Here is a 46,458-nt window from a genome sequence, read left to right on the forward strand (position 1 = left end):
GCTGCACGCCGTCCAGCGCGATCTCGGCGGCGCGGATCTGCGCGCGGACGCTGTCGACCTGGGCGCGGGCGGATTGCAGCGTCTCCCAGGCCTGGGTCGCCTGCTGCATCACCTGGCGGCGGTTGTCATCCACCACCTGGCGATAGCGCTGCGCATCCTGCCGCGCCTGGCGGACGGCCGAATGCTCGGCGCCGCCCTGGTACAGCGGGACCGAGAGGTTGGCGGTGATCTGCTGCCCGGTGCCGCGGGTATGCGGCGATTGCGGGTTGTCGCTGCGGAAGGCCTGGGCCTGCAGGCTGACCGTCGGCAGCAGCGCCGACATCTGCACGTCGATGGCGTCGCGCGCCGCCGATTCATCGAACAGCGCCGCGACCACCGCCGGGTTGTTGCGCATGGCCAGATCGGCCGCCTCGCGCGCATCCTTCACCGGCATGGTCAGCGGCTGCGGCGCCGTCAGCCGCTCCGGCGACAGGCCGGTGACACGGCGGAAGGTGGCACGGCTGGTCTGCAGATTGCCTTCGGAGCTGGCGCGGGACGCCCGGGCGCCGGCCAGCCGGCTTTCCGCCTGGGCGACGTCGGTGCGGGTGATCTCGCCGACGCGGAAGCGCTCGTTGGTGGCGTCCAGCTGGCGCTGCAGCACCTGGATGTTGTTGACGTTGAGCCGCAGCGTCTCCTGGTCACGGATCACCGCGACATAGGAGGCGACCGTGTCGGACAGCACCTGCTGCTCGGCCGAGAGCAGCCGGGCGCGCTGCGCCAGCACCTGGTTCTCGGCCCGCTGGGTCGAGGCCACGGTGCGGCCGCCATTGTACAGCTGCTGCGTCACCGTGGCGTTGACGCCGGCGGTCTGCCGGTCGGCATCGGCATAGATCCCGCGCGAGCGGCTGTTGCCGTTCACATAGCCCGCATTGCCGGCGACCACGACCGAGGGCCGCCAGCCGGACAGCGCCTGCGGCACGTTCTCGTCCACCACCCGCAGCTGCGCGCGCGCCGTCTGCAGGGTCGGGTTGTTGGCATAGGCCTGGCTGAGGGCTTCCTGCAGGCTCTGCGACCAGGCGGCGGTCGAGGGCAGCAGTGCCGCGGCCCCCAGCAGCAGCAGGCGGAAGCTGGCGCGGGTCCCGGGACGAGACAGGGTCGAAGCAGGCTGGGGCACCGGCGGGCTCCTCGGAAGGCCAAGGCGGGAATCGGTCACGGCAAGCGCCGGGCGCGGGCCTGCCCGGGCAGGCTAGCGAAGCCGGCGCCGAGCGGCCAGCCACCTTGCGGCCAGCACAGACGGGTTGCGCCCCGGGTGCGACATTGATGCCGCAGCCCGGGCCGCCGCAACCCGGCCTGGGATCAGAAGGAGAAGCCCGGCTGCGGCTGGAATTCGGGCAGCACGGCGGTGTTGCAGTCGAAGGCCTCGGTGACGCTGAAGGCGCCGCCCATGCGGCGGCCCAGCACCGCGGCGCCGGCCTGGCCCGGGCGGCGGCGCAGCGCGACCAGCCGGCCGCCCTCCGGCAGCTGCTCGACCAGGGCCTGCGGGATCTCGGGCACGGCGCCCTCGATGATGATGACGTCATAGGGCGCGCCGGCGGCATGGCCGGCCGGCGCCGCGGCCTCGACCAGCTGCAGGCTGCCCGGCGCCAGGCTCAGCCCGGCCAGCGCCGCGCGGCCGGTGGCGGCCAGCGCGGCATCGCCCTCCACCGCGGTGACGCGGGCGCCCATGCGGGCGGCGACGGCGGCGCCATAGCCGGCGCCCGAGGCCAGCAGCAGCACGGCCTCGCCGGGGCGGATCTGCGCCAGCTGCAGCAGCTTGGCCAGCATCATCGGCTGCAGCAGCACGCGGCCCTGGCCCAGCGGCACATCCTCGTCGGCATGGGCGCGGGCGGCCAGCGCCGGCACGACGAACAGGTGCCGCGGCAGGTCCAGCATGGCCGAGATGATGCGCGGATCGGTGACCTTGTTCGGGCGAAGCTGCCCGTCCACCATCCATTTGCGGGCGCCCGCGAAATCTCCAGCGAAACTCATCGCCTGCCGTCCTCGACTGCCGGGCACGGACCCATTTCCCATGCCTTGGCGGGTTTATAGGCGCTGCACCCGGGCCGGCCAAGCCGGCGGCACCTTTCCGCTGGGACAGGCGGGCCCTGCCCCCTGGACAGCGTCTTTTTCAGCCGCTAAAGCCGCCCCCGTTGGTCGGTTGGCCGAGTGGTCAGGCTCGGGACTGCAAATCCCGCCACGCCGGTTCGATTCCGGCACCGACCTCCACCCTCCCCTTCGCAAAATTCGCATTCGTTTCAGCGCCCTGGCATGCGTCCGGGCGCCGTTTTGCCATGCCGGAAACGTGTTTCGTATTGTCACTGCGGAACGATTGAAAACCCCTCTTGCGGAGCCAATCGGCCCCGACTATATCCCGGCCACACGCTGATCCCTGATAGCTCAGCTGGTAGAGCGCGCGACTGTTAATCGCTAGGTCGTTGGTTCGAGTCCAACTCGGGGAGCCACTTGAAGCCCGGCAAGATCTCTGATCTTGCCGGGTTTTTAGTTTTCAGGCCGCAAGCGTGGCGGGGCAGCGCGCGCTGCCCCCACCCCTTGCTAGATCCGCGCGGCCGCCTGCGGCGCAACCCACGAAAGTTCGCCGGCGCAGAACACGGCCACCGTCGAGCGGCTCGCCGGGTCCACCACCACCACGTCGCCGCGCAGCCCCGTCGCCAGCCGGCCACGATCCTTGAGCCCCGCGGCCCGCGCCGGATTGGCGCTGATCAGCGCCCAAGCCGCGGCCAGGTCCAGCACGCCGCGCCCCTCCAGGATGAAGGCCGCCTGCATCAGGCAGGGCCAGACGTAATCCGAGGCCAGGATGGTGACGATGCCCTGCTCGGCCAGCGGCGCCGCGCTGGCCCAGCCCAGATGGCTGCCGCCGCGCACCACGTTGGGCGCGCCCATCACCACATCCTCGCCGCGGGCGCGGGCGTCGCGGCCCACCTCCTCCGCCATCGGGAATTCGCAGATGGCGGCACCGAGCGCGCGGTGCAGCGCGCGGTCCTCCAGCGTCGCGTCGTCATGGCTCAGCATCGACAACCCGCGGGCGCGGGCGGCGGCGGCCAGGCGCTCGCGCGCGGCGGGCATGGCATGGCGTTCGGCCAGCACGGTCTCGGCCATGGCGCGGATTTCCGCGACCCCCACCCCGGCGCGCTCGGCGTATTTGGAGGCGGCGGCCTCCTTCACCAGCTTCCGCGCGATGCTGGGCGTGTGGTCGTTGAAGGCCACCAGGTCGACCCGCCCGGCGGCGATATCGGCCAGCGCCGTGTCGAGGGCTGCCAGGTTGTCGACCTCGAAGCGCAGATGCACCCGCAGGTCGGCGGCGAGCGACGGCCGCGCCGTCTCGAGCTCCGCCAGCAGCGTCTTCCAGGCTTCCAGCGAGCGCAGCCCCGGCTCCCAGGACAGGGTCACGCCCAGGAAGGCGGTGGTGATGCCGGCGGCCAGGATCTGCGCCGCCGAATCCCGCAGCGCCTGCGGCGCCGGGATCGACACGCCCGGCCGCGGCTGGAACTGCCGTTCATGCGCGTCGCCATGGATGTCGACGATGCCGGGCATGACCAGCAGCCCGGCCGCGTCGAAGTGGCGGGCGGCGGGCGCCGCGTCCCCGGCGACGACGCCGTCGCTCAGCGCCAGGGTGCCTGGGGCAATCCGCGCCTCGCGCAGAACCTGCCCGCCCGTGATGGTCCAGCCTGTCATGTATCGCTTCCCGCGCCGTCCTCGATGACGATCTGCACGCGCCCGGCGGCGTAGCGCGACAGGGTGTAGTCGATGGGCCGGCCCTCGGCGTCGGCGTTCAGCGCCTCGGCCACCATGACGGGGCGGGCGCGCGCCTGCTGCAGCGCTTCGGCCTCCTCCGGCGTCGGCAGGGCGGCGGTCAGCCGGGTCCAGACCCGGCGGTAATCGGGCACGCCGCAGGCGGCCAGCGCCGCGGTGATGCTGCCGGTGGCCAGCAGATGCGCCTCCATCCCGGCCAGCCGCGGCAGCACGAAATGGTGCAGGCCGACGACGACGGGGCGGCCATCGGCCAGGCCCAGCCGCTCCACCGCCAGCACCGGGCGGCCGGGGCGCAGCCGCAGCGCCTCGGCCACCGCCGGCTCGGCCGGGATCTCGCGGGCCCAGAGGATGCGGCCCTCCGGCTCGCGGTTCTGCGCCCGGATCACCTCAGAGAAGCGTGTGCGGGGGCCGAGGCGGTAATCCACCACATCCTCCGCCACGAAGGAGCCGCGCCCCTGCTCGATGCGGATCAGCCCGCGCAGCGCCAGCGAATCGAGGGCGCGGCGGACGGTGTGGCGGTTGACGCCGTGCTGGGCGGCCAGCGCCGCCTCGGTCGGCAGCCGGCTGCCGGGCGGGCTGCTGCCCTCGGCGATGCCGCGTTCCAGCGCCTGGGCGATCTGCCGCCACAGCGAGACGCCGTCGCCGCGCGCCAAGGGGATATCGCCGCCGGCATCGCGGCGGGGATCGTTCGGGAAACCCTGCGTCATGGAAAGTTCAAGCTCGGCATCCATGGATCGTGGCAATTTCGCGTTGACGGTAGCCGGGCGGATATCTAGTTGTCTAGACGTCTCAACAAGACGAAAGCGCCCCGTGTCCCCTTCCCCAGACACTGCTCCTCCCGACACTGCCTCCCAGGATGACCGCCGCCGCTGGATGGCGGTGCTGGCCCGCGCCAGCCGCGCCGCGCTGCAGGCCCGGCTGGCCGACCTGCCTGCCCTGCCTCCGCATGCCCGGCTGCGCGGCCCGGAAATCGGGCTGATGATGCTGCGCGGCCGCGCCGGCGGCGATGGCGCGCCCTTCAACCTGTCCGAGATCACCGTCACCCGCTGCGCCGTCTCGCTGCCCGATGGCCAGGTCGGCCATGCCTATGTCACCGGGCGCGACGCGGCCCAGGCGGAGCTCGCCGCGCTCGTCGATGCCGCGCTGCAGGACCCGGCGCGGCGCGCGGCGCTGCTCGACCTGGTGATCGACCCGCTGGCGGCCGAGCAGGCCGAGGCGGCGGCGGCGCAGTCGCGCAAGGCGGCGGCGACGCGCGTGCAATTCTTCACCATGGCGACCATGCGATGATCCGCCCCGCTTTCGTCGAGCCCGTGCTCGACTCCCAGAACTGCTTCCGCGCCGTGCTGGAGGCGATGAGCCGCCCGGGCCGGGTGCAGCGCCTGACCATGGCCCTCGACGCGCCGGCCCCGCTGGCGCCCGCCAGCGCCGCGGTGCTGCTGACGCTGGTCGATGCCGAGACCACGCTCTGGCTCGATGCCGGGGCGGAGGCCGAGGGCTGGATCCGCTTCCATGCCGGCTGCCCGCTGGCCGCCGCATCCGACGCCGCCTTCCTGCTGGCCACCGGCACGCCGCCGGCCCTGGCCTCGCTGTCGCAGGGCTCGGATGAATCGCCCCAGGATGGCGCCACGCTGGTCATCCAGGTCGAGAGCCTGGAGGAAGGCGCCGGCTGGCACCTGACCGGCCCCGGCATCGAGAAGGAGCATCGCCTGGCGGTGACCGGGCTGCCCGCCGGGTTCGTCGCCGAGCGCGCGAAGCTGGCCCGCAACTACCCGCGCGGCGTCGATGTCATTCTCTGCGCCGGCGACCGCCTCGCGGCCCTGCCGCGCACCACCCGGATCGAGGAGGGCTGAGCCATGGCCTATGTCGCCGTCAAAGGGGGCGAGAAGGCGATCAGCCACGCCCATGACTGGCTGGCCGAGACGCGCCGCGGCAACCCTGCCCTGCCGGAGCTCGAGGTCGAGCAGATCGAGCAGCAGCTGGGCCTGGCCGTCGACCGCGTCATGGCCGAGGGCGCCTGCCACGACCGTGGCCTCGCGGCGCTGGCCATCAAGCAGGCCCAGGGGGACCTGATCGAGGCCGCTTTCCTGCTGCGCGCCTATCGGACCACCCTGCCCCGCTTCGGCCATGCCACGGCGCTGGACACCGCGGCGATGCGCATCCGCAGGCGCGTCTCGGCCACCTACAAGGATCTGCCCGGCGGCCAGGTGCTGGGCCCGACCTACGACTACACCCACCGCCTGCTGGACTTCTCGCTGGCCGCCGCCGGCGAGACGCCGCCCCCCGCGCCCCAGGCCGCCGTCGCCCAGCCCGAGGCGCCGCGGGTGACCGAGCTGCTGGCCCGCGAAGGCCTGATGGCCCGCGACAGCGAGAGCGACGCCGAGCCGCCCGACCTGACCCGCCAGCCGCTGGACTTCCCGGCGTCGCGCGCAGCCCGGCTGCAGAACCTGGCGCGTGGCGACGAAGGCTTTCTTCTGGGCCTCGGCTACTCCACCCAGCGCGGCTATGGCGGCAATCACCCCTTTGTCGGCGAGATCCGCCAGGGGCATGTGACCGTGGCCTTCACGCCGCCCGAGCTCGGCTTCGAGATCGAGCTGGGCGAAATCCTGGTCACCGAATGCCAGATGGTGAACCAGTTCCACGGCTCGAAGGCCGAGCCGCCGCAATTCACCCGTGGCTATGGGCTGGTGCTGGGCGCCGGCGAGCGCAAGGCCATGGCCATGTCGCTGGTCGACCGCGCGCTGATGGCCGGCGAGCTGGGCGAGGACCGCGTCGCCCCGGCCCAGGACGAGGAATTCGTCCTGCTGCATTCCGACAATGTCGAGGCGACCGGCTTCGTCGAGCATCTGAAGCTGCCGCATTACGTCGATTTCCAGAGCGAGCTGGAGGTGGTCCGCCGCATGCGCGCGACCGCCGTGGCCGAAGCCAGCAGCCCTGCCGAGAAGGAGCTGGCCGAATGAGCCACGATCCCGGCTACAACTTTGCCTATCTCGACGAGAACACCAAGCGGATGATCCGCCGCACGCTGCTGAAGGCGGTGGCCATCCCCGGCCACCAGGTGCCCTTCGGCGCGCGCGAGATGCCCCTGCCCTATGGCTGGGGCACCGGCGGCATCCAGGTGACGGCGGCGATCCTGGGCCCCCGCGACGTGCTGAAGGTGATCGACCAGGGCGCCGACGACACCACCAACGCCGTCTCGATCCGCCGCTTCTTCAACCGCGTCGCCGGCGTGGCCACCACCACGCGCACGCCAGAAGCCACGGTCATCCAGACGCGTCACCGCATCCCCGAGGCGGTGCTCACCGAGCAGCAGATCCTGGTCTACCAGGTGCCGATGCCGGAGCCGCTGTTCCGCCTGGAGCCGCGGCTGACCGAGACGCGGCGGATGCATGCGCTGGCCGATTACGGGCTGATGCATGTGAAGCTCTACGAGGACATCGCCCGCCACGGCCATGTCGCCAGCGCCTACAACTATCCGGTGATGGTGCAGGAGCGCTACCTGATGTCGCCCTCGCCGATCCCGGCCTTCGACAATCCGAAGATGCACCGCATGCCGGCGCTGCAGCTTTTCGGCGCGGGGCGCGAGAAGAAGATCTACGCCGTGCCCCCCTATACCGCGGTGCGCAGCCTGGATTTCGAGGACCATCCCTTCCGGCCGCACCGGGCGGACGCGCCCTGCGCGCTCTGCGGGTCGCGCACCTCCTATTTGGACGAGGTGGTGACCGACGATCGCGGCGGGCGGATGTTCGTCTGCTCCGACACCGATTATTGCGAGACGCGCCAGGCTGACCAGGCCGAACGCGGGGAGCAGGCGGCATGAGCGCGCCGCTGCTCGAGGCCTCGGGCCTCAACCTCCGCTTCGGCGCCGTGCGCGCGCTGGACGAGGTCGCCATCGACATCCACCCGGGCGAGGTCGTCGCCATCGTCGGCGAATCGGGTTCGGGCAAGTCCAGCCTGCTGCGGGTGCTGGCCGGGCAGATGCGGCCCGACAGCGGCGCCGTCACCTATCGCGACCCCGAGGGCGAGGCGCATTCGGTGCATGCCATGGGCGAGGCCCCGCTGCGCCGGTTGATGCGCACCGACTGGGGCTTCGTGCACCAGCATGCCCGCGACGGGCTGCGCATGGGCGTCTCGGCCGGCGGCAATGTCGGCGAGCGGCTGATGGCGATCGGCGCCCGCCACTATGGCGGCATCCGCGCCGAGGCGACCGAATGGCTGCAGCGGGTGGAGATCGACCCCGCCCGCATCGACCACCTGCCGCGCACCTTCTCCGGCGGCATGCAGCAGCGGCTGCAGATTGCCCGGACGCTGGTCACCCGCCCGCGGCTGGTCTTCATGGACGAGCCGACCGGCGGCCTCGACGTCTCGGTGCAGGCGCGGCTGCTCGACCTGATCCGCGCGCTGGTGGCCGATCTGGGCATCGCCGTGCTGCTGGTCACCCACGACATCGCCGCCGCGCGGCTGCTGGCGCATCGCATCGTGGTGATGCGGCACGGCCAGGTGGTCGAGCAGGGGCTGACCGACCGGGTGCTGGACGATCCGCAGCATCCCTACACGCAACTCCTGACCGCCTCGGTGCTGGCCGCATGAACGACAATCGCGAGACCGCGCTGCGCACGGTCGGCCTGGGCAAGGATTTTCTTCTCCACCTTCAGGGAGGGCTGCGCATCCCGGTCCTGCGGGATGTCGAGCTGGAAGTGCGGCGCGGCGAGGCGGTGGCGCTGGCCGGGCCCTCGGGCGCCGGCAAGTCCACGCTGATGCGCTGCCTCTACGGCAATTACGGCGCCGGCCAGGGCCAGATTTTCCTGCAGCATGACGGCGCCGAGGTCGAGCTGACGGCCGCCGATCCGCGCCTGGTGCGCATGATCCGCCGGGACAGCCTGGGCTATGTCTCGCAGTTCCTGCGCGTCATCCCGCGCGTCCCGGCGCTCGACATCGTGGCCGAGCCGCTGGTCGCCCGTGGCGTCGCGCTGGAAGAGGCCCGGGCGCGCGCGCGCAGCCTGCTGACGCGGCTCAACCTGCCGGAGCGGCTGCACGGGCTGCCGCCCGCCACCTTCTCCGGCGGCGAGCAGCAGCGGGTCAATCTGGCGCGCGGCTTCGCGCCGTTCTATCCGGTGCTGCTGCTCGACGAGCCCACGGCCAGCCTTGACGCCGCCAACCGGGACGTGGTGGTGCAGCTGATCGCCGAAGCCAAGCAGGCCGGCGCCGCCATCATCGGCATCTTCCATGATGCCGAGGTGCGCGACCGCATCGCCGACCGCCTTTTCGAAGTCTTGCCCATCCAGGACGCCGCATGACCGCCGAGACCATCCTGACCAATGCCCTGCTGGTGCTGCCCGACCGGATCGAGCCGGGCACGCTGGTGCTGCGCGACGGGCTGATCGCCGAGCTGCAGCCCGGCCGCAGCCAGGCCCCGGGCGCCATCGACCTCGATGGCGACCACCTGATCCCGGGCGTCATCGACGTCCATACCGACAATCTGGAGCGCCAGGTGCAGCCGCGCGCCCAGGCGCGCTGGCCGTCGCGCTCGGCCTTCCTGTCGCATGACGCGCAGACGGCTGCCGCCGGCGTCACCACGGTGCTGGACGCGCTGTGCCTCGGCGACCTCGGCTTCGACGCCGAGCGCACCGAGACGTTTCTCAATGGCGTGCGCGACCTCGACGCCCTGGCGCCGACCGGGCTGCTGAAGAGCGAGCATTTCCTGCATCTGCGCTGCGAGCTGCCGGCGATGGACATGCTGGAGCTGGTCGAGGTGGTGGCCGACCACCCGGCCGTGCGCATGGTCAGCCTGATGGACCACACGCCGGGCGTCGGCCAGTATGTCGATATCGAGCGCTACCGGCAGATGCGGATGCGCGGCGGCAAGTCGGTCTCCGAGGTCGATCGCCGCATGCAGGAGCTGATCGCCCAGCGCGAGCGGCTGCGCGCCGACCAGCGCCGGACGCTGATGCAGCGCATCGCGCATCGCAACCTGCCGCTGGCCAGCCATGACGACTGGCGCGAGGAGGAGATCGCCGAGAATGCCGCCGATGGCGTGCTGATCTCGGAATTCCCGGTCTCGATGGTGGCCGCCGAGGCCGCGCACCGGCACGGCATGAAGATCATCGCCGGCGCGCCGAACATCGTCCGCGGTGGCAGCCATTCGGGCAATGTCGCGGCGGCCGACCTGGTGCGCGCGGGGCTGGTCGATGTCTTCGCCAGCGACTACGTGCCGCCGGCCATGATCGAGGCGGTGTGGCGCGCGGCCGAGGAGACCGGTATTTCTCTCCACGCGGCGGTCGCCACCATCACCGACGAGCCGGCGCGGATGCTGCGCATGGCCGATCGTGGCCGTCTGGAAGCCGGGCTGCGCGCCGATGTGGTGCGGATCCGGCCGCTGGAGGGCATTCCGGTGGTCCGCTCGGTCTGGCGCGCGGGCGAGCGCATCGCGTGAGCGCGCGGCTCGGGCTCTACTACGCCCCGGAACTGTCGGATCCGCTGCATGCGGCGGCCTCGGCCTGGCTGGGGCGGGATGCGGAGACGGGGGCACCGCTGCCCCAGTCGCCGCTGCCCGGGCTCGACATCGCCGAGATCACGGCGGATGCGCGGGGCTATGGCTTCCATGCGACGCTGAAGCCGCCGTTTCGCTTGTCCGGCAGTTACGCGGCGGCGCGCGAGGCGGCGGTCGCCTTGGCGGCGTCCGTGGTGCCGTTCGCGCTGCCGCCGTTGCGGGTGGCGAATCTCGACGGGTTCCTGGCGCTGCGCGAGGTGGAGGAATGCCCTGCCCTGCAGGATTTCTGCGACCGCTGCGTGCGCGAGCTGGATGCGCATCGGGCGCCGTCGACCGAGGCCGAGATCGCGCGGCGCCGTCCTGACCGGTTGTCGGAGCGGCAGCGGGCGGCGTTGATGGATTATGGCTATCCGCATGTCTTCGAGGACTGGCGGTTCCATATGACGCTGTCGCGTCGCCTGTCCGCGGAAGAGATGGCGGTCGTCCGCCCCGCGGCCGAGGCGGAGGTCGGTGCTGCTGCGGCGGTGCCGCGGGTGGTGCGGGAGTTGTGCCTGTTCACGCAGGCCGGCCCCGGCGCGCCTTTCCTGATCGCCGAGCGTCTGCCTCTGGGCTGAACAGACAGAAAAAAGATGGGGGTCCGGGGGAATTCCTTCCCCCGGCCTTTTTTATTCTGCTGCGTTCTTCAGCGCGGCCAGCAGCCGTTCCGCGCCGATCTCAGGCGTGGCGTCGTTCGCGACCTCGACCAGGTCCAGCCCTTCCACCAGCGGCGCCGCGCGGGACAGGCGCAGGGTGATTTCCGCCATGGTCTCGCGGCCGCGGCCGGCCAGGCGGGCGGCGAGCACCTCGGGCGGCGCGGTCACCAGCAGCACGCGCAGGCGGTAGCGGCGGTCGGCCTCGGCCAGGACGCCGCGGGACAGGTTGGCCACGACGATTCGCCCCTCGGCCAGCGCGTCCTCGATGCCGCGGGGGATGCCGTAGTGCAGGCCATGCGCCTGCCAGGAGAGGGCGAAGGCGCCCGCGGCCTCGGCGGTCGCGAATTCCTCCTCGGTCATCGGGACATGGTCCTCGACGCCGGCATGCAGGTGGGTCTCGGCAGGGCGGGTGATGACGCGGCGCGCGAAGAGGAAGCGCGGGTCCTCCGCCAGGCTGGCGCGCGCGGCGCCCAGCAGCGTGTCCTTGCCCGCGCCCGAAGCGCCCACCACCGTCACCAGCCGACCCGACATGACCCTGCACCGCTCCCGGTTGACCGCCGCGTTTTCGGCGCGCAGAGACATTGGCGCAAGCAGCCAGGCCCGGAGCAACGCAATGTTCACGACACGCCCTGAGATTGCCGCGACCTTCGGGGCCGTCGGCAGCACGCATTGGATCGCCAGCCAGGTCGCAATGGCGGTGCTGGAGCGCGGGGGCAACGCCTTCGACGCCGCCGCCGCCGCCGGCTTCACCCTGCAGGTGGCGGAGCCGCATCTGAACGGCCCGCTGGGCGATGTGCCGATCATCATCCATGACGCCAAGACCGGGCGGCAGCATGTGATCTGCGGCCAGGGCCCGGCGCCGGCCGGACTGAGCGTGGCCAAGGTGAAGGGCGAGCTCGGGCTGGACCTGATCCCCGGCACCGGGCTGCTGCCGGCGACGATTCCCGGGGCCTTCGACGCCTGGGCCACCATGCTGCGCGACTGGGGCACCTGGACGCTGGGCGAGGTGCTGGAATTCGCCATCTTCTACGCCGATCGCGGCATCCACTACGTGCCCCGCATCGCGGCCGCGGTGGAGAGCGTGCGCCCGCTGTTCGAGCAGGCCTGGCCGACCTCGGCGGCGCTGTGGCTGCGCGACGGCGGGCCCAAGGCCGGCAAGCTGTGGCGTAACCCGACGCTGGGCGCGACCTATTCCCGCGTGCTGCGGGAGGCGCAGGCCGCCGGCTTCAGCCGCGTGGCGCAGATCGATGCCGCCCGCCGCGCCTGGTACCAGGGCTTCGTCGCCGAGGCGATCGACCGCTTCTGCCGCGAGACCGAGGTGCTGGACGCCTCCGGCCGGGCGCATCGCGGCGTGCTGACGGGCCAGGACATGGCCGGCTGGCAGGCCCCGGTGGAGGCGCCGCTGTCGCTCGACTATCGCGGCACGACGATCCTGAAATGCGGCGCCTGGAGCCAGGGGCCGGCGATGCTGCAGACGCTGGCGCTGTTGCAGGGCTTCGACATCGGCGCGATGGACACGCTGGGCGCCGAGTTCGTCCATACCGTGATCGAGGCGATGAAGCTGTCCTTCGCCGATCGCGAGGCCTTCTACGGCGACCCGAACTTCACCAGCGTGCCGATGGAGACCTTGCTCTCGGCCGCCTACAATGCCGAGCGGCGCAAGCTGATCACCCGCGAGGCCTCCCTGGAGCTCCGCCCCGGCACCATCCCCGGCCATGCCGGCTGGGTCGACCACAAGGCCGAGGACCGCGTGCCGATGCTGACCGGCGCCGCCGGCACCGGCGAGCCCACGGTGTCGCGGCTGGGCGTCTCCGGCGCCGACACCTGCCATGTCGACGTGATCGACAAATGGGGCAACATGGTCTCGGCGACGCCCTCGGGCGGCTGGCTGCAGAGCTCGCCGGCGATCCCGGAGCTGGGCTTCTGCCTGGGCACCCGCAGCCAGATGTTCTGGCTGGACGAGAACCTGCCCAACGGGCTGAAGCCCGGCAAGCGCCCGCGCACCACGCTGTCGCCCGGCATGGCGCTGCGCGACGGCAAGCCCTGGATGGCCTTCGGCACCCCCGGCGGCGAGCAGCAGGACCAGTGGCAGCCGATCATGCTGTCGCGCATGCTGGACCATAGGCTGAACATCCAGCAGGCGATCGACGCGCCGTCCTTCCACTCGGAACACTGGCCGTCCAGCTTCTGGCCGCGCGTGGCCCGGCCGGGGAAGACGGTGATCGAGGGCCGCTTCGACCCCAAGGTGCTGGAAGAGCTGAAGGCCCGCGGCCACAAGGCCGAAATGGGCGGCGACTGGTCGGAGGGGCGGTTGTCCGCCGTGCGCCAGGAAGCGGATGGGCAGATCTTCGCGGGGGCCAATCCGCGGGGGATGCAGGGATATGCAGTGGGTCGGTAAGTAATCTGGAGAAGGTCGGGGGAATGAATTCCCCCGAACCCCCATCTTTTTTCTGATGACCGGCCGTTCGGAGACCAGTTCTTCTCCACCAACGGCGCCAGGGCATTACGGCGGGGCGCCGTTTTAATACATCAGCACTCTATCAAAGGTCGTGCTGACATTGGGCCGTGGCGCGTACTGTCCCCACGTGGACATGGCAATCTGACAGAAAAAAGAAGGGGTTCCAGGGGAATTCATTCCCCTGGCCTGCCTCTGTTCTTACCTGACCTGAGGTTCTTCTTCGGCCCAATCCCGCAGCAAAGTAAACCCGACCGCCAGCAGCACCGGGCCAAGGAACAGCCCCAGGAAGCCAAAGGCGAAGACTCCGCCCAGCGCGCCCAGGATGGTCAGCAGCAGCGGCAGGTCCGCGCCGCGGCTGATGAGCCAGGGGCGGATGACGTTGTCGACGCTGCTGATGCCGCCGGCGCCGTAGATCAGCAGGAAGATACCCCAGCCGGTGCTGCCCTGGCTGAACAGCCATAGCGACGCCGGCAGCCAGACCAGGGGGGCGCCGACCGGCAGCACGGAGATGATGCCGGCGATCACCGCCAGCAGCACCGGCTGCGGCACGCCGGCGATCCACAGGCCGAGGCCGGTCAGGATCCCCTGGGCGACGGCGGTGCCGAGCAGTCCGTAGACCACGCCGATGGTCACGTTGGCGGTCAGCTGCACCAGGCGGCGGGCCTGGCTGCCGGCGATGCGGCCCACCAGGGCCTCGAGGCCGGCGGCCATGCGCGGGCCGTCGCGGTAGAAGAAGAAGGACAGCAGGATGGCCAGCACCAGCTCGGCGAGGCCCGACAGCACGGTCAGCAGGATGCCCAGCAGCTGCTGCGCGATCATGCCGGCATAGGGCTGCAGCAGGTTGGTCAGCGGCGAGAAGTCGAGCTGCAGGGCGTCCCAGCGCTCCTTCAGCCATTCGCCGATCATGGGCACATGGACCAGCCGGTCGCCGAGGCCGGGCAGGCCGGTGGAGAGCAGGCTCTCCACCCCGTTGCGCAGCCCCTCCACATCCTCGGCGCGGATCGGCGCGGCGAAGAGCAGCGGCAGGCCGACCAGCAGCATCTCGGCCGTGACCATGACCAGGGCGGCCAGCGTGGGCGACAGCCGCAGCCGGTCGCGCAGCGTCCGATAGGCGGGCCAGGTGCAGAAGGCCAGGATGGCGGCCCAGAGCAGCGCCGAGAGGAAGGGCCGCAGCACCAGCAGGCAGCCGACCAGCAGCGCCCCCAGCGCCACCAGCCCCAGCAGGCGCGCCGGCCGCAGGCCGCGATCGTCGGAGGAAGAGGCGTTCATGCGCCGGACCATGCCTGAGGCGCGGCGCTTTCGCCAGCATGGCCGGCGGCCTGTCGTGGTCTGCTTGTCTGACAAGGTCTTGCGCTTTGGGTCCAGGGCCTTAGCCTGCCCGGCCAAGGCCTCGCCGCCCGAAGGCGGGGCGCGCCGGAGAGGAAGCCGCCATGCCGCGCTTTGCCGCGAACCTGTCCATGATGTTCCAGGAGCTGCCCTTCCTGGAGCGTTTCGCCGCCGCCCGCGCCGCCGGCTTCGAGGCGGTGGAGTTCCTCTTCCCCTATGACTTCGCCCCCGCCGACGTCGCGCAGCGGCTGCGCGACAACGGGCTGAAGCAGGTGCTGTTCAATGCGCCGCCGGGCGACTGGGCGCATGGCGAGCGCGGCACCGCCTGCATCCCCGGCCGGGGCCAGGAATTCCGCGACGGGATTCTTCGCGCGCTGGAATACGCGACCGCGCTGGACTGCCCGCGGCTGCATGTGATGGCCGGGCTGGCGCCGGCGGGCGTCGCGCATGACACGCTGACCGGCACTTACGCGGTCAACCTGGACTGGGCGGCGACGGCATGCGCCAAGGCCGCCGTGAAGCCGGTGATCGAGCCGATCAACCAGCGCGACATCCCGGGGCTGTTCCTGCGCAGCATGGACCAGGGCGCCGCCATCATCGCGGCGATCGGGCCCGAGCGGCTCGGGCTGCAATTCGACCTCTACCACTGCCAGGTGAGCGAGGGCGACATTGTCAAGCGCGTCGAGAAGCATCTGCCGATCATCGCGCATATGCAGGTGGCCGACGTGCCCGGGCGCAACGAGCCCGGCACCGGCGAGGTGAACTGGCCTTATGTCTTCCAGCGCATCGACGCGCTCGGCTTCCGCGGCTGGATCGGCTGCGAGTACCGGCCTTTGGGCGAGACCACCGCCGGGCTCGGCTGGTTCGCGCCCTACAAGACCGCCTGACAAGAAACCTTCGAGACGGACGAGGAACAACGCCATGCAGATCGGATTCATCGGCCTCGGCATCATGGGGCGCCCGATGGCGCTGCACCTGAAGAATGCGGGGCATGACCTGCTGGTGCCGGAGCGCGCCAGCCTCCCCGCCGAGATCCGCGACGCGGCAAAGGTGCTGCCGGATGCCGCCAGCGTCGCCGCGGCGGCCGAGGTCATCATCCTGATGCTGCCCGACACGCCCGATGTCGAGGCGGTGCTGTTCGGCGAATGCGGCGTCGCCGAGGGGCTGAAGTCGGGCAAGCTGGTCATCGACATGAGCTCGATCAGCCCGACGGCGACCAAGGACTTCGCAGCCCGCGTCAACAAGCTCGGCTGCGACTATCTCGACGCGCCGGTCTCGGGCGGCGAGGTCGGCGCCAAGGGTGCCTCGCTGACCATCATGGTGGGCGGCCCGCAGGCGGCCTTCGACCGCGCCACGCCGCTGTTCCAGGCGATGGGCAAGAACATCACGCTGGTGGGCGAGGGCAACGGCGCCGGGCAGACCTGCAAGGTGGCCAACCAGATCGTCGTGGCGCTGACCATCGAGGCGGTGGGCGAGGCGCTGGTCTTCGCCTCCAAGGCCGGCGCCGATCCGGCCAAGGTGCGGCAGGCGCTGATGGGGGGCCTCGCCACCTCGCGCATCCTCGAGCTGCATGGCGAGCGGATGATCAAGCGCACCTTCGCGCCCGGCTTCCGCATCGCCCTGCATCAGAAGGATCTGAACCTGGCGCTGCAATCGGCGAAGGAGCTCGGCGTCGCGCTGCCCAACACCGCGTCGACCCAGGCGCTGTTCTCCGCCGTCGTCGCCAATGGCGGCGGCCAGCTCGATCATTCGGGCCTGGTGCAGGCGCTGGAGCTGCTGGCCGCGCACAAGGTGGCCGAAGGCTGAGGCGCCATCACGGGTGATCGCGGGAAGCGCCTGCCGGCCGGCAGCGCTTCCCCCTGCGTGTCGGCTTGCGGCATCGTTGCGCATCACCATTGCTTGCTGCGGTCAAATGCATCCGGTTACCGCAATTCAGTGATTGCCATCTGTCGCATCTGACCGCATTTTCTTTCACGAACTCCGGCCCATGAGATTCCCGCAGCCCCCGCGCTGCCAGCGCGGCGCCGGGTATCGACAAGAGGTGTCATGCGTTTCGCCGATATCGGTCAGCAGCTGCGGGCCTACCGTCTCGAATCCGGGCTGCGCGCTGAAGAAATCGCAGCGCGCCTCGGCGTGTCGCGCGCGGCACTCTACCGCTACGAGAAGGGGGAGGTGATCAAGCTCGACACCATCCGCCGCCTCGCCGAGCTGCTGAAGATCTCGCCGCTGTCGCTGCTGGGCATCGGCGTCGAGTATTTCTCGCGTCCCATCGCCTTCCAGGAACGGCTGCGCCAGGTCGAGGAGCAGTCGGACCAGATCCTGCAGGTGGGCGGCGCCGTCTGCTACCAGACCACCACCGAGGGCTTCGACGGCGCCCTGGCCGAGGCCTGGGCGGAGGCGGCCGATTCCGCCGCGGAGCGCATCGCCGCCCGCGCCGCCGCCGACCAGGCGATGGGCCTGCTGGCGGCTCGCAAGAAGCTGCACCAGGCGCGCCGCGCCACCATCATCGCCATGCTGTCGGAAGCCGCGCTCCGCCGCTTCCTGACCGAGGGCGTCGCCGGCGGCCTGGCGCTGTCCGAGCGCACCCGCACCCGCTGCCGCCTGGCCGCCCGCGCCGAGGCCGAGAGCATCGCCAACCTGATGGAAAGCGTGCCCATCGGCCTGCAGCTGGGCCTGCTGGCGGCCGAGCCCGCCGGCAACTTCCTGGTGCTGCGCGGGCGCGAGCGGGCGCATGTCTGCACCTCGCCCTTCCCGCCCGACATGACGGCCAGCGCGACCGTCGGCGTCGGCACCATCACCGCGGCCGACGAGGCCATCGCCGCGCATCAGCGCGTGGCCGAGGCCGCCTGGCGCAACGCGCTGAAGGGCCCCGCCGCCGCCAGCCGCGTGCGCGACCTGATCCGCGAGACCGGCCCCCGGTAATCTGCCAGGGCCGCCGCCCTCGACGGGGCGGCGGCGGCGTCGCGCTAGCTTTCGGGCGGCCTGAGCTCCAGCCGCGCCTCCATCACCTCGTCATCCTCTGGCGAGCGCTTCAACGTGAAGCCGAGCGCCCGGACGAAGCCCAGCATCGGCCGGTTGTCGGCCAGCACCTGGCCGACCACGCGCTCCAGCCCCTGGGCGCGGCCCCAGTCGATCAGCCGCTGCATCAGGTGCCGCGCCAGCCCCTGCCCTTTCCAGTCCGGCAGGGTGACGACGGCGAATTCGCCCTGGCCGCCTTCCTCGCCCGCGCCCGGCTCGCGGATCAGCCGGGCGACGCCGACGGTGCGCGGGGCGGCACCCTCGCGCTCCTCCACCGCCACGAAGGCCATCTCGCGGTCGTAGTCGATCTGCGTCATGCGGGCGATCTGCGTCGCCGGCAGCTCCCTCAGCTGGCTGAAGAAGCGCCAGCGGACGTCTTCCGGCGACAAATGCCGGAAGGCCTCGGCATGGGCGGCGGCATCCTCGGGGCGGATCGGGCGGATCAGCAGGCGGCGGCCGTGGCGGCTGGTCCAGTCCTCGGCGAGCTCGGCCGGATAGGGCGGCACCGCCAGCTGGGAGACCTCGCCCGCCGGCCGCAGCGTGCCGGAGGCGTCCAGCACCAGCACCCCGCTGGCATCGGCCAGCAGCGGGTTGAGGATCATCCCCTCGATCTCGGGGAAGTCGACGGCGAGCTGCGACAGCCGCACCACGGCATCCGCCACCTGGGTGACATCGACGGCGGCGTGGTCGCGGAACCCTTCCAGCAGCCGGGCGCCGCGGGTGCGGCGGATCATCGCCAGCGCCAGGGTGCGGTTCAGCGGCGGCAGGTCGAAGGCGACATCGGGCTCGAAGTCGGACGCCGTGCCGCCGCGGCCATAGCCGATCCAGGGCCCGAACATCGGGTCGTCGCCCAGGCGGATGCGCAGCTCATGCCCGCGCGGCCCCTGCATGCCCGCCTGCCGCTGCACCAGGAAACCGTCGATGCGCGCCTCAGGCCGGGCCTGCCGGACGCGCGCCAGCATGGCGGTGGCCGCCGCCCGCAGCCCGGCCACGTTGTTCAGCCCCAGCGCCACGCCGCCGACCTCGGTCTTGCGCGGCAGGTCGGGGCTGAGGATCTTCAGCACCACCGGGAAGCCCAGCCGCATCGCCGCCGTCACCGCCGCATCCACCCCCGGCACCACCAGCCCGGGCACCACCGGCAGGCCATAGGCGGCCAGCAGGTCCAGCGCCTCGGCCTCGGTGAAATGGCGGCGGCCCTCGGCGCGCAGCGCGTCGATCAGGCCGCGGGCGCGGCCCCGGTCCGGGGTCAGCGCCACCACCTCGCGCGGCGGCAGCTCGGCGGCGGCGGCGCGGTTGCGGTGGTCGACCGCCAGGTGCAGGGCGCCGCGCACCGCGGCCTCGGGCGTCGCGAAGACCGCCAGCCCGGCCTCGGCCAGCCGCCGCCGCCCGGCGCCGGCCGTCGCCTGGCCCAGCCAGCCGACCAGCACCGGCGCGCCCCGCGTCGCCTGGGCCGCGGCCGCCAACCCGGCGCCGGCCAGGGCATCCTCCTCCGGGATCATGCCCGGCGCATGCACGGCCACCACCGCATCCACCCCCGGCAGCGCGGCCAGCAGCGCGGCGGCCTCGCCCAGCCGGTGGCTGGCGCCGGGCGGCAGCACCAGCGGATTGCCCCAGGCCTGGGCGCCATGGCCCGGCGGCAGGGCGAGCGCCAGCATGGCCTGGGCCGCCGCATCCCATTCGGCCAGCCGGGCGCCGCCCTGCAGCACCGCATCGGCGGCCAGCTGCGCCGGGCCCTGGCCGCTGGCCAGCACGGCGATGCGGTCGCCGGCCAGGGCGTCATGGCCGCGGCGCTGCGCCGGGCGCAGCCGGGCGAGCGTCTCGGCCGCCGCCAGCAGGTCCTCCAGCCCGTCGACCCGCAGCACGCCGGCGCGGCGGAGTGCTGCCTCCATCACCGCGTCGCCAATGCCGCTGGCATCCGCCTGCCGCCCGCCGGGGCGGAGCGCGACCACCGGCCGCGTCCGCGCCGTGGCGCGCGCCGCCGAGATGAACATGCGGCGGTTCTTGATGCGGCGCAGGTCGAGCAGCACGGCGCCGGCCGCCGGGTCGCGCGCCAGCCAGTCCAGCGCGAGCGCGAAGCCCAGCCCGTGATTGGTGCCGATGCCCAGGATATGGCTGAAGCCCAGCTCCTCGCCCTCGGCCCAGTCGATGATGGCGCGCGCCAGGGCGCCGGACTGGCACAGCAGCGCCAGCCGCCCCGGCCGCGGGGTCAGGTGCGACAGGCTGGCATTCAGCCCGATCCCCGGCAGGCACAGGCCGAAGCTGTGGGCGCCGATCGCCTGCACCCCGGTCTGCGCCGACATCGCGGCCAGCGCCGGGGCGGCCACCGGGAAGATGGCGGCGAAGCAGCCGAGGCCAGCGAGCGCCGCCATGGCGGCGGGCTGCGCCTCGGGGGCCAGGCAGATGACGGCCAGGTCCGGCGGCTCGGCCAGGGCCGCGAGATCCGGCACCGGCTCCAGCCCCTCGGCCAGCATGCCGGTGACCTGCAGCCTTCCCTGGAAGCCGCCGGCAGCCAGGTTGCGGGCCAGGATGGCAGACTCGGCCAGGGCCGGATCGGCCAGCAGCAGCACCGAGCGCGGCCGGAACAGCGCGGCCTCGCGGAAGCCGGGCTGGCGGCGCGGCAGGGCAAGCGGCAGCTTCACGACCGGTCCTTCCCCATGCCGGCGCCAGCTTTGGCCGAAGCCATGCCGCGGCGCAACACCGCGTGCGATGGGCCGGCGCCGGCCGGGTCATCAAAAAAAACGCAAGGCCTGCCGGCCGGCAGGAAGCTACGTCCGGCGCAGGAATCTTCCCCCAGGCTTATGTTTCCTGGCATGCGGGGCAAAGACTCGCCAGCGCGGCGCAGCCGGGGTAAGGCCTCGCGCCATTCAGCCGGGAGGGGCTGGCGCGGGTCTTGCGCCCCGGCGGGTTGCCGCGCCGTGACCGCGCCTTTATAGCCATCCCGACGCCAGAGAGGTGCTTGACCTTGGCCAGTATCGCCCCCCTCCCCGACGCTTCCGCCAACCCCGCCATTGCCGCCCAGGCCGAGATCCTGGCCCGGCCGGTGACCGAGACACGCCGGATGGCCGACGCCATCCGGGCGCTGGCGATCGACGCGGTGGAAAAGGCCAAGTCCGGCCATCCCGGCATGCCGATGGGCATGGCCGACGCCGCGACCGTCCTGTTCAGCAAATACCTGCGCCATGACGCGGCCGATCCGCGCTGGGCCGACCGCGACCGCTTCGTGCTGTCGGCAGGCCACGGCTCGATGCTGCTCTATGCCTGGCTGCACCTGTCCGGCCATGCCGGCATGGGCATCGAGGACCTGAAGAACTTCCGCCAGCTGCATTCGGTGGCCGCCGGCCACCCCGAATATGGCGAGCACCCGGCGATCGAGACCACCACCGGTCCGCTCGGCCAGGGCCTGGCCAATGCCGTCGGCATGGCCATGGCGGAACGCCACCTGGCCGCCCGCTTCGGCCGCAGCCTGGTCGACCACCGCACCTGGGTGATCGCCGGCGACGGCTGCCTGATGGAGGGCATCAGCCACGAGGCGGCCTCCATCGCCGGCCATTTCAAGCTGGCCAAGCTGACCGTCCTCTGGGACGACAACAACATCTCGATCGACGGCGATGTCAGCCTGTCCTCCTCGGACGACGTGCTGAAGCGCTTCCTGTCCTATGGCTGGGCGATCAAGCGGGTGGACGGGCATGACCCCGTCGCGGTGGACAAGGCGCTCGAGGCGGCGACGCGCTCGAAGAAGCCGACCATCATCGCCTGCAAGACCATCATCGGCTTCTCGGCGCCGACCAAGGCCGGCACCGCCGGCAGCCATGGCAGCCCGCTCGGTGGCCCCGAGGCCGCCGCCGCCAAGGAAGCCCTGGGCTGGACCAGCGGTCCCTTCGAGGTGCCGGAGGATATCAAGGCCGCCTGGGAGGCCGCCGGCCGCCGCGCCGGGGGCGCCCGCCGCTCCTGGCTGAAGCGCCTGGCCAACCACCCGCAGAAGGCCGAGTTCGAGCGCGCCATGGCCGGCAAGCTGCCGGAAGGCTGGCACGAGGCGGCCAGCGCCTATCGCGCGAAGCTGGCCGAGGACAAGCCGAAGCTCGCCACCCGCGTCGCCAGCCAGCGCGCGCTGGAGGTGCTGGTGCCCGGCATCCCGGAGATGATCGGCGGCTCGGCCGACCTGACCGGGTCGAACAACACCAACGTCAAGGGCGTGCCGCCTGCGACGCCGACCAGCATGGGCGGCCGCTACATCCACTGGGGCATCCGCGAGCACGGCATGGCCTCGGCCATGAACGGCATGGCGCTGCATGGCGGCACCATCCCCTATTCCGGCACCTTCCTGGTCTTCGCCGACTATATGCGGCCGTCGATCCGGCTGGCCGCGCTGATGCACCAGCGCGTCATCCACGTGCTGACGCATGACAGCATCGGCCTCGGCGAGGACGGCCCGACCCACCAGCCGGTGGAGACCCTGGCCAGCCTGCGCATCATCCCCAACCTGCATGTCTTCCGCCCGGCGGATGCCATGGAGACGGCGGAATGCTGGGAGCTGGCGGTGCAGCGCGCCGACGGCCCCGCGGTGCTGGCGCTGTCGCGGCAGAACCTGCCGGCGCTGCGCTTCGAGGCGGGCGAGAACAAGTCGGCCCGCGGCGGCTATGTGCTGGCCGAGGCCTCGGGCCCGCGCCGCGCGACGCTGATCGCGACCGGCTCCGAGGTGCATCTGGCGATCGCCGCGCGCGAGACGCTGGAGGCCGAGGGCATCGCGACCGCCGTGGTCTCGCTGCCCTGCTGGGAGCTCTTCGCGCTGCAGGACGAGAGCTATCGCGCCGCTGTGCTGGGCCAGGCGCCGCGGGTCGGCATCGAGGCCGCGCTGGGCTTCGGCTGGGACCGCTGGCTGGGCAGTGATGCAACTTTCATCGGCATGACGGGCTTTGGCGCTTCGGCGCCTGCCGAGGACCTCTACCGCCATTTCGGCATCACGGCCGAGGCGGCGGTGGCCGCAGTCAAGCGCAAGCTGGGCTGATTCGTCCCCCGGGAGAGGGTCCCCGGGAAGGACGGGAGACGAGACGGACGCCGCCGGCAATGGCCGGCGGCGGGTTGGGCGGATCCGGGGGCGTTTCCCCGGACCGCCACGGGAAAGACGAGGAAAGACACCATGGCTGTTAAGGTCGCGATCAATGGGTTCGGGCGCATCGGTCGCCTGGTGCTGCGCGCCATCGTCGAGAGCGGGCGCACCGATGTCGAGGTGGTCGCCATCAACGACCTCGGCAGCGTCGAGGCCAATGCCCATATGTTCCGCTACGACAGCGTCCATGGCGTCTTCCCGGGCGAGGTGAAGGTCGACGGCTCCGCCATCACCATCATCTACAACGGCCGCACCTATGGCCCGATCAATGTCAGCGCCGAGCGCGACCCGACCAAGGCCCCCTACCAGGGCGTCGACGTCGCCATGGAATGCACCGGCCTGTTCACCACCAAGGAATCGGCCGGCCAGCTGCTGAAGGCCGGCGCCCGCAAGGTGCTGATCTCGGCCCCCGGCGACGGCGCCGACGCCACCATCGTCTATGGCGTCAACCACAAGGTCCTGACCAAGGACATGACCGTGGTCTCCAACGCCTCCTGCACCACCAACTGCCTGGCGCCGATCGCCAAGGTGCTGCACGAGAACTACGGCATCGAGCGTGGCTACATGGTCACCATCCATGCCTATACGGGTGACCAGCGCACGGTCGACACGCTGCACAAGGACCTCCATCGCGCCCGTGCGGCCGCCGTCTCGGCGATCCCGACCTCGACGGGCGCGGCCAAGGCCGTCGGCCTGGTGCTGCCGGAGCTGAAGGGCAAGCTGGACGGCACCGCCATCCGCATCCCGACGCCGAATGTCTCGCTGGTCTCCCTCGACTTCGTGCCGAAGAAGACGGGCATCACCAAGGAAGAGATCAACGCGGTGATGAAGGCGGCCTCGGAAGGCGAGCTGAAGGGGATCCTCGGCTACAACACCGCGCCGCTGGTCTCGATCGACTTCAACCACAACCCGCATTCCTCGACCTTCGACGCCACCCAGACCCAGGTGGTCGACGGCGCCCTGGTCCGCGTGATGAGCTGGTACGACAACGAGTGGGGTTTTTCCAATCGCATGTCGGACACCGCTGCCCTGCTCGGCAGCCTCTGATCGCTAGGGATTAAACGGATGCCCGCTTTCCGGACGCTGGATCAACTCGAACCCGCCGGAAAGCGGGTTCTGCTGCGCGCCGACCTCAACCTGCCGGTGCGCGACGGCAAGATTTCCGACACCACCCGCATCGACCGGCTGGTGCCGACGATCCGCGAGCTCGCCGACAAGGGCGCCCGCGTCGTGGTCTGCAGCCATTTCGACCGCCCCAAGGGCCAGCGCGTCCCCGAGATGTCGCTGAAGCCGATGGCGGTCGCCCTCGCCGAGGCGCTGGGCCGCCCCGTCGGCTTCGCCGATGACTGCGTGGGCCCCGTGGCCGAGGCCGCCGTCGCGGCGCTCAAGGACGGCGATGTCCTCGTCCTCGAGAACACCCGGTTCCATGCTGGCGAAGAGAAGAACGACCCGGCCCTCGTCGAGGGCCTGGCCAAGCTGGCCGACGTCTTCGTCAACGACGCCTTCTCGGCGGCGCACCGCGCGCATGCCTCGACCGAGGGCGTGGCGCACAAGCTGCCGGCCTATGCCGGGCGGCTGATGCAGGCGGAGCTGGAGGCGCTGGACGCGGCGCTGGGTACCCCGTCCCGCCCGGTCGTCGCCATCGTCGGCGGCGCCAAGGTCTCCACCAAGCTCGACCTGCTCGGCAACCTGTCGAAGAAGGTCGACGTCCTGGTGATCGGCGGCGCCATGGCGAACACCTTCCTGGCGGCCCAGGGCAAGAAGCTGGGCAAGTCGCTGCAGGAGGCCGAGATGCACGGCACCGCGCTGCGCATCCTCGACGAGGCCCGCGCCGCCGGCTGCACCATCCTGCTGCCGACCGACCTGGTGGTGGCCGAGGCCTTCGCGGCCAATGCGCCGAGCCAGACCGTGGCCGTGGACAATGTCCCCGATGGCATGATGGCGCTCGATGTCGGGCCGGCGACCGTCGCCGCGGTGGAGTCGCAGCTGAAGCGCGCCGCCACCCTGGTGTGGAACGGCCCCTTCGGCGCCTTCGAGATCCCGCCCTTCGACACCGCGACCGTGCAGGTGGCGCAGGCGGCGGCGGGGCTGACCACCTCCGCTGGCTTGAAAAGCATCGGCGGCGGCGGCGACACCGTCTCGGCGCTGCGCCATGCCGGGGTGATCGACCGGATGACCTATGTCTCCTCGGCCGGCGGCGCCTTCCTGGAATGGCTCGAGGGCAAGACCCTGCCGGGCGTCGCCGTCCTGGCGGCCTGATCCGGCCTCCGGCGATCGTTCTGCGATACGTCGGACGAAAGCTGATCGGATGGGCTGATTTTCACAGGCCCCGGGGGGTGGCGCAGGCTGCCTCCCGGGTCCACATTCCGGCGGACTCTCGATCACGAGGAGACGCTGTGATGTACCAAGACGTTCAGCTGCATATCGACGGCATGTGGCGCGCGGCCAGCGGCGGCCGCACCATCCCCGTGCTGAACCCGGCCACCGAAGAGCAGATCGGCACCGTCCCGCATGCCAGCCAGGCGGACATGGACGAGGCGCTCGCCGCCGCCGAGCGCGGCTTCGCGGTGTGGAAGAAGGTCTCGGCCTTCGAGCGCTCGAAGCTGATGCGCAAGGCGGCCGACCTGCTGCGCTCGCGCGTCGACAGCATCGCCGAGCTGATGACGCTGGAGCAGGGCAAGCCGCTGCCCGAGGCCAAGATGGAAGTCCTGGCCGGCGCCGATGTCATCGACTGGTTCGCTGAGGAAGCCCGCCGCGCCTATGGCCGCGTCATCCCGGCCCGCGCCGAGGGCGTGTACCAGCTGGTGGTGAAGGAGCCGGTGGGCCCGGTCGCCGCCTTCACGCCGTGGAACTTCCCGATCAACCAGGTGGTGCGGAAGCTGTCGGCGGCGCTGGCCACCGGCTGCTCGATCATCGTCAAGGCGCCGGAGGAGACCCCGGCCTCGCCGGCCGAGCTGATCCGCTGCTTCGTCGATGTCGGCCTGCCGGCCGGCGTGGTCGGGCTGCTGTATGGCGTGCCGGCGGAGATCTCCTCCTATCTGATCCCGCATCCGACGATCAAGAAGGTGACCTTCACCGGCTCGACCCCGGTGGGCAAGCACCTGGCCGAGCTGTCGGGCAAGCACATGAAGCGCGCCACGATGGAGCTCGGCGGCCATGCGCCGGCGATCGTCTTCGAGGATGCCGATGTCGAGCATGCGGCGAAGACGCTGGCGACCAGCAAGTTCCGCAATGCCGGCCAGGTCTGCGTCTCGCCGACGCGCTTCCTGGTGCATGAGAATGCCTTCGAGCAGTTCGTCGACATCTTCACGCAGCATGCCAAGTCGCTGAAGGTCGGCAACGGCATGGAGGCCGGCACGCAGATGGGCCCGCTGGCCAATGACCGGCGCATCCCGGCCATGGAGGCGCTGATCGGCGACGCCAGCCAGAAGGGCGCCGAGATCCGCACCGGCGGCAGCCGCATCGGCAACAAGGGCTATTTCTTCGAGCCGACGGTGATCACCGGCCTGACGCGCGAGATGCGCGCCATGAACGAGGAGCCCTTCGGCCCGCTGGCGCTGATGGTGCCGTTCAAGGATTTCGACGAGGTCGTCGAGGAGAGCAACCGCCTGCCCTTCGGCCTGGCCGCCTATGCCTTCACCAGGTCGGCCAAGACCGCGAACGCCATCGCCTCGCAGGTCGAGACCGGCATGATGACGATCAACCATCTCGGCCTGGCGCTGCCGGAAGTCCCGTTCGGCGGCACCAAGGACAGCGGCTACGGCTCGGAAGGTGGCAGCGAGGCCATCGAGTCCTACCTGATCACCAAGTTCGTGACCCAGGCTGGTCTCTGAGTGCTGGTGCTGGGCGACAGCGTCGCCCAGCGCTGACAGAAGGAAGATGGGGGTCCGGGGGAATTCTTTCCCCCGGGCTTTTTTTATGCCGGGGCTTCCGTCGCCTGTTCCCGGCTGACCAGCACCTTGTCGATCCGCCGCCCGTCCATGTCGACGATCTCGAAGCGCCACCCCGCCCAGACGATCCGGTCGCCCTCGCGGGGCACGCGCTGCAGCAGCGCCAGCATCAGCCCGGCGACGGTGTGGTAGCTGCCCTCGGCCGGCAGCTCCGGCAGCTCGAGGCGGGCCTTGAGCTCATCGCTCGGCATCATGCCGTCGAGCAGCAGGGTGCCGTCATGCCGCTCGACGATGGCGCCCGCGGTCGCCGGCGTCGGTGCCGGCCCCAGCTCGCCGACGATGGCCTCCAGCAGGTCGGAGGCGGTGACGACGCCTTCGAAGCTGCCGTATTCATCCATCACCAGCGCGATGCCCAGCGGATCGGCGCGCAGCCGTTCCAGCGCATCCATGGCCGAGAGGTTGTCGGGCAGCACCATCGGCTGGCGCAGCACCGGGGCCAGGTCCAGCTTGCCGCCGGCCAGCAGCTGGTTCAGCAGGTCCTTGGCCGCGACCACGCCGACCACGTTGTCGATGCGGCGGTCGGCCACCACCAGCCGGGTCACCGGCGTGGCGCGCAGGCAGGCGGCGATATCGGCCTCGGTGGCGGCGCGTTCCAGCCAGTCGACCTCGTTGCGGGGCGTCATCAGGGCGCGGACCGGCTTGTCGGCCAGGCGCAGGACGCGCTCGATCATGTGGCGCTCCTCCGAATCCAGCGCGCCGGCCTCGACGCCCTCGGCGACGGCGGCCTTGACCTCCTCCTCGGTGATGGTCGCGGCGACCGAGCGCGAGGCGCCGAGCAGGCCGAGCACCAGCGCCGAGGACCGCGACAGCAGCCAGACCATGGGTGCCGCGATGCGCGACAGCAGCAGCATCGGCGGGGCGACGATGATCGCCATCGCCTCCGGGTTGCGCAGCGCCAGCTGCTTCGGCACCAGCTCGCCCAGGATCAGCGAGGCATAGGTGATGGCCAGCACCACCAGGGTCAGCGCCAGCTCGCTGGCATAGGGCGCCATGCCGGGGATCATCGCCAGGACGCCGGCGAAGCGCTGCGCCAGGCTCTGCCCGGCGAAGGCGCCGGCCAGGACGCCGACCAGGGTGATGCCCACCTGCACGGTCGGCAGGAAGCGCTGCGGGTCCTCCATCAGGGTGAGCGCGGCCGCGGCGCCGGCGCGGCCCTGGCGCTGCAGCCCGAGCAGCCGCACCCGGCGGGCGGAGACGATGGCCAGCTCGCTCATGGCGAAGATGCCGTTGAGCAGCACCAGCAGGAGGATCACGGCCAGTTCCAGGGCGATATCCATGGCGGCGGCGAGGCTCCTCTCGGTCGTGGGGGGATCGAGGGGGCGTTCTAGGGCCTGGGCCGGCCCCGGTCACGCCCCCAGACCCCGGGGAAGACGCCAGGCTGAGGCGAATGGCCCCATTCCTGCCATCAAGCGGCCGATCCCCTGCCGCATCGGGCGCCCAGAAGGATCGGGCGGCACAGGGCCGCAACCGATGCCCGGACCTTATCCGATGAATGCACAGGCTCGCCCCCCGATCGTCAACGAACCCCGCCTGACCGCGGCCGTGCTGCCGCGGCCGCAGGGCGAGGCGGCGCGTCGGCGACCGGCCGGGCTGCCCGGTGGCAAGCCGGCGCTGCTGGTCGTGCTGCTGCTGCTGGCGCTGGCGCAGTTCGGCGTCTGGCGGGCGGCGGGGGTCGCGGCGCCGGGCTTCCCGCTGGCCGCCGCCGGGCTGGGGGCGCTGGCCGCCTTCGCCGCGCTGCGCGGCCCGGGCGGCCTGCGGGCCGGCGCCATCATCGGGCTGTTCCTGCTGGCGCAGGTGCTTTCTTCCCTGTTGATGGCCTCGGCCTGGCACGGGCATGCGGCGCTGCCGGCCCTGCCCTGGCTGATCGCCCAGGCGGCGGCCAGCCTGCTGCTGCTGCACCGCGCCCGGCTGCTGGCCGATGCGCTGGCGCCGCGCGGCTTCACCCGCCGGGTGCCGGCGCTGGCCGGGCGGCTGCTGCGGCCGCTGCCGAAGGTTTCCCTGCATCTGCCGGTGGCCGATGCGCCGCTGTCCGCGCTGCGCGCCACGCTGGAGTCGCTGGCCGAGCTCGACCACCCGGCGCTGGAGGTGCTGGTGGTCGATGCCAGCGCCTCGCCCGACCATTGGGAGCCGGTGGCCGAGCATGTCGCCCGCCTCGGCCCGCGCTTCCGCTTCTTCCATATCGGCGCCTGCCCGCAGGCGGCCCGCGGCTTCGCCCTGCGCGAGACCGCCGGGGACGCGCTGCTGGTCGGGCTGGTCGAGCCCGGCACGCTGGTCGACAGCGACTGGCTGCGCCGCTGCCTGCCGCTGTTCCTGGCGCGGCAAGGCCTGGGCTTCGTCCAGGCCGGCAGCACCGCGCCGACCGCGCATGGCACGCTCGCCGAGCGGCTGGCCTATGCCGCCGCGCCGCTGGCCTGGCCGCTGCCGCGCCAGGCCGCCAACGAGCAGATGGCGGTGGCGCTGCAGGGCTCGCTGGCGCTGCTGCGGGTCGATGCGCTGCGCCTGGCCGGTGGCTGGGACCCGGCCGCCCCCGACCAGCCGGCCGAGCTCGGCCTGCGGCTGCTGCGCCAGGGCTGGGAGGCGCTGGACCTGCCCGAGTCGATGGGCCAGGCCACCCCCCGCGCCGAGGCCGCGCCCGGCCTGCTGCAGCGGCTGGCCCGCCATGCCGACGTGCTGTTCCGCCCCCGCCATCGCGGGCTGACGCCGGGGCAGCGCCGCCACCTGCTGGCGCCGGCGAATGCGGCGCTGAGCGAGGCGCTGTGGTTGGCGATGGCGCTGCTCGGCATCGGCGCGACGCTGGGCATGCTGGCCGGGCGGCAGCTGGGCCAGGCGCCGGTGATGCCTTTCGTGCTGGTGGCGCTGCTGCTGCCGCTGGCGGCGATGCTCCCGGCCCTGCTGCTGGCGCCGCGCGGCCACCGCCTGCTGGCGCTGGGCGCGGCGCTGGCGCTGATGCCGTCCCGCGGCGCCGAGGCCTGGCGCGTGGCCACCGGCTGGCAGACCCGCCGCGCCCCGGTGCCCTCGGGCAGCCTGGCGCTGATGCTGGGCGTGCTGGCCCTGGCCAGCCTGCCGGTAGCGCCGCTGTGGAGCGCCGTGCTGCTGGGCTTCGCCCTGCCCGACGCGGCCGGCTGGCTGCTGGGGCGGAAGCTGCGCCCCGCGCCGACCGACTGGAGTTAAGCGGCCACCCGCTCCGCCCCAATCAAAGCCAGGCCCTCGGCAACGGAAACAAACTCGCCGCCATGGGCGACGCGCTCGGCGCCGAAGCGGCGCTCGAACAGATGGCGGACGGCGGGCACCAGCGAGGTGCCGCCGGTCAGGAAGACCCGGTCCACGGCCTCCGGCCCGACGCCGGCATCGACCAGGGCCTGGTCGACGGCGCCGGTGATGCGGGTCAGCTCGGGCGTGATCCAGCGCTCGAAATCGGCACGCTGCACCTCCTCCTCCAGCAGGAAGCCGCCGTGCTTGAATCGAAGGACCGCGCTGTCGGCCTTGGACAGCGCCGCCTTCACGCCGGAGACCGCCTGGTACAGGGCATAGCCGGTCTCGTCCTCGACCAGCTGCATCAGGTGGTGCAGCTTCTCGGGGTGGTCGGCGGCCCGCGCCACCTCGGCGATCTCGCGCATGGTGCGCGGCGCGCGCATCAGCGACAGCCGGTGCCAGCGGGCGAAGCTGGTGTAGAAGCTGGGCGGCACCGGCAGCGCGGTGCCCATGACGCGGTAGCTGTCGCCCTTGCCCAGCCGCGGCGAGACCACATTGTCGATGATGCGGTAGTCGAAGGCGTCGCCGGCGATGCCCAGCCCCGAATGCCCGAGCGCGCGCACCGCCTGGCTGTTGCCGGGCTCGAAGCGGATCAGCGAGAAGTCGGAGGTGCCGCCGCCGAAATCGCCCACCAGCACATTGGCCGGGGCATCGAGCGTGGCGGCGAAGCGGTGGCCCGCCGCCTCCGGCTCGAGGGCGAAATCCAGCCCGTCCCAGCCGGCGCCGGCGAAGGCCTTGCGCAGCCGCGTCTCGGCCAGTTCGTCATCGGCGTTGTCGCCGACGAAGCGGACGGGCCGACCGGCGATGACATGGGCATCCCCCAGCTTGCCCCCGCCGCCGCTGGAGCTCGCCAGCAGCGAGCGCAGGAACAGAGAAATAAGCTCCTCCAGCCCGAAGGCGCGGCCGAAGATGCGGGTCTCGGAAAAGCTGCGGCTGGCCAGGTAGCTCTTCATCGACATAATCAGCCGGCAGCCCAGCGGATCGTCCAGATAGGCCTCGATCGCCTGCGGCCCGGCGGCATGCTGCATCCGGCCGCGCGACGGCCCGGTCTCCTCCGCCCAGAAGCAGAGCAGCGAGCGGAAGGTGTCGACCGCGCGCCCGCCGGTCTCATAGCGGATGCTGGCCACCTGCCCATCCGCCTGGCGCAGGGCGATGACGCTGTTGGTGGTGCCGAAGTCGATGCCGATGACGTCAGCCATGGGGGCCTGCCTGGACGCGGGTGGAGAGGACGAACCCGGGGGGGAGCCTCGAAGGGCGCGCGTTAGAGCAGATTGCCGTGAGCATGGGAAGCCATCCGTCCCGCCCGGTCATTAATCACCTAGTCTGAAACAGGGGTTCGCCTGTCGCGCGAGAAGGGACGGCGTTGATCTCGAAATTTTTATCCCTGTCCAAATTGTGAGATAGCCGCCGCGCGATTTATGCGTTAACAATTCATCAACACACCGACCGACCACAGCGAACGAGGCCCCGCATCCATGGACCAGTCCTCGACCCTCCTCGCCTTCCCCCAGGTCCCTGAGGACCGCCTGCGCCTCGCCCTGCGCCGGCTCGAGGCCGCGCTGGCCGAGCAGGCCCATGCCGTCGCCGAGTTCCGCAGCAACCTGGGCGCCCTGCGCGAGGCCACCAGCGACCTGGCCACCCAGGTCAACCACTACAACGACACGCTGGACCGCACCGCCAGCCAGGTCAGCTACGCCCACCAGGCCGCCCGCCGGCTGGAGCGCACCGCCGACCGCATGGTGTCGATGGGCTGAAGTGAAGACGGGGGGCTGAGGGCGGAGGGCACTGCCCTTTCCCTGAGGCCTCCCCGCCGCTAGCCTGCCGGCCTCTTCCGGGTGGCGGCGGGCATCATGGCGATGGCCGCGGGTGCCCGTCCTTCAGGATGGAATTGCCGTGGCCCCGCATCCGTTGATCGAGACCTTCCGCGCCGCCCGCATCGTGCCGGTGGTGCGCACCAGCACCGCCGCCCGCGCGGCGACCGCCATCGAGTGGCTGCGCGACGCCGGCATCACCATCTTCGAGATCACGCTGACCATCCCCGACGCGCTGTCGGTGATCCGTGACGTGGCCAGCGACCCGAAGCTGCTGGTCGGCGCCGGCACCGTGCCGAACGCCGCCGCCGCCGAGGAATGCATCTCCGCCGGCTCGCGCTTCATCGTCTCGCCCTGGGTCGACCCGGCGCTGGCCGCGCCCTGCCGCGCCTCCGGCGCCTGCCTGATGATGGGCGCCCTGACGCCCACCGAAGTGCGCGCCGCCCGCGCCGCCGGCGCCGATGTGGTGAAGATCTTCCCGGCGAGCTCGGCCGGCGGCCCCGGCCATATCAAGTCGCTGCGCGCCGTCTTCCCGGATGTGTTCTTCTGCCCGACCGGCGGCGTCGATGCCCGCAACGCCGGCGAGTATATCGCGGCCGGCGCCGCCTTCGTCGGCATCGGCGGCAAGCTGGTCGACGAGAAGGCGATCGCCGCCGGCGACCGCGAGGCGGTCCAGGCCGCGGCGCGCGAGGCGCTCGGGATCCTGCAGGCATGAGCCCTGTCGATATCCTCTGCCTCGGCGAGCCGATGCTGGAATTCAACCAGCAGCCAGCCAATGCCGAAGGCCGTGGCCTCTATCTCGAAGGCCATGGCGGCGACACCTCCAACGCCGCCATCGCCGCCGCGCGCGCCGGCGCCCGGGCCGGCTACATCACAGCCCTCGGCCGCGATGCCCCCGGCGACAGCTTCATGAAGCTCTGGGCCGCCGAAGGCGTCGATGCCAGCACCGTGCAGCGCCGCGCCGACGCCCCCACCGGCATCTACTTCGTGACGCACGGCCCAGACGGCCATGCCTTCACCTTCTACCGCGCCGGCAGCGCCGCCTCGCGCATGACGCCCGACGACATGCCGGCGGAGGCCATCCGCCAGGCCCGCATCCTGCACATCTCGGGCATCAGCCAGGCGATCTCCACCAGCGCGGCCGATGCCTGCTTCCGCGCCATCGAGATCGCCCGCGAGGCCGGCGTCACCGTGTCCTACGACACGAACCTGCGCCGCTCGCTCTGGCCGCTGCCCCGCGCCCGCGCGACCATCCACGCCGCGCTGCGCATGGCCGACATCGCGCTGCCCAGCTACGACGACGCGACCGCGCTGACCGGGTTGGAAGACCCCGACGCCATCGCCGACTTCTATCTGGAGATGGCGCCGCAGGTGATCCTGAAGCTGGGCAAGGACGGCGTCATGGTCGCCGACCGCACCAGCCGCACCACCCTGCCCGGCCGCATCGTCAAGGCGATCGACGCAACCGGCGCCGGCGACACGTTTGCGGGCAACTTCCTGGCCCGCACCATCGCCGGCGACACACCCATCGACGCCGCGCGCTACGCCAACGCGGCCGCCGCTCTGGCCACCACGGGATACGGTGCCGTGGCGCCGATGCCGCGGGAAGAAGCCGTGCGGAAGTTTTTGGAAAGCTGAAGAGAAGGGCTTGGTAGGCCAGGGGAATGAATTCCCCTGGACCCCTTCTTTTTTCTTACAGACTGCCGTGCCCACGTGACGACAGTACGTGAAACGGCCAGTCCGCAGCGCGACCTTTGAGGTCGCGCTGTTTTTATATTTGGCGTCCCGCCGTCATGCCCTGACGAGGATGCCGGCGATGCGCAGGTCGCTGAACAGCCGGTCATCAGAAAAAAGATGGGGGCTCGGGGGAATTCATTCCCCCGACCTTCCCCTGTCTTCTCTTACCCTTCGTTCCTGCCTCTCGGCCGCATCCGGATCCCTTCGCGCACATGCTGGAAGGGAAGCGACGACGGATCCGCCACCACCGGCCCCGGCGCCGCGACGACCAGGACCTGGGCGGCGATGGGCTGGAAGTCGGCGCGGAAATGGACGCTGCTTTTCAGGCCGAGGATGTTCTCCTGGGCGGGCTCGATGCCCAGGTGGCGGAACAGCGCCTGGTCGTAGGCCTGCATCTTCCGCGTCACCACGATCACCTTCACCGTGCCGACGCGGATCAGCGCGCTGGGGCCGAGATCGGCCGGATTGCCGGCGCCCATGGGGCCGGTCAGCGTGAAGCGACCGTCGGAGAGGCCCAGGATTTCCGCCTCCACCGACAGGGGCACGCCGTCGGACTTGCCGCCGAGCTTCAGGGTGATCGTCGCGCCGATGCCGGCGGCGTGGCAGGCGCTCGCACTTTCGGCGTCGTTGATCAGGCCGAGGGTGGCATCGGCTTTCTGGGCCACCAGCTCGGCGAGCAGGCCAGTGGTGTCGCCATGGCCGCCGCCACCTGGATTGTCCTGGGTGTCGGCCAGCACGATGGGCTTCGTCGCCGTACTGGACAGGCGAATCGCGTCGGCGACGGCCTCGGCGACGGGCTGGGCGCCGCCGGCGAAATCGGGCTCGCGGTCGTGCAGCAGCTTGAGGAAGGCGTCGGCAGCCGCGTCGGCGGTGTTCTGGTCGGTGGCGAAGGCGGCATGGGCCACGCCGCAATCGGCGAAGTCGGCATAGGGGAAGCCGAAGCAGAAGCCGAGCTCGACCATGCCAGGGCGCGCGGCGAGCTCGGCGCGGGCGGCCATGACGCCGGCCATGGGGTCGACCATGGTGCATTGCATGGTCAGCGGCATCCAGTAGTCGGCCTGGCGGAAGGCGCGGGCGAAGGGCTGGCCGTGCGCGATGCGATCGACCAGCAGCTGCAGCGCCTGGGCGCCGGCGGCCTTCATGTCGATATGCGGATAGGTGCGGAAGGGCACGGCGGCATCGACCAGCCGCACCATCTGCGCCGTCAGGTTGCAGTGGGGGTCGAGGCTGATGGTCAGCGGCAGCTCGGGGCCGATGACGGCGCGGACGCGGCGCAGCAGCTCGCCTTCGGCATCCGGGTAGGCCTCGGCCACCATGGCGCCGTGCAGGTCGAGATAGACGCCGTCGAGCGGGCCGGAGTCCAGCGCCGTGACCAGCTCGGCGATCAGGCAGGCGGCGATGCGCTCGAAGGCTTCCTCGGTGACCGGGCCGGCAGGCTCGGCGAAGCACCAGGACAGCGGGACCAGCTCGTGGCCAAGCTCCCGGCCGCGGGCCAGGGCGCCGGCGGCGGGGACCGAGGTGGGGGCGAGGGTGTCGAACAGCCCCGGGCCGCGCTGGAAGCCCGGGAAGCCGCCGGGCTGGCGGAAGTCGTCCCAGGTGGTGCGGCGCGGGGCGAAGGAATGGCTTTCGTGCAGGAAGCCGCCGATGGCGAGACGTAGCGTGGTCATGATCAGCCCTTCACACGGCCGGCGGTGGCGAGGACGGCATCGGCCAGGACGACCAGCCCGGCCTCGGCCCAGTCGGGGGTGATGGCCTCGGCCTCGTTGTGGCTGATGCCGCCCTCGCAGGGGACGAAGATCATCGCGGTGGGCAGGCGGCGCGCGACATAGACGGCGTCATGGCCGATGCCGGTGGGCATGTCGCGGAAGGCCAGGCCGCGGCCGCGGGCGGCGCTGCGCAGCGCCTCGACCAGCGTGGCGTCGAAGGGGGTCAGCGGGAATTCCCAAAAGGGCGTGACCTTGATGCCGACGCCACGTTTCTGCGCGATCTCGGCGGCGCGGGCCTCGAGGGCGCGGGCCATGCCGGCCAGCGCCGCGGGCTCGCCATGGCGGAAGTCGACGCTGAACCAGACCTGGCTGGGGACGACGTTGCGGCTGTCGGGCGTGACCAGCAGCCGGCCCACCGTGCCGCGGCCATCGCCGCCGGCGGTCAGCGCGATCTCTTCGACCGCCTGCACCAGGATCGAGGCGGCGACCATGGCGTCGCGGCGCGGGCCCATGGCGCCGCCGGCATGGAAATCCTCGCCGGAGACGGTGACGTCGAGCCAGATCTGGCCGAGCGCGCGATCGACGACGCCGACGGGGATGCCGTCGCGCTCCAGCAGCGGGCCCTGCTCGATATGCAGCTCGAAATAGGCGCCGAGCTTCTGCAATTCTGCCGGGTCAGCCTGGCCCTGCCAGCCGATGGCCCGCAACTCTTCCCCGAAGATGGCGCCGGCCGGGTCGGTCTTGGCCAGCACCTCTTCTTCGGTGAACAGGCCCATGGCGACGCCGCTGCCCATCATCGGCGGCGAGAAGCGGGCGCCTTCCTCGTTGGTCCAGTTGATCAGCACCACCGGCGCCTCGGTCTCGGTGCCGGATTCATGCAGGGCGCGCAGCACCTCGAGGCCCGCCAGCACGCCGAGCACGCCGTCGAATTTTCCACCCGTGGGCTGGGTGTCCAGGTGGCTGCCCATGGCGACGGCCGGGCGCGACGGGTCCCTGCCCTCGCGCCGGATCACCATGTTGCCGACGCGGTCGGTCGCGACGCTACAGCCCACGGCCTCGGCCCAGGATTGCAGCAAGGCGCGGCCCTCGCCGTCCAGCGCGGTCAGCGTCTGGCGGTTGCAGCCGCCTTTCGCCGTGCCGCCGATCTCGGCCATGCGCATCAGGCTGTCCCAGAGGCGCGCGCCGGAGACAGGAAGGTTGGTCGCGCTCATGCCTTGCTCTCCACGCCGCACCAGTCGGCCATGCTCAGCGCGATGGTGCGCGTGGTGGCATGGAAGCTGGCCAGGTTGACGCTTTCGTCGATGCCATGGACGGAATCGGACTCGGGGCCGAAGCAGGCGACCGGCGTGCCCTGGTAGAGGGTGAAGAAGCGGCCGTCGGTCAGCGCCGGGATGGCGACCTCGCGCAATTCGTGGCCGGCGACGTCGGCAAAGGTGTTGCGGACCAGCTGGACGATGGGCTCCTTCTGGTCGAACTGGCAGGCCTCGGCCATGAAGCCCTGGAATTCCAGCTTCACCTGGCTGCCGCGCAGCTTTTCGCTGGTCGCGATATCGGCGACCAGCGCCTCGATCTCGGCCTTCACCTGCGCCGCGCTGCGGCCCAGCATGACGCCGACGCGCAGGCCGATCTTGGCGCGGGTCGGCACCGAGCTGTTCCACTCGCCGCCCTGCACCGTGCCGAAATTGATGTTCACCGGGTGGTTCACGCCATGGAAGGCGGCGTGGATATTCTCGGCCCAGTTCATCTCCATCTCGTATTCCTTGAAGCGCTGGGAGATGAGCCAGGCGGCCTCGATGGCGTTGATGCCGGCATGCATGTCGCGCACATGGGTCGGCCGGCCGGTCACCGTGACCCAGGCCCAGATGGCGCCGACCTCGGCGGCATAGACGGTGTCGAAGCTGGCGCCGGTCTCGGGGATGATCACCGCGTCGCATTTCGGCATGGCCATCATGCAGGCCAGCGCGCCATTGCCGGTGCATTCCTCCTCGATCACCGAATGGAACTGCACCTCGGCCGCCGGCTGCAACCCGGCCATGGAAAGCGCGCGGAAGGCCAGCACGTTGGAGATGCAGCCGGCCTTCATATCGGCCGCGCCGCGGCCATATAGGCGGCCGCCCTTCACCACCGGCTCGAAGGGCGGGCTGGTCCAGAGATCCTCGGCGCCGACCGGCACCACGTCGACATGGCCCTGCAGCACCAGGCTGCGGCCCTTCCTCTCGCGCGGCTGATGGGTGGCCACGACATTGTCGCGGCCCTCATAGGAGATCAGCGGCGGCGAGAAGCCGGGGTGATCCTGCAGCGCCTCGGGCCGCGTCGCCACGCGCTGCGGCGCCAGGCCGAGTCCCGCATAGTTCTGCGCCATCTCCTCCAGGGCCGAGGCCTCATTGCCCAGGGTGGAGGGGCAGCGGACCAGGCGCTCCAGCGCCGCCACGGCCTCGCCCTCGAGCGCCTGGACGGCGTCGAGGATGGCGCGGCGGGCGCCGGGATCGAGTGTCGACATGATCAGTCCTTCAGGCGAGCAACAGACGGGCGCGCAGTTCAGACCGGTCAGGCGGTTTCGGCAAGCACCGGCGGCGTCCAGTCGCGTCCCGGAATGCTGTCGAGCAGCGCCCGGGTATAGGGATGCTGCGGCGCACCGAAGACCTGCTCGGTCGGGCCGAGCTCGACGATGGCGCCGCGCTGCATCACCGCGATGCGGTCGCAGATCTGGGCGGCGACGCGCAGGTCATGGGTGATGAACAGCATGGTCAGCCCCAGCCGCTGGCGGATTTCGGCCAGCAGGTCCAGCACCTGGGCCTGCACCGAGACGTCGAGGGCCGAGACAGGCTCGTCGGCGATCAGCAGTTCGGGCTGCATCGCCAGGGCGCGGGCCAGGCCGATGCGCTGCCGCTGCCCGCCGCTGAACTCGTGCGGATAGCGTTCCATCGCCGAGGGATCGAGCTTGACCAGCCGCAGCAGGTCGAGCGCCCGGGTCCGCGCCTCGGCCGGCGAGACGCCATGGGTGATCGGCCCCTCGGTGATGGCGTCGCCCACCTTCCGCCGCGGGTTCAGCGAGGCATAGGGGTCCTGGAACACCATCTGGATCCGCTTGCGATAGGGCAGCCAGCCCTGGCGCGACAGCGGCCGCAGATCCTTGCCATGGAACAGGATTTCGCCCTTCTCGGGCTCGACCAGGCGGACGACGCAGCGGGCCAGCGTCGACTTGCCGGAGCCGCTTTCGCCGACCAGGCCCAGCGTCTCGCCCTTGTTCAGGGTGAAGTCGGCATCGTGCACCGCCTTGACCACCGCCTTCGGGCCGAACCAGCCGCCCCGCTGGTAGGTTTTCTCGACGCCCTTCATCACCAGCACCGGCGACGGGCGGATGGCGGGCTTTTCCAGGGCCGCGCCATGCGGCACGGCGGCGATCAGCTTGCGGGTATAAGGGTGTTGCGGCGCGTTCAGGATGTCGGATGCCGGCCCCTGCTCGACGATGCGGCCATGCTGCATCACCGCGACGCGGTCGGCGATCTCGGCGACGACGCCGAAGTCGTGGGTGATGAACATCACCCCCATGCCCTTGCGTTCCTGGATCTCGCGCATCAGCCGCAGGATCTGCATCTGCGTCGTCACGTCGAGCGCGGTGGTCGGCTCGTCGGCGATCAGCAGCGCGGGCTCGAGCGCCAGCGCCATGGCGATCATCACGCGCTGCCGCTGGCCGCCCGACAGGCGAAAGGGATGCATCCGCGCGATGGAGGCCGGGTCGGGCAGGTTCACCGCGGCCAGCAGCTCCGGCACGCGGGCTTTCGCTTCCGACCCCTTGCCATGCACCTGCAGCGCCTCGGCGATCTGGTCGCCGACCCGCATCAAGGGGTTCAGCGCCGTCATCGGCTCCTGGAAGACCATGGCCATGCGGCGGCCGCGGCGGGAGCGCAGCGCCTCGGCGGAGAGGCCCAGGATGGATTCGCCCTCGAAGGTGACGGTGCCCGCCTTCACCTTCAGCGTCTTCGGCAGCAGCCCCATCACCGTGTTGGCGGTGATCGACTTGCCGGAGCCGCTCTCGCCGACGACGCACAGGATCTCGCCGGCATCGAGGTGGAGCGACAGTTCCTCGACAGCATGCGGCCGGTCGGCCCCTTGCGGCAGGGCAACAGTCAAAGAGTCGACGGTCAGCAGTCGGGTCATGGCTTGCCCCCGCGGTTGCGCGCCAGGCGCGGGTTGAGCGCGTCGGACAGGCCTTCGCCGACCAGGTTCAGCGAGAGCACCGTCAGGAAGATGGCGATGCCGGGGAAGACGCTCATCCACCAGGCCATGCGGATGACGCTGCGGCCGGAGCCGATCAGGAAGCCCCAGGACATCATGTTCGGATCGCCGAGGCCGAGGAAGGACAGCGCGCTTTCCAGCAGGATGGCCGAGGCCACCATCAGCGAGGACAGCACGACGATCGGCGACAGCGCATTGGGCAGGATGTCGCCCACCACGATCGACAGCCGCGATTTTCCCAGCACCTCCGACGCCTGCACGAATTCCCGCGACCGCAGCGACAGGAATTCGGCGCGGACGACGCGGGCGACGGGCGGCCAGGAGACGACGGCGATGGCGAAGACGATGGAGGCGATCGAGGGCGTGAAGATCGCGACCAGCAGGATGGCGAGCACGAAGCTCGGGATGGTCTGGAAGAATTCGGTGAAGCGCATCACCAGGTCGTCGACCAGCCCGCCCAGATAGCCGGCGATGGCGCCCAGGCTGACGCCGATGGCCAGCGCCGCGACGGTCGAGACCGCGCCGACCAGCAGAGAGACGCGCGCGCCATGGGCGATGCCGGCGGCGACGTCGCGGCCCAGGCTGTCGGTGCCGAGCAGCATGCCTTCCTCGCCCGGGGGGGCGAAGGGCATCCCCGCCATGTCCCAGGGGCTGCCCGGATAGAGCACCGGCGCCAGCACGGCGAGGATCAGCACCGCGACCAGCACGACGAGGCCGACGACGGCGCCGCGATTGCGGGAGAAATTGCGCCAGAAGTCCTTCATGCGGAGACCTCCACGCGCGGATCGACGACCGCGTAGAGCAGGTCGGTGATCAGGTTGAACAGCACCACCATGACGCTGGTGCAGAAGAAGACGCCCATCAGCACCTGGTAGTCGCGGGCCAGCAGCGCCTCGAAGGCCAGCCGCCCGATGCCAGGCCAAGCGAAGACCGTCTCGACCAGGATCGAGCCGCCGATCAGCTGCCCGGCCTGGATGCCGGCGAAGGTGATGATCGGCAGCAGCGCGTTGCGCAGGATGTGGCGGCGCAGGATGCGGCCCTCGGGGACGCCCTTGGCGCGGGCCGTCTTGACGAAATCCTGGTCGGCGACCTCCAGCATGGTGGCGCGCGACAAGCGGGCATAGACGGCGACATAGAACAGGCCGAGGGTCAGCGCCGGCAGCAGCAGGTGCTTGGCCACGTCCAGCACGACGGCGAAGCCATGCAGCTCGACGCCGACCGAGGCCATGCCGAAGGAGGGCAGCCATTCCAGCGTGACGCTGAACAGCAGCACCAGCATCAGCCCGACCCAGAAGAGCGGCGTGGCGTAGAAGGTCAGCGCCAGGACGGTGATGATGGAATCGCCCCAGGTGCCGACGCGCAACGCCGCCAGCGCGCCCATGGCGACGCCGACGGACAGCGCGAAGACGAAGGCGGCGCCGGTCAGCAGCAGGGTCGCCGGCAGCCGGTCCCAGAGCAGCGAGGCGACGGCGACCTGCTGGCGGTGGCTGAAGCCGAGGTCGAGGGTCAGCACCCCTTTCAGATAGATCCAGAGCTGGACATAGAGCGGCTGGTCCAGGCCGAATTGCGCCCGCAGCTGCTCCAGGAAGCGCGCATCGGCCGCCCCCGACTGTCCGGCGATGATGCTGGCCGGGTCACCCGGCGCCGCATGGATCAGGAAAAAATTGCAGACGACGATCGCCAGGATGACGATCGCCGCCTTGACGAGGCGGCCCAGCAGATAGCCGGGCAGCTTCGACAGTTCCATCAATCAGGCCAGGAAGACGTCGTCGAAGCAGGCATGGATGCCCGAGCCCGACGTGATGACGTTCTGCAGCTTCTTGTCGTAGATGCTGGGGAAGGACATCTCCAGCAGCCAGAGCAGCGGCGCCTCCTCCACCAGCAATTTCTGCACGTCGCTGAAGGCGGCCTGACGCACCTTCGGATCGGCGGAGTCACGCCCCTGGGTGAACAGCTCGTCCACCTTGGGATTGCTGTAGCCGGCGACGTTGGAGAAAAGAATCTTCTTGATGTTGGTGGAGACGTAGGAGCGCTCCACCCCCAGCGTCGGGTCGCCATACTGGTAGAGATAGTTGATGGTGGTGTCGAAATCCCAGGCGCCGGTGCGCTGCGCCCAGGTGCCGACATCGACCGATTCCAGCTGCAGGTCGACGCCGACCTGGCGGAAGGACTGCCGCAGATATTCGCCGAGGCGGGTGAAGACCTCGCCATAGGGCAGGCTCATATGCTTGATGGTGAAGCGCACGCCCTGGCCGTTCGGCTTCAGCCCCGCCGCATCCAGCAGCTTCTTCGATTCCTCGACATTGAAGGCGGCCGACTTGGCGGTGCCGTCGTAGAAGCGGGTCGCGCTGTGGAAGGGGCCGGTCGCCGGCTTGCCGATGCCGAACCACAGGCGCTGGGCGATGAAGTCGCGGTTGACCGCCATGGTCAGCGCGCGGCGGACGCGGACATCGTCCAGCGGCTTCACGCGGTGGTTGAACTCCATCCACATCAGCGGGCCGAAATATTCCCAGCCCTCGGTCTTCACCTCGAGGTTCGGCCGGGCGCGCATCTGCGGCACGTCGAAGGGCTCGATGTCGTTCGACTGGGTCAGCTGCACCTGGCCGGATTCGAGCGCCAGGCGGCGGCTCTGGCTGTCAGGCACGACGCGGTAGATGATGGCGTCCAGATAGGGCTGGCCCGGCTTCCAATAGTCGGCGAAGCGCTCGAGGCGGATGAAGTTGCCGCGCTGCCACTCGACGAACTTGAAGGGCCCGGTGCCGACCGGCCGGGAGACCGCCGGCGCCTGCCGGTAATCCTGCCCGTCGAACAGGTGCTTCGGCACGATGGCCGAGACGGTGACGTCGAACATCAGCAGGAAGGGCTCGAAGGGCGCCGAGAGGGTGAACTTCGCGGTCGTCGGGTTGACCGCCACGCCCTCCTTGATGCGGGCGAAGACGCCGCGGGCGCGGGGCGAGACCTCCATGTGAAACTTCATGATGGAGAAGATCACGTCGTCCGCCGTCATCGGCTGGCCGTCGTGGAACTTGACGTTCTCCTGCAGGTGGAAGGTGTATTCCAGCCCGTCGGCCGAGACCTCCCAGCGCCTGGCCAGCTCCGGCATCGGGTTGAGCTTGGCGTCGTAGCGCAGCAGGCCCTGGAAGATCTTGCCGCCGACGATCAGCGTCGGCGCCTGGTTGTTGACGCCGACATGCAGCACCGGCGGCTCGGGATTGACGATGCTGTTCAGGGTGCCGCCGCGCTTCGGCTGGATGCCCTGGGCGAGCGCGTCTTCCACGCGCATCAGCAAGGGGGCAGCAGCCGCTGCGGCCAGCAGGCCGCGACGAGAAAACGCCATTTTATTCTCCAACGAGAAACTTCCCTGGCGCGACGCTAGCCCTGCCCAGGGCGGATCGACAAGAGCGCGCATCAGGCATAGGTTTTTTGCATGCGCGTCTTTGCCCACCCCGACCAGTCGCGGCACACGCCGCAATTCTTCCTCCAGCGCGGCCAGGTCCGCCGGAACTTCGAGGTGCCGGAGCGGGCCGAGGCCCTGCTCGCCGCGCTGCACCGGCTGAAGCTGACGGTGGAGGACCCTGGCACCGTCGACCGCGCCGCCCTGCTGGCGGTGCACGATGCCGGCTATGTCGGCTTCCTGGCCGGCGCCGCCGAGGCCTGGGCCGCCCTGCCCGAGAAGGGCCCCGAGGTGGTCGCCAACATGCACCCCTCGCCGGAGATGCTGGAGCAGGGTGCGGTGATGCCCGATTCCGTCATCGGCCAGGCCGGCTGGTACACGGCCGACACTGCCTGCCCGATCGGGCCCGGCAGCTGGGAATCGATCATCGGGGCTGCGTCCTGCGCGCTGGCGGCGGCGAAGGTCGCGGCGGGCGGCGGGTCGGCCTATGCGCTGGCGCGGCCGCCGGGGCACCACGCCTATGCGGCGCGGGCCGGGGGCCATTGCTATATCAACAACAGCGCGCTGGCGGCGCAGGCGCTGCGCGATGCCGGCGCCGCGCGGGTCGCGGTGATCGATATCGACGCGCATCACGGCAATGGCACGCAGGGCATCTTCTGGCGGCGCGGCGACGTGCTGACCGCCTCGGTCCATGGCGATCCGGCCGGCTACTACCCCTGGTATATCGGCCATGCCGGGGAACGCGGCGCGGGTGAAGGCGACGGGTTCAACCTGAACCTGCCCTTGCCGCGCGACACTGGCGATGCGTCCTGGCTGGATGCCGTGGTGCTGGCCGCCGAGCGCGCCCGCGATTTCGGCGCCGAGGCGCTGGTGATCCCGCTGGGCTTCGATGCCTCGGAGCATGAGCCGCTGAGCTTCCTGAAGGTCACCGAGGATGGCTTCGCCCGTTCCGCCGAGATCCTGGCGGGATTGGGCCTGCCGACGGTGATCGTGCAGGAGGGCGGCTACAATGTCGGCGTGATTGGCGGCTTGCTGGAGCGTTTCCTGACCGCCTTCGGTCGCTGAATTTACAGAAATAGACGGGGGTCTGGGGGAATACCTTCCCCCAGCCTTCCCTTCCTGGTTGAGTTTTCGCATTTGGATCGATACGTTTCCGATCCATGCCCGTCATCCGCCTGTCCAGCTTCGGCTTCTCCGGCATCGAGGCCTTGCCGGTCGAGGTGCAGGTGCAGATCGGCCCTGGCCTGCCGTCCCTCTCCCTGGTCGGCCTGCCCGACAAGGCCGTGGCCGAGAGCCGCGAGCGGGTGCGCGCCGCGCTGACCGGGCTCGGCCTGTCGCTGCCGCCGAAGCGCATCGTCATCAACCTGGCGCCGGCGGGGGTGCAGAAGGAGGGGTCGCATTTCGACCTGCCGATCGCGCTGGCCTTGCTGGCCGCGATGGAGATCGTCCCGGCCGAGGAGCTGTTCTCCTTCTCCGCCCTGGGCGAGCTGGCGCTGGACGGGGCGATCGGCCCGGTCTGCGGCATCCTGCCGGCGGCCTTCGGCGCGGCGCAGCGCGGGCACGGACTGATCTGCCCGGCCAGCCAGGGCGGCGAGGCGGCGCTGGCCGGGGTGGAGATCCTGGCCGCCGAAAGCCTGCAGCAATTGATCGCGCATCTGACCGGGCGGACGGTGCTGTCGGCGCCGCTGGTGCAGCCGGCGGTGGCCGAGACGGTGGAAGGCCCCTGCCTGTCCGAGGTGAAGGGTCAGGAGAGCGCCAAGCGCGCGCTGGAGATCGCCGCGGCCGGGCGGCACAGCCTGCTGCTGGTCGGGCCTCCCGGTGCCGGCAAGTCGATGCTGGCGGCGCGGCTGCCGGGATTGCTGCCCGACCTGACGCTGCGCCAGGCGCTGGAGCTCAGCATGGTGCGCAGCATCGCCGGGCTGATCGAGGGCGGGCGCATCTCGTCGCGGCCACCCTATCGCGACCCGCATCATTCGGCCAGCCAGGCGGCGCTGGTCGGCGGCGGGCCGCGCGCGCGCCCCGGGGAGCTCAGCCTCGCGCATCACGGCGTGCTGTTCCTGGACGAGCTGCCGGAGTTCATCCGCCCGGCGCTGGAGGCGCTGCGGCAGCCGCTGGAATCCGGCCATTGCATGGTCAGCCGGGCGGCCGCGCATGTGCGCTATCCGGCGCGGGTGCAGCTGGTGGCGGCGATGAACCCCTGCCGCTGCGGGCAGCTGGGCCAGCCGGGGCGGGAATGCGGCAGCGCGCCGGGCTGCGCCGAAGCCTATCAGGGCCGCGTGTCCGGCCCCCTGCTGGACCGGATCGACATGACGGTGGCCATGGCGCCGATCGCCCCCGCCGCGCTGACCCGCGCCCCGCCCGGCGAGCCCAGCACCGCCGTCGCCGCCCGCGTGCTGCGCGCCCGCCGGCGCCAGGCCGAGCGCGCCGGCGACCCGGAGGCCTGCAATGCCGAGGCGCCGCTGGACAGCCTGCTGCCCCAGGTGGCGCCGGAGGCCCTCGCCCTGGCGGAAAAGGCGGCGGCGCAGCTCGGCCTGTCGAATCGTGGCTTCACCCGCTGCTTCCGGGTGGCGCGCAGCATCGCCGATCTGGAGGGGGTGGCCGGCATCGGCAAGGCGCATCTGGCCGAAGCGCTGGGCTATCGCCAGCGCAGCGGCCAGGCGTGACGCTCAGGTGAAGCGGCCCGGCCGGTAATGGTGCCAGTGGCGCGCGCCACGCTGCCGCCGCCAGTCCAGCACCGGCGCCACGGCCAGCAGCGGCAGGCTGATCACCACCGCCAGGCCGAAGCCGGCGGCCACCGCCCGCCCGGCCAGCACATAGCCAGCCGCGGCACCACCCATGGTCACCACATTGGTGGCGACCGCCAGGTACCAGCAGGCGCGGATGACATGGCGACGCTGCCGCTCGGGCGGGGCGGCGGGAGATTCTTCGGTGAAGACGCGGCCATCCGCCCGGACGTCGTAAAGCCGGGCGGGGTCGATCGTGAAAGGCGGTGGGGCGGGCTTCAGCGCCGCGTCATGGTCGCGAAGCCCCGCAGCCCGCCATTGCGGCGGGCTCGCCACCACAGGCTGCCGAAGGCGACCAGCCCGGCGGCGATGGCCACCGGGATCGCGAGAGCGAAGAAGGCCAGGGCGATGCCGGCGACGACGATGCCGGCGGCGGCGACCGCGACCAGGGCCGCCGCACCGCCCAACCGCATCAGCAGGCGGTCGAGCCAAGTGGTGGCGCGCGGCGCGGGGTCGCGGAACTCGCCTTCCGGGGTCATGTCCAGCACGGGGCGGTCGGAATGTCGCGGGTCCATGGACGCGATGTTGCCCTGAATGGCGGCCAGTTCAAGAGCAATCCGCCATCCGTCCGTGCAACGAAGCGTGGCAGGGCGTGTGATCGGCCGGGGATGCATGATACCGAGGGGCATGCGCCCCCTCGCCTGCCTCGCCCTGGCCGCCACCCTGATGACGGCCGCGCTGGTCCCCGCCCTGGCCACCGCCCTGGCCG

Annotated in this window: 40 protein-coding genes and 2 tRNA genes; 24 read left to right on the forward strand and 18 right to left on the reverse strand. The window is 71.2% G+C overall.

All coding sequences use genetic code 11. The features are described from left to right. Both GVN67_RS08750 and GVN67_RS08755 read right to left on the reverse strand, forming a co-directional pair. Positions 1–1,153, reverse strand: a 1,153-nt coding sequence (locus GVN67_RS08750; protein WP_235035189.1) for a TolC family outer membrane protein, incomplete at its 3' end; no start/stop codon positions are given. A gap of 182 nt (positions 1,154–1,335) precedes the next feature. Beyond that, a complete protein-coding gene (locus tag GVN67_RS08755) occupies positions 1,336–2,007 on the reverse strand; it encodes a protein-L-isoaspartate O-methyltransferase (protein ID WP_159994879.1) in 672 nt (223 codons plus the stop codon). A 163-nt stretch (positions 2,008–2,170) separates the two neighbouring features. Here GVN67_RS08755 and GVN67_RS08760 point away from each other — a divergent pair. After that, positions 2,171–2,244 (forward strand) — tRNA-Cys (locus GVN67_RS08760). Between the two features lie 160 nt (positions 2,245–2,404). Beyond that, a tRNA-Asn gene (locus GVN67_RS08765) sits at positions 2,405–2,480 on the forward strand. Between the two features lie 91 nt (positions 2,481–2,571). Here the strand turns inward: GVN67_RS08765 and GVN67_RS08770 are convergent. Together GVN67_RS08770 and phnF are read right to left on the reverse strand one after the other, a co-directional pair. After that, entirely contained in the window at positions 2,572–3,711 is a 1,140-nt protein-coding gene (locus tag GVN67_RS08770; protein ID WP_159994881.1) for an alpha-D-ribose 1-methylphosphonate 5-triphosphate diphosphatase, read from the reverse strand. Then, positions 3,708–4,496 (reverse strand): phosphonate metabolism transcriptional regulator PhnF, encoded by a 789-nt coding sequence (phnF, locus tag GVN67_RS08775; RefSeq protein ID WP_159994883.1) that lies wholly within the window; start codon positions 4,494–4,496, stop codon positions 3,708–3,710. Before phnF ends, GVN67_RS08770 begins: the two co-directional genes overlap by 4 nt. Positions 4,497–4,599: 103 nt before the next feature. On the opposite strand from phnF, the gene phnG reads away from it, so the two are divergent. From phnG to GVN67_RS08815, 8 genes are read left to right on the forward strand one after another with little or no spacing between them, the layout of a single operon-like run. After that, entirely contained in the window at positions 4,600–5,076 is a 477-nt protein-coding gene (gene phnG / locus GVN67_RS08780) for a phosphonate C-P lyase system protein PhnG (protein WP_255430378.1), read from the forward strand. After that, positions 5,073–5,639: a phosphonate C-P lyase system protein PhnH gene (gene phnH / locus GVN67_RS08785; protein WP_159994885.1), complete on the forward strand. Its 567-nt coding sequence runs from the start codon at positions 5,073–5,075 to the stop codon at positions 5,637–5,639. Before phnG ends, phnH begins: the two co-directional genes overlap by 4 nt. Before the next feature lie 3 nt (positions 5,640–5,642). Further along, on the forward strand, positions 5,643–6,746 hold the full coding sequence (locus GVN67_RS08790; protein ID WP_159994887.1) for a carbon-phosphorus lyase complex subunit PhnI: 1,104 nt from the start codon (positions 5,643–5,645) through the stop codon (positions 6,744–6,746). Continuing rightward, entirely contained in the window at positions 6,743–7,606 is an 864-nt protein-coding gene (locus tag GVN67_RS08795) for an alpha-D-ribose 1-methylphosphonate 5-phosphate C-P-lyase PhnJ (RefSeq protein WP_159994889.1), read from the forward strand. Before GVN67_RS08790 ends, GVN67_RS08795 begins: the two co-directional genes overlap by 4 nt. After that, a complete protein-coding gene (phnK, locus tag GVN67_RS08800; protein WP_159994891.1) occupies positions 7,603–8,376 on the forward strand; it encodes a phosphonate C-P lyase system protein PhnK in 774 nt (257 codons plus the stop codon). Before GVN67_RS08795 ends, phnK begins: the two co-directional genes overlap by 4 nt. Next, positions 8,373–9,083 carry a phosphonate C-P lyase system protein PhnL gene (gene phnL, locus GVN67_RS08805; protein WP_159994893.1) on the forward strand — a complete coding sequence of 237 codons (711 nt, stop codon included), beginning with the start codon at positions 8,373–8,375 and terminating at the stop codon, positions 9,081–9,083. The genes phnK and phnL overlap by 4 nt, the downstream gene beginning before the upstream one ends. Continuing rightward, positions 9,080–10,219, forward strand: a complete 1,140-nt coding sequence (locus GVN67_RS08810; RefSeq protein WP_159994895.1) for an alpha-D-ribose 1-methylphosphonate 5-triphosphate diphosphatase — start codon at positions 9,080–9,082, stop codon at positions 10,217–10,219. Before phnL ends, GVN67_RS08810 begins: the two co-directional genes overlap by 4 nt. Then, positions 10,216–10,890 (forward strand): DUF1045 domain-containing protein, encoded by a 675-nt coding sequence (locus tag GVN67_RS08815; protein WP_159994897.1) that lies wholly within the window; start codon positions 10,216–10,218, stop codon positions 10,888–10,890. The genes GVN67_RS08810 and GVN67_RS08815 overlap by 4 nt, the downstream gene beginning before the upstream one ends. A 51-nt stretch (positions 10,891–10,941) precedes the next feature. Here GVN67_RS08815 and phnN read toward each other — a convergent pair whose 3' ends face one another. Next, entirely contained in the window at positions 10,942–11,499 is a 558-nt protein-coding gene (gene phnN / locus GVN67_RS08820; RefSeq protein ID WP_159994899.1) for a phosphonate metabolism protein/1,5-bisphosphokinase (PRPP-forming) PhnN, read from the reverse strand. Positions 11,500–11,581: 82 nt separating this feature from the next. Here phnN and GVN67_RS08825 point away from each other — a divergent pair, with 82 nt between their 5' ends. Next, positions 11,582–13,366, forward strand: coding sequence for a gamma-glutamyltransferase family protein (locus GVN67_RS08825; RefSeq protein ID WP_159994901.1), 1,785 nt, complete (start codon positions 11,582–11,584; stop codon positions 13,364–13,366). 258 nt (positions 13,367–13,624) lie between these two features. Here GVN67_RS08825 and GVN67_RS08830 read toward each other — a convergent pair whose 3' ends face one another. After that, positions 13,625–14,695 (reverse strand): AI-2E family transporter, encoded by a 1,071-nt coding sequence (locus GVN67_RS08830; protein ID WP_159994903.1) that lies wholly within the window; start codon positions 14,693–14,695, stop codon positions 13,625–13,627. Positions 14,696–14,856: 161 nt separating this feature from the next. On the opposite strand from GVN67_RS08830, the gene otnI reads away from it, so the two are divergent. The 3 genes from otnI to GVN67_RS08845 all read left to right on the forward strand — a co-directional run bounded on the left by otnI (position 14,857) and on the right by GVN67_RS08845 (position 17,674). Next, on the forward strand, positions 14,857–15,639 hold the full coding sequence (gene otnI, locus GVN67_RS08835; protein WP_159994905.1) for a 2-oxo-tetronate isomerase: 783 nt from the start codon (positions 14,857–14,859) through the stop codon (positions 15,637–15,639). A 34-nt stretch (positions 15,640–15,673) separates the two neighbouring features. Continuing rightward, complete coding sequence (locus GVN67_RS08840; RefSeq protein WP_159994907.1) at positions 15,674–16,558, forward strand: 2-hydroxy-3-oxopropionate reductase; 885 nt, start codon at positions 15,674–15,676, stop codon at positions 16,556–16,558. Positions 16,559–16,798: 240 nt separating this feature from the next. Further along, positions 16,799–17,674, forward strand: coding sequence for a helix-turn-helix domain-containing protein (locus tag GVN67_RS08845; protein ID WP_159994909.1), 876 nt, complete (start codon positions 16,799–16,801; stop codon positions 17,672–17,674). Between the two features lie 44 nt (positions 17,675–17,718). Here GVN67_RS08845 and GVN67_RS08850 read toward each other — a convergent pair whose 3' ends face one another. After that, positions 17,719–20,409, reverse strand: coding sequence for a GNAT family N-acetyltransferase (locus GVN67_RS08850; protein WP_159994911.1), 2,691 nt, complete (start codon positions 20,407–20,409; stop codon positions 17,719–17,721). Between the two features lie 323 nt (positions 20,410–20,732). Between GVN67_RS08850 and tkt the strand changes: the two genes are divergently transcribed. From tkt to GVN67_RS08870, 4 genes are all read left to right on the forward strand, one after another. Then, positions 20,733–22,775 (forward strand): transketolase, encoded by a 2,043-nt coding sequence (tkt, locus tag GVN67_RS08855; RefSeq protein WP_408906349.1) that lies wholly within the window; start codon positions 20,733–20,735, stop codon positions 22,773–22,775. Positions 22,776–22,907: 132 nt separating this feature from the next. Beyond that, positions 22,908–23,924, forward strand: coding sequence for a type I glyceraldehyde-3-phosphate dehydrogenase (gap, locus tag GVN67_RS08860; RefSeq protein ID WP_159994915.1), 1,017 nt, complete (start codon positions 22,908–22,910; stop codon positions 23,922–23,924). 18 nt (positions 23,925–23,942) lie between these two features. After that, positions 23,943–25,136, forward strand: coding sequence for a phosphoglycerate kinase (locus GVN67_RS08865; RefSeq protein WP_159994917.1), 1,194 nt, complete (start codon positions 23,943–23,945; stop codon positions 25,134–25,136). Positions 25,137–25,276: 140 nt separating this feature from the next. Further along, complete coding sequence (locus tag GVN67_RS08870; RefSeq protein ID WP_159994919.1) at positions 25,277–26,710, forward strand: NAD-dependent succinate-semialdehyde dehydrogenase; 1,434 nt, start codon at positions 25,277–25,279, stop codon at positions 26,708–26,710. A gap of 83 nt (positions 26,711–26,793) precedes the next feature. Here GVN67_RS08870 and GVN67_RS08875 read toward each other — a convergent pair whose 3' ends face one another. Continuing rightward, a complete protein-coding gene (locus GVN67_RS08875; protein ID WP_200845182.1) occupies positions 26,794–28,104 on the reverse strand; it encodes a hemolysin family protein in 1,311 nt (436 codons plus the stop codon). 211 nt (positions 28,105–28,315) lie between these two features. On the opposite strand from GVN67_RS08875, the gene GVN67_RS08880 reads away from it, so the two are divergent. Further along, on the forward strand, positions 28,316–29,998 hold the full coding sequence (locus GVN67_RS08880) for a glycosyltransferase family 2 protein (protein ID WP_159994921.1): 1,683 nt from the start codon (positions 28,316–28,318) through the stop codon (positions 29,996–29,998). Here the strand turns inward: GVN67_RS08880 and GVN67_RS08885 are convergent. Then, positions 29,995–31,278, reverse strand: coding sequence for an Hsp70 family protein (locus GVN67_RS08885; RefSeq protein ID WP_159994923.1), 1,284 nt, complete (start codon positions 31,276–31,278; stop codon positions 29,995–29,997). The two genes, GVN67_RS08880 and GVN67_RS08885, sit on opposite strands and share 4 nt — an antisense overlap. A gap of 276 nt (positions 31,279–31,554) precedes the next feature. Here GVN67_RS08885 and GVN67_RS08890 point away from each other — a divergent pair, with 276 nt between their 5' ends. From GVN67_RS08890 to GVN67_RS08900, 3 genes are all read left to right on the forward strand, one after another. Further along, entirely contained in the window at positions 31,555–31,833 is a 279-nt protein-coding gene (locus tag GVN67_RS08890) for a hypothetical protein (RefSeq protein WP_159994925.1), read from the forward strand. Positions 31,834–31,972: 139 nt separating this feature from the next. Beyond that, positions 31,973–32,605 (forward strand): bifunctional 4-hydroxy-2-oxoglutarate aldolase/2-dehydro-3-deoxy-phosphogluconate aldolase, encoded by a 633-nt coding sequence (locus GVN67_RS08895; protein ID WP_159994927.1) that lies wholly within the window; start codon positions 31,973–31,975, stop codon positions 32,603–32,605. After that, positions 32,602–33,528 carry a sugar kinase gene (locus GVN67_RS08900; RefSeq protein ID WP_159994929.1) on the forward strand — a complete coding sequence of 309 codons (927 nt, stop codon included), beginning with the start codon at positions 32,602–32,604 and terminating at the stop codon, positions 33,526–33,528. Before GVN67_RS08895 ends, GVN67_RS08900 begins: the two co-directional genes overlap by 4 nt. A gap of 263 nt (positions 33,529–33,791) precedes the next feature. Here the strand turns inward: GVN67_RS08900 and GVN67_RS08905 are convergent, their stop codons facing one another. Genes GVN67_RS08905 through GVN67_RS08935 form a run of 7 tightly spaced genes read right to left on the reverse strand, consistent with a single transcriptional unit; the run spans position 33,792 to position 42,909 of the window. Continuing rightward, positions 33,792–35,294, reverse strand: a complete 1,503-nt coding sequence (locus GVN67_RS08905) for a M81 family metallopeptidase (RefSeq protein ID WP_159994931.1) — start codon at positions 35,292–35,294, stop codon at positions 33,792–33,794. A 2-nt stretch (positions 35,295–35,296) separates the two neighbouring features. After that, positions 35,297–36,544: a Zn-dependent hydrolase gene (locus tag GVN67_RS08910; RefSeq protein WP_159994933.1), complete on the reverse strand. Its 1,248-nt coding sequence runs from the start codon at positions 36,542–36,544 to the stop codon at positions 35,297–35,299. Beyond that, on the reverse strand, positions 36,541–37,833 hold the full coding sequence (locus GVN67_RS08915) for an ArgE/DapE family deacylase (RefSeq protein WP_159994935.1): 1,293 nt from the start codon (positions 37,831–37,833) through the stop codon (positions 36,541–36,543). Before GVN67_RS08915 ends, GVN67_RS08910 begins: the two co-directional genes overlap by 4 nt. Before the next feature lie 47 nt (positions 37,834–37,880). Next, on the reverse strand, positions 37,881–39,494 hold the full coding sequence (locus GVN67_RS08920; RefSeq protein WP_159994937.1) for an ABC transporter ATP-binding protein: 1,614 nt from the start codon (positions 39,492–39,494) through the stop codon (positions 37,881–37,883). Then, on the reverse strand, positions 39,491–40,336 hold the full coding sequence (locus GVN67_RS08925; RefSeq protein WP_159994939.1) for an ABC transporter permease: 846 nt from the start codon (positions 40,334–40,336) through the stop codon (positions 39,491–39,493). The genes GVN67_RS08920 and GVN67_RS08925 overlap by 4 nt, the downstream gene beginning before the upstream one ends. Then, entirely contained in the window at positions 40,333–41,319 is a 987-nt protein-coding gene (locus tag GVN67_RS08930) for an ABC transporter permease (RefSeq protein ID WP_200845183.1), read from the reverse strand. Before GVN67_RS08930 ends, GVN67_RS08925 begins: the two co-directional genes overlap by 4 nt. A 3-nt stretch (positions 41,320–41,322) precedes the next feature. Next, a complete protein-coding gene (locus GVN67_RS08935; protein WP_235035190.1) occupies positions 41,323–42,909 on the reverse strand; it encodes an ABC transporter substrate-binding protein in 1,587 nt (528 codons plus the stop codon). A 90-nt stretch (positions 42,910–42,999) separates the two neighbouring features. Between GVN67_RS08935 and GVN67_RS08940 the strand changes: the two genes are divergently transcribed. Beyond that, positions 43,000–44,031, forward strand: a complete 1,032-nt coding sequence (locus tag GVN67_RS08940; protein WP_159994941.1) for a histone deacetylase family protein — start codon at positions 43,000–43,002, stop codon at positions 44,029–44,031. Between the two features lie 95 nt (positions 44,032–44,126). Then, on the forward strand, positions 44,127–45,629 hold the full coding sequence (locus tag GVN67_RS08945) for a YifB family Mg chelatase-like AAA ATPase (RefSeq protein ID WP_159994943.1): 1,503 nt from the start codon (positions 44,127–44,129) through the stop codon (positions 45,627–45,629). A 3-nt stretch (positions 45,630–45,632) separates the two neighbouring features. On the opposite strand, the gene GVN67_RS08950 is transcribed toward GVN67_RS08945, so the two are convergent. After that, positions 45,633–46,025 (reverse strand): hypothetical protein, encoded by a 393-nt coding sequence (locus GVN67_RS08950; RefSeq protein WP_159994945.1) that lies wholly within the window; start codon positions 46,023–46,025, stop codon positions 45,633–45,635. Beyond that, on the reverse strand, positions 45,968–46,264 hold the full coding sequence (locus tag GVN67_RS08955) for a hypothetical protein (protein ID WP_159994947.1): 297 nt from the start codon (positions 46,262–46,264) through the stop codon (positions 45,968–45,970). Before GVN67_RS08955 ends, GVN67_RS08950 begins: the two co-directional genes overlap by 58 nt. Positions 46,265–46,458 lie beyond the last annotated feature (194 nt).

Origin of the sequence: Roseomonas sp. 18066 (genome assembly GCF_902706185.1) — a bacterium.
Taxonomy (GTDB): domain Bacteria; phylum Pseudomonadota; class Alphaproteobacteria; order Acetobacterales; family Acetobacteraceae; genus Pseudoroseomonas.

Excerpts from the sequence above, each read along its gene's own strand:
- GVN67_RS08755 (WP_159994879.1), bottom strand. The coding sequence starts at position 2,007 with ATGAGTTTCGCTGGAGATTTCGCGGGCGCCCGCAAATGGATGGTGGAC.
- GVN67_RS08770 (WP_159994881.1), bottom strand. The coding sequence starts at position 3,711 with ATGACAGGCTGGACCATCACGGGCGGGCAGGTTCTGCGCGAGGCGCGG.
- phnF (WP_159994883.1), bottom strand. The coding sequence starts at position 4,496 with ATGACGCAGGGTTTCCCGAACGATCCCCGCCGCGATGCCGGCGGCGAT.
- phnH (WP_159994885.1), top strand. The coding sequence starts at position 5,073 with ATGATCCGCCCCGCTTTCGTCGAGCCCGTGCTCGACTCCCAGAACTGC.
- GVN67_RS08790 (WP_159994887.1), top strand. The coding sequence starts at position 5,643 with ATGGCCTATGTCGCCGTCAAAGGGGGCGAGAAGGCGATCAGCCACGCC.
- GVN67_RS08795 (WP_159994889.1), top strand. The coding sequence starts at position 6,743 with ATGAGCCACGATCCCGGCTACAACTTTGCCTATCTCGACGAGAACACC.
- phnK (WP_159994891.1), top strand. The coding sequence starts at position 7,603 with ATGAGCGCGCCGCTGCTCGAGGCCTCGGGCCTCAACCTCCGCTTCGGC.
- phnL (WP_159994893.1), top strand. The coding sequence starts at position 8,373 with ATGAACGACAATCGCGAGACCGCGCTGCGCACGGTCGGCCTGGGCAAG.
- GVN67_RS08810 (WP_159994895.1), top strand. The coding sequence starts at position 9,080 with ATGACCGCCGAGACCATCCTGACCAATGCCCTGCTGGTGCTGCCCGAC.
- phnN (WP_159994899.1), bottom strand. The coding sequence starts at position 11,499 with ATGTCGGGTCGGCTGGTGACGGTGGTGGGCGCTTCGGGCGCGGGCAAG.
- GVN67_RS08825 (WP_159994901.1), top strand. The coding sequence starts at position 11,582 with ATGTTCACGACACGCCCTGAGATTGCCGCGACCTTCGGGGCCGTCGGC.
- GVN67_RS08830 (WP_159994903.1), bottom strand. The coding sequence starts at position 14,695 with ATGAACGCCTCTTCCTCCGACGATCGCGGCCTGCGGCCGGCGCGCCTG.
- otnI (WP_159994905.1), top strand. The coding sequence starts at position 14,857 with ATGCCGCGCTTTGCCGCGAACCTGTCCATGATGTTCCAGGAGCTGCCC.
- GVN67_RS08840 (WP_159994907.1), top strand. The coding sequence starts at position 15,674 with ATGCAGATCGGATTCATCGGCCTCGGCATCATGGGGCGCCCGATGGCG.
- GVN67_RS08845 (WP_159994909.1), top strand. The coding sequence starts at position 16,799 with ATGCGTTTCGCCGATATCGGTCAGCAGCTGCGGGCCTACCGTCTCGAA.
- gap (WP_159994915.1), top strand. The coding sequence starts at position 22,908 with ATGGCTGTTAAGGTCGCGATCAATGGGTTCGGGCGCATCGGTCGCCTG.
- GVN67_RS08865 (WP_159994917.1), top strand. The coding sequence starts at position 23,943 with ATGCCCGCTTTCCGGACGCTGGATCAACTCGAACCCGCCGGAAAGCGG.
- GVN67_RS08870 (WP_159994919.1), top strand. The coding sequence starts at position 25,277 with ATGTACCAAGACGTTCAGCTGCATATCGACGGCATGTGGCGCGCGGCC.
- GVN67_RS08875 (WP_200845182.1), bottom strand. The coding sequence starts at position 28,104 with ATGGATATCGCCCTGGAACTGGCCGTGATCCTCCTGCTGGTGCTGCTC.
- GVN67_RS08880 (WP_159994921.1), top strand. The coding sequence starts at position 28,316 with ATGAATGCACAGGCTCGCCCCCCGATCGTCAACGAACCCCGCCTGACC.
- GVN67_RS08885 (WP_159994923.1), bottom strand. The coding sequence starts at position 31,278 with ATGGCTGACGTCATCGGCATCGACTTCGGCACCACCAACAGCGTCATC.
- GVN67_RS08890 (WP_159994925.1), top strand. The coding sequence starts at position 31,555 with ATGGACCAGTCCTCGACCCTCCTCGCCTTCCCCCAGGTCCCTGAGGAC.
- GVN67_RS08900 (WP_159994929.1), top strand. The coding sequence starts at position 32,602 with ATGAGCCCTGTCGATATCCTCTGCCTCGGCGAGCCGATGCTGGAATTC.
- GVN67_RS08905 (WP_159994931.1), bottom strand. The coding sequence starts at position 35,294 with ATGACCACGCTACGTCTCGCCATCGGCGGCTTCCTGCACGAAAGCCAT.
- GVN67_RS08910 (WP_159994933.1), bottom strand. The coding sequence starts at position 36,544 with ATGAGCGCGACCAACCTTCCTGTCTCCGGCGCGCGCCTCTGGGACAGC.
- GVN67_RS08915 (WP_159994935.1), bottom strand. The coding sequence starts at position 37,833 with ATGTCGACACTCGATCCCGGCGCCCGCCGCGCCATCCTCGACGCCGTC.
- GVN67_RS08920 (WP_159994937.1), bottom strand. The coding sequence starts at position 39,494 with ATGACCCGACTGCTGACCGTCGACTCTTTGACTGTTGCCCTGCCGCAA.
- GVN67_RS08925 (WP_159994939.1), bottom strand. The coding sequence starts at position 40,336 with ATGAAGGACTTCTGGCGCAATTTCTCCCGCAATCGCGGCGCCGTCGTC.
- GVN67_RS08930 (WP_200845183.1), bottom strand. The coding sequence starts at position 41,319 with ATGGAACTGTCGAAGCTGCCCGGCTATCTGCTGGGCCGCCTCGTCAAG.
- GVN67_RS08935 (WP_235035190.1), bottom strand. The coding sequence starts at position 42,909 with ATGGCGTTTTCTCGTCGCGGCCTGCTGGCCGCAGCGGCTGCTGCCCCC.
- GVN67_RS08940 (WP_159994941.1), top strand. The coding sequence starts at position 43,000 with ATGCGCGTCTTTGCCCACCCCGACCAGTCGCGGCACACGCCGCAATTC.
- GVN67_RS08945 (WP_159994943.1), top strand. The coding sequence starts at position 44,127 with ATGCCCGTCATCCGCCTGTCCAGCTTCGGCTTCTCCGGCATCGAGGCC.
- GVN67_RS08955 (WP_159994947.1), bottom strand. The coding sequence starts at position 46,264 with ATGGACCCGCGACATTCCGACCGCCCCGTGCTGGACATGACCCCGGAA.